Source organism: Bacteroides gallinaceum (assembly GCF_030373775.1).
Classification (GTDB): domain Bacteria; phylum Bacteroidota; class Bacteroidia; order Bacteroidales; family Bacteroidaceae; genus Phocaeicola; species Phocaeicola excrementipullorum.
On the sequence record NZ_JAUDEN010000001.1, the window covers coordinates 1 to 57,671 of the forward strand.

Below are 57,671 nucleotides of genomic sequence, written 5' to 3' on the forward strand. Positions count from 1 at the left end.
TTCTATATGCGAAGAATCAAAGATTTAAGAGATACTCTCTAAATAGGGCTGCCTAATAAATTTTAAGACTCAACAAAGGGAAAAAGAGGATGTATCAAATCTTCTCAATTTTGATACACCCTCTTTCATTTTAGAAACTCCTTCGTTATTCCTTTTCTTCCTTGAAGTTCGATTCATCAATCATCTTTCCTTTTTCTATAGGCTGAAGATCTCCATCCGTTGCGATATCCGAACGATAGTAAAAACTATCAGCCAGACGAATGTCCTCGTATGAGCTGCCCACCATCACTTTGAACTCGCCAGGTTCTACTACCCGTTCCTTCTGTTCGTTAATAAGTATCAAATCATCGGGAACGATGTTGAAAGTGATTTCCTTACTTTCACCTGGCAGCAAATGGATACGTTCAAATCCCCTAAGATTCTTCTCATAGGTGGTGGTAGAACTTACTACATCGTTGACATATAGCTGTACCACTTCGTCTCCAGCTACACTTCCCGTATTAGTCACTCGGCACGTCACTTTGACATTAGCGGTCTGGGTGTGAACACTATCTATCTTCAAATCGTCATAACGGAAAGTTGTATAGGATAATCCATGTCCGAAGCAATACAGTAATCCTTTGTTGGCAACCGAATGATATTTCATAGGTTCCCAATTAGCATTGGGCTTGGTCGGTATATTCATTGGAAGCTGGCCGACCGTTTTTGGCCAAGTACCGGTAAGTTTGCCTCCAGGATTATAGTCGCCTTTCAATGCTTCTGCAATGGCCAGTCCACCTTGTGCACCCGGATATCCAGCAGCCAAAATACCTTTGCAATAACGATCAGCGAAGTTAATAGTTGCGGGACGTCCCCAGATGAGAACCAACACAACAGGCTTTCCTGTCTTTACGACTGCTTCGAGCAACTGTTCCTGATGTCCGGGCAAATCTAGGCTGCTACGTGTACGGCTTTCGCCGGAGGTGCGTTGGTTATCTCCCAATACCAATACGGCCACGTCACTGCGGCGTGCCAGTTCTACGGCTTCCTGTATGGATTGTTGTTCGCCGGTCGTCAGGGTGTCGCACATCAGTTCGTTTTCGGGCCAACCCGGGTTTACGATATCGATACCTTTGACGTAATTGATTTCTACATCATCATGTTGATAGACACTTTTGAGTCCGTCGACTACACTATAAAAACGTTCGAAGCCCATCGGACCATAATGTGCTGGAATGTAATCTTTCGAGTCGGCATTGGGACCGATGACGGCAATCTTGCGGTATCGGGTCTGGAGGGGAAGCATGTTATCAGCATTCTTCAACAGTACGAGGCATTCACGCGAAGCCCGCAATGCGGTATTCAAGTGATCTTCGCATGAAACGATATCGGAAGCCTCCTTGGTAGAACCGGTATAGGGATTGTCGAACAAGCCCAACCAGAACTTAACATACAAGACATCTCTTACCAATTCATCTACCCTCTCCATAGATAGCTTGCCTTCCAGTACCAATTCGCGAATATTTGTGATGTATTCAGTAGGATCATTGAACTCGGTGCGTACATTCAGTCCTGCCTCTATAGCCTTACGCCCAGATTCCTTAAAATTGGGGGTAACCTTGTGTACACCATTCAAACGGCCAATAGCATAGCTGTCTGATACTACATAACCCTTGAATCCCATTTCTTTACGCAGAACTTCTGTCAGATAATGATAATTACCGGCCATAGGTACCCCGTCGTAGTCATTGTAGGCACACATCACGCCCAAAGCGCCTGCTTCCTGAAAGACTTTCCGGAAGGGGTATTCATGAATATAATACATTTCCGAAGGAGTAATATGAGGATCAGTACGCGAATCCCATTGACGGGCCGCCTTACAGTCACCGTAACCGACATAGTGTTTGGGAGTGGATACAACCCGCTGGCTCTGTATACCTTTGCTCATGGCTACTCCGATACGTGCTACTAAATAGGGATCTTCACCGATAGACCCTTCCCACCGCCCCCAGCGTTGGTCTCTCGCTACATCCAGAATAGGGGCATAGATGTTGGTGTAGCCCATGGCACGGGCTTCCCGGCCTTCAATGACACCTTGCATATAAGCCAGTTCCTTGTCCCATGTACATCCCAGTCCATTCATCGACGGAAAACTGGTTGCACTACGCGCGCATAGACCTCTAATTCCCTCATTTGTAAAATCCACAGGAATACCCAATCGAGTATATTCCACAAAGAAACGTTGAGTTTCGGCCAGCGCCGTGGCCAATGTATTCGGATCTCCAATTTCCTTGTTCAGGTGTTCGTCTACGTTGGCTATTCCGTCTTTCAGGATATTTGTTTTCCATGCGGCGGTAGGTACGCTGTCTTCCAGAGCTTTCTTGTAACCGTAATAGGTAGCCAGTTGGCAAGTCTTTTCATCCAGGTTCATTTGTGAAAGCAGGTCGTCGATTCGTTTCTCGATATCCTGTGTCGGGTCTTCATAGATGTCCTTCTTTCCGTTTTTGTTAAAGTCGATCCAGCCCTTTTTATAGATTTCCTTTTTATGGGGAAATGGATCTTGATTTTTTCTAGCTAAAGCCGGAAAGCACATTCCGGCGCATAATAACATGACTGTCAATCTTTTCATTTTCATCTCATTTACTATTGTTGTTGAAATACTTTCAAATTGGTTACCCGGCTTTTAAAGTTTCCCGATTTTTCCAATGGAAACACCAGTGTGCGTACATATTTCATGGAGTCTTTCCCCCCGTTGAAATATTGGCGACCTATTTGCATGTCTTCTATCAGTTTGTTGTTGATATAAAGACGTGTTAAACGGTTGTCACCTTCCACGCGGACTTTTACCTGTTCGTCTTTTACCCGATAGGGGAAGGTATTCAGATAACCGTCGCGGGCAAATCCCATCATGCCTTTGATGGGGTCGGACAGATAGAATACGGCTGTAGGCGAGCGGAACAGTTCTGTACCGTAGGCTTCAGGTTGTCCTTGCAGGTCGAATTCGATTCGATAGCCGTATCCGGCTTCCCGATAAGGCAGAGTCGAATTGGGGTGTATTTGGGATTGTTCATAAACCAGTCCTTGTCCTTTTCCTATCTTTCCCCTTTGATTAACTCCTGGTGCTTCACTTAGTTGCTTGCGTTCTTGATCGAAAGCTTCAAAGGGTAATACCGGGTGTGCTCCAGTCCACATCTTTACAGCCAATGTCTGTACGGCAGGGAATACACGGTCGTGAATGTCTTTGGTTGAAATGCCATTGCCGGCATGATCGTTCCAGACGGCAAACATGCCTCCCAAAATGGAGGGATGTTTTTCTTCGAAAACAGCCTTCCCGATACGGGCAGGTGTCCATTCCTTGTAAAGCCGTTCGGTGTTCAGATAGTCATAATAATATCCGGCTGCGGGTACGATGTATAACCATCCGTCGGGGATACTTATCAGCTTGTAGCCTTGTCTGATCATTTCTGCCGGGTCGGCATATCCGTTGTACCAGGCGCTCATAATAACATTTTCCGACTTGACCGGTGTTTTTCCGGCGGCATGCGTCAGTGCGCCCCAAATACATGCCTGTTTGCCGAACTTCTCAACATATTTGATGTAGTGGTCGGTGAAGTACCTGAACTTTTCGACTACAGCCGTGTCCTTGTTGGAGTATTCGTCTGTACCGATGTGTACCTGTTTCCCTCTGAAAACCGGATTCTCCCCTTCCAGATATTCCTTGAAGAGATTGTCTACAAACTTATAGGTCTCCGGATTGAACAGGTCCAGATGGTCCATTCCGTATTTCTGACTCCCTATTTCGGGTTTGTATTGGGTAAAGGCCAGTGAATGGGCAGGGACATCGATTTCGGGGATGATGTTGACGAACTTGCTTTCGGCCAATATCTGCAGGTCGATGAACTCTTGTTTCGTATAGGAGCCGTCTTGTGCCGTCAGTCCCGGATAGGTGTCACATTCCAGTCGGAAGGCAGAGTAAGTCTTCATCAGATCCCAGTGATAAAACCGCGGAAAGGCATTGTCATTCAGGTGAATCTGGAAAGTGTTCATCTTGTAGTAGGACATGATCCGGACGTAATCCTGAAGAAATTCCAGGGGGATGAACTTTCGACCGCAGTCCAGCATGAAACCACGCACTGCGTAATCAGGCCAGTCGGTAATGGTACCACAGGGCAATGCGTGTGCTTCGTTCTGTTCCATGATTTGTAGCAGTGAGCGTGTTCCCCAATAGATGCCAACGGCTTGCGGAGCGGTTATGCGGACTTTCTTGCCGATACTGACTTCGTATTCTTCCGGTGAATGTTTGGGACGTTTGGTGTGGAGTGTCAGTTCGATGTCGCCCGGACGAGCTTTGTCGGTACTGACAGTCCATATGCTGCCGAACATAAGGTGAAGATCTTCGGCAAAGGTGATTGCAGTAGCTTTCAGTTCCGGCTGACGGGCGCTATAAACAACACGTCCTCCATCGGTGGGCGTGAATGTACCTTCAGCACTTTTCCATTCTTTCAGTTCGGGGATGACGAAAGGCTTGTTTTCTTGTGCGTCAACTAGGATATGGACACACAAAAACAAAAGAGTAACGAATATTTTAAACATAATTCTCTACAACTTAAAATTAAGTACTAAATTGAGTATGATTTATTTGCGGTTACGAAACAAAAAGAATTGAGGACGTCCATATAACCGAAAGTCTTTAATACAACCGGCAGCCTGTGAATTACGTAACTTTATACGTATTCCTCCGATCACTTGTATTTCTCCTAAATCTATAATCAACTGATGAGGAAAATGAGAAGCAGTGCTTTGCCATTGAGAATGCCAATAAGAATGTACGTCACCATCTATCAACTGGTCAGCATACCCTTCGCCATTCTGTTCCGTGCTGGCATATAATATTTTCCAATAATCTTTCGAAAGGCTCTTTCCTTCTCCGTCCAGCAATTCTATTTCGCTAATACAAGAATGTTTTCCATCGTAAGACGACAAGACTTCTAAACATAAATGCCGCAACGTTTTTTTTCCATTAAACATAAATGTCTGCCAGTCTGCATTTTTCTCCATCTGTCCTTCATAAATTTGGTCTCCTCTGTCCAATATGGGTTCTTGCTCATCATATTTTGTTTCGCGCTCTGGTGCATTTTTATCTTTTCTAACATCGTTTAATATTGGCTTGTCCAATCCGCATACAGTACGACATCCTTGATCTTCCATTTCGAATATTACGATTTCATTTTCACCTTCTTTAAGCCAAGGTCCCGGCACATATAAGGTCTGTTGAGGTCCTATATACCAAAATTTACCCAAAGAATGCCCATTAATCCATGCCGCTCCTTTTCCCCATCCACGTACGTCCAGGAAGGTATCGCCAATCTTATCCAAATGGAACGTACCTTTAAAGAAGGCTGGAGATCCTTTGACCGAAGCGTCATTCCAGTTGAATTTTCTCATATCAGCCTGATAAAGCGGAAGGGGACTGACTATCCACCCTTCTACTTCTTTACCATTCAACAATACTTTATCCGTAATACCTTTTAAGTTATTCTGAATATCTTCCCCATAATTCACACGTCCAACATTCTCTACAAGAATTTCAAGCCGTGCCGGAATTTCATCAACAGAAATCCGCAATTTATTCTGCCGATGTCTTCTATCCAAACGTCCTACATATTTGCCGTTCAACAAAACAACAGCATAGTCGCGCAAATCTTTTAGTACCAGAATACCGTCTTTAATCTGTTCGGTCAACTCTGTTTCATAATGGATGTATCCAAAATCCTGATGGACAGCTTCCATTGTTAAAGGAACACGAGTTTTGATTCGTTTCGTAAATGCGGCAGACAATGGAGCGGACTGTGCCAATTTCACAGTCGGAAAGGATATGATTGGATTTTCTTCTGGTACGTCAGGAAGCTTTTCTCCTTCAGGTAGATATTTCTGAATAACTTCACGAAAAGCATAATACTTCGGAGTAGCATTTCCATACTCTCCTAAAGGCGCATCATAATCATAACTGGTAGGTTGAGGAGCATACCCATAAGCTGTATTGGCTCCATTAGTATAATCAAAATTGGTACCTCCATGGAACATATACATACTGACCGATATACCATGTTGCAACATCCAATCCAGCTGCTTGGCCGGTTTTTCATAATTACGAACAGAATGAGGTTGTCCCCAAACATCAAACCAAGCTGGATAAAATTCTGCCACGAAATAAGGACCACCGGGAACATAATTATCCAAAGTCTGTATAATATCCTCGCCTGTAGAACCATTGATTGTAGGCCAAACGCCTTCTACAGAACCGGCGGCTATTTGTCCACCACCATCACAAGTTATGAGCGGGACATTAAATCCGGCATTCCGCAACATATCCCGCAATTTACTTAAATATTCCTTATCATTACCATAAGATCCATATTCATTTTCCACCTGCACCATCAAGATAGGGCCTCCATTGGAAATAGTAAGATCAGCCACTTCCTCTCCCAATCTGTTTATATATCGTTCACAGGCATTCAGGAACTTTGGATCGTGACTTCGATACACCATGTCCTTATTCTCTTGAATCCATGCCGGATAGCCACCGAAATCCCATTCCGCGCAAACATAAGGACCTGGACGTAATATTACATACATACCTTCTTCTTGGGCTGTTTTGATAAATTTAGCCAAATCAGCTTGTCCCTCGAAATCGAATACTCCAGGCTGACGTTCATGTATATTCCAAAACACATAAGTAGAAATTGTATTTATACCCATCGCTTTGGCACGCCTAATGCGGTCGCGCCAATATTCTTGCGGAATACGCGGATAGTGCATTTCGCCACAAATGAGTTGGACAGATTTCCCGTTCAGATAAAAAGCATGGTCTCTAATTTGGAAAATTCCTTTTTCTTCATTACATGCTCCACCTAAAAAAGCAATAATAGTTAAAAGTAGATAATTATATATTACTCTTCTCATATAATTTACTGTTTCTATTTTCTTTTTATCTATAACTAAAAATTCAGTTACACACTTATTAAAGGCCAAAATGTTCATCTGGGTTTTCATATACATTCATTTTTCGGTCACTTTCTCCGCCATAGTTCCATTCTATACGATCACGGTACACTTTCCCATCGGGAGCTGTTACTATGGCTTCCACCACATTCTTTCCCATGTCCAACGTAGCATCAAACACGTAATGTATTTGAGTGTATCCCTGATGCATGGTGGTCAGTTCCTTACCATTCAAATAGACTTTGGGAATTCCTACGTTGGAATATACAGTCACATGTGTATTTTTTCGTTCGCGGTTTATATAACGACGTTCAGTCAGATAGACCACAGGATCTCGACTCCAGTTAGCTTTGTAAAAATAATAAGCATCTTTCTTTATTTTTCGATCGAAAGTCACTAAACCTTTCATATTACGCGCAGGGATACATCCACCGACTCTTGTAGGAACAGCAAAATCGAACATATTCCAAAAATAGGAAGCGATGATGTAGGGATGCTCAGCTATTACACTCCACTGGTATTCATGTAGCTTTGTTTCAAAAGTTTCAGGATAAAACTGTCCCCAAGGATTTCCAGACTCGGCCAATTGCTCGGTTTGATGTGTCACGACCCCACCAGCCCCATATTCAGTCAGCATCAGTATCTGCTCAGGATATTTCTTTTCCAGTTCCTCCACCCAAGGTTTGATATCTTGTATTTTCTTTTCATACCAACCGAAATAACGATTCATCCCCTGAATATCTGAATTAAAGTTCACAGGATGTTCCGCATGGCCATAACCGTTGACAGCAGCAGTATAACGGTCGGGATCTTCTGTCTTGGCCAGTTCGTGCAGTTCCCTCGTCAACATTGCCGTATATTCATGCGGTTCATACACTTCGTTGTGCAGTCCCCATGTATAGATAGATGGATGATTGAAGCTCTGACGAATCAGTTCACGCAACTGAGAATGCGCATTTTCCCTTTCTTGCCCAGTCACACGATTTACAAAAGGAATTTCTGCCCAAATAATAAGTCCTAAGCTGTCACATTTCGAGTAGATATAATCCGACTGCTGATAATGGGCAAAACGCACGGTAGTAGCACCAATGTCCATAATCATGGCAAGATCGGTGTCATGCTCCTTATTACTGAGAGCACTACCCAACCCCCACCAATCTTGATGACGAGTCACACCATACATGGGATATTTTTCACCGTTCAGGAAAAAGCCTTTTCCAGCCACGATTTCATAGTGCCGCAAACCGAGTGGTTGTACCATTTCGTCGACGACCCTGTCATCCTGTATCAAACGAGTCACTACCTTGTAAAGATAGGGATCTTTACGTCCTTGCCACAGATGAGGTTTCTTCACAGTAAACTCTGACACGTAGTCTTTGATACCTTGAGGCGAAAGACGAATGTCCTGTACATCCGAACAAACTTTTTTCCCCTCCCGAGTATAAATAGCGTTCTCAAGTTTCACTTGTGAGGGTTGCCAAGTACCATTGTCCAGTTTCACTTTTATCTTCACATCTGCACTTTTAGAAGAAACATTATTTTGAGTGATATAGACGCCAGACGAAGCATAGTCAGACAAAGTAATACTACAAGGTTCAGTAACAATCAACCAAACAGGACGATAAATACCTCCATAAACACCGAATAAGCTATGATTGACGGGGATAACATCCGGACGGGATGCATTGCTCACCTTGACCACAATCTGGTTATTTTCACCATATTTCAAGGCATTGCCCATTTCACAAACGAAAGCCCCATAAGCACCTTTGTGGCTACCTACCAACTTACCATTCACGTAAACTTCAGCACAACTTCCTACACCTTCAAATTTCAAATAGAGACGTTTTCCTTTCAGTTCGGCAGGACAGAAGTATTCTTTTCGATAGTAGGCTTCGCCTTCGTAGAAGTTCCGTTCGATTTCCTGCATGTCACGAGCATTCCAAGTGTGAGGCAGGGTAACAGGATTCCATTTCCGCTTCCATTGGTTTTGGGCGGACACGATGTTGTTTGCAAAGGGGCCTTTAATAAACTGCCATCCTTCGTTGAAACAGGTAATTTTACGTGCCTGCGCTACAGGACAAAATAGCACTGCGACGAGAAGTAAAATAAACAGGTATCTTTTTTTCATAGAAATTTATTTGTCGGATTAGTTGAATACAGGTTTGTCAGTCAGCTTCATGGTACGCTTTCCGTTATTCTTCAAATCAAATACTATTAGCGTATTTTCACCATTTTTCAGCATCGAAGCGGGAACGGGCAATGACTGTTGGGCATTCTGTTCCCAGTATGTGCCCAAATATTCGCCATTGAGCCATACTTCACCCATGCCCCACCCTCTGATGTCCAAATGCCATTCTCCACCAGTCGGGGCAGTGAATGTTCCTCGGTAGAAGCAAGGACGATGAGGTTCCTCCATCGGTCCAAAGTTCAGCTGGTCCACCCCGTCACAGGCATGAATAGCCAACGGAGTGACTATCCAACCTGTCAACGGTTCAGCATCCAGCGTGGCTGTGCCGAACAAGCCTTTCGAATTGTCCAATATTTCGGGGCCGTAAGTGATACGGCCGATGTTTTCAGCATAGAGTTGCAACGTATGCGTTCCGTCTGTTGCCTGGAATGTCAGGCTACGGGAATCATTATCCAATTCACCCACAGTTTCCCCATCCAGGCAAACTACCGCATAGTCGCGCACATTTTCTATTTCCAGCGTGGCCTTACCTCCGCTGACGGTCACTTGAGTTTCATAGAGAGCATATCCACCTGCATCCATGCCCAAGTCGTTCATAGAAGGCAGTTCCTCCCATTCCTGGCTTTCCTCGCTCATTTGTTCCAGCGAAGCAGCCTCTTTGAAAAGAATTTCCTGTGCTGTCACCTTGCTTGCAGGAACAAGCCCGGCAAGCATCAAAATGGCTGTCAATAATTGTTTCTTCATCATTTCTTGAAGGTTTGTTTAGTGGTAAGGAATGAATCGATGAAAGCGGTGTCCAATTCCACCTGCGGATTAAACTTCTCACTTTTCACATAGCGGCCAATGCTTTCCAGCAACTGACAGGTAGCAGGACGTTTGTCCATGTCTTTTTGCGTGTCCAGCGCCAGCACTAACAGCTTACCTCCGCCTACCCGTGCCTCAAAACCGATACCCAATTTGCGGTTGCTATCATAGGAGTCGATAGTTTGGATAAAAGGACGCAAAGCTTGCGGAGTCTCTTGCAGTTCGATAACCTTGGCATAGTTCAGTATGTCCCACCACTGCCAATCGGGATGATTCTCGGTGACAAAATGGTCGAACACGGGACTGTCATCATGGATAAGCCACCCTAACGTCATGGGTGCCCACTTGAACATAATAGGGTTCCAGAAGTGATTGTGGAACGAAGAACGACGCCCTTTCACTTGTTTCGGATTAGGCAATAAGACAACTTTCTTCCCAGCCTGTAGCTGCTGCTTGGCCACAGCATCGAAAGTTGTGGTGTAGAGTACATCAGCGGTGGATTGCATCAGCTGCCCAGTTTTGGGATAAACCCAAATGTCCCAACTGTTAACATAATCCTTACCTACGAGCAATTGTACAGTCAGCTTCTGCGGTTCTGATCCTTCAGGTAGTATACAGCTGAACGAACCTGCTCGTATTACAGTATCACACAAAAAGGTTTGCGTCTTCAGCTTGCCTTGCCGCAGTGTCTTACCCTGTTCATCCAGCAGTTGCCAAGACACTTTGGAGTTCTTCAAAGAGCGATCGCTAAAGTTATAGACTTCTGCTACGGCTTCAAAAGTCTCTCCACCATTCCAAACACGTTTCTCAAAACGAAGTAGAGGTACGGTAGGCGAACAAAAGTGGCGGAACTCTTCAGGGGTAATCAATCCTTTTGAATCCCAAAAGGGATCAAGAATGCCCACCGGCGCATAACCTTGTTCAGGCAAGTCGTTGATAGAGAGCAACTGAAAGCCGGCTGAAGTAGAAGTGCGAAGCTGTGCTTCAATGACATCCTTGTACTCGAAGACAGTCTGCGCACCCGAAGCACGAAAGAAATCATCAGCCTGATCACCCATACCATTAGCTTCCAACTGACTACGGAACTTTTCCAAGTTGCGCGCTTCAACGGGGCCATCAAACTTAGCGATGATGCTGTAGTCCGGATAAACACAACGCTGGCCGGTTTCATGCGAAATGACAGGTACGTCAATGTTTGTTCCCTTGCAGATGTCCCAGTCGGTATAGGGACGGCCTTCATAGACGGTAGCGCCACCACTTGTAGTCTGATGAGTGGTATAGAACTGGTCGGAAGCCACACGCTTGCGAGCAGTGGATCCGCTGAAGAGATGACGACTGTCATGCTCCCGACCGTAGCGGGTCAACTCTTCGATAAAGTCAAAATCACCACTTATCTCATTACCATTACAATAGAGTATGAAAGAAGGATGATTGCCATATTCTTTCAGGATAGCCTTCTGTTCACGACGGAAGAAGTCCCAACGGGCAGGTTCGCCCGGTTCTCCGTCTTTCCCCCACATGGGCAGTTCCACCTGTAGGTATACACCCAGCTTGTCCGCCATGCGGAAGGCGGCCGCAGGAGGACACCAGGAGTGGAAACGCATGTGATTCATACCATAATCTTTGAGGATACGGAAAATACGTTCCCACGACGCGTCGTCCACCGGAGCATAGCCAGTCTTAGGAAAGACTGCATTCTCCACCGTACCACGTAAGTGTATGGGATGGCCATTGACAAGAACATGGTTCTTGCCCTGTGCCACTTCACGCATACCGAAGGTAACCTCCTTCTCATGCTCATAATTGGTTTCTCCAACACTGGTCAGGAGTTTACACTCCACACGGTATAGATTGGGATGAAACTCGTCCCACAACTGAATGTCCTTACCCAAGGCAATTTTACCTTCAAAGCTGACAAGACTGTCCTTGCCGTTCACGGGCAGTTCGCGGGTCAGATTGTATCCGTCATCACCCGTTATATGGAAACGCGCGGTGCCTTCAAAAGGCTTACCGGTGTAGTTGCGTATTTGCAAGCGAGCAGTGACAGTCTTTTCCGTCACATCAGGATAGAGTTGCATATCATCGACATAAACGGGATCAACGGCAATAAGCTTCATTTCACCCAAGATACCGTTCCAGTTGATTTGGGTGAACTCTGTGTGTGCGTGATTCCACTTGTGCGTATCATACTGATACCGATTGTCAATACACAAAGTGATGAGATGCGTTTTTCCGGGCTTCACGAAGTCTGTCAACTCATGGCAATGAGGGACACTTATGTAATCCAACTTGCTAACCTCCTTCGTATCCACGAAGATAGAGCTAAGCCAGTGAGTACGCTCGAAGTACATGAAAATACGCTTGCCCGCCCATTCTTTTGGGAAAGCAATTTCACGCTGGTACCAGGCGGGCCCCATGTATTCATACTTACGCGTTAAGCGGTCAATGTGACAGTAAGGTGATTTCCATCCTATCTGGTAATCATCCGTAATGGCAGGTAGGACGATAGTATCTTGCAGGCGATGCATGTAGCGTACATCGAGCGAGCCGCGACGGAAATCCATAAAATCGGTCTGGAAGCCCCATGTGCCGGAAAGATCCACTTCCTGCGTCTGGGCATTAAGTCCACTTGCCGTCATCCATAAAGCCGCGGACAATAAGGGGTATAATAATCCTTTTTTCATAAGTTTGGTTGTTTAAAATTTGGTTTCCATAATGTGCTTAATCAAGGGTTGTATGACTGCCGTTCCCAAGCTTGCCGCCCCAGCTGCTGTAGACCGGTCGTTTTGCTCAATCAACCGCTGCAAGACATGCATTCGTTTTAATATCCGGACAGATTGTTCATGCTCTTGTGCCTTTGCAACTTCTGCAAGTGCCAGAGCTTCTTGTCCCATCTGCGCCCAGAGACCAAAGGCTGTTATCCAGGGAGCTATTTCGCGGGTGAGGGCCGGATTGCTCTTTGCCAGCTTCAGTTCGCCGGCAGCCAATACCATCCGGTCGAATTCGTCTTTCAGCGTCTGCATGTCTTCGGCCTGCCAATTGCCAGACTGGGTATACTGCTTCACAAAACGGTCGGCTGCCGGGCGGATGCATTCGGATTCGGCCTTGGGGAAATGTGCCTCACCGGTAGCTGACGAATGGCGGCAGAAGCAGGCAAAGGCTTCGGCCGCATCGGGCAGCAGGCTGCGGATGCCTTCCTGCCAAGAGGCTTCCGCATCATAGGCATTGATGTTCCACGTATAATTCGCCACGCTAAAAAGGGCCAACTTCGAGGCTTCGGCATATTCCATCGGGTTGGAAACGAAGGCCGACGCGTCGGTACGGATGGCGGGGGTGATGCCGATGACTTTGCCCATCAGGATGCGGTCGTTGGAGAAGTCAGTCACGGGGAAGTTCCACCAGATGTAGGGACGGCGCTTGAGGATGGTCTGTACCCACGTCAGGTTGTCGGCTGTGATGTCCGACAGAGCCCGGTCTCCGGTCCACATGATGTGGATGTTGGCATCCAACTTGTCTCCCAATGTTTCGAGGTAAGCAGTTTCCGGATGCCAGCGGCTACGGTTGTAGTCCGAGGGGCACATGATGAGCGGTCGTACGTCCCCTTTGGCTTGGATGAAATTCCGGTTGATGTAGTTCAGCAGGTCGGCCTGCTCTGCAGCGTTTTTCCCCTTGCCGATGTCGTCGAAGAAGACAGCAAAGGCGCGGATACCCAGCTGGTACATACTTTCAAGCTTTGCCACCAGCTTGTCCCGGTCTTCTTCATTCCACTTGATGTCATCTCCCGGATGAACGGCCCATACGAAGTCCACTTCCTTCTCGCGGGCACGGGCTACGAGGCTCTGCAGCTGCCGGGCTTCGGCTTCGGGATAGAGCTGACGCCAGCGTGCGCGGTGGTAGCGGTCGTTCTTGGGACCGTAGATGTAGGTGTTTAGTTTGTGGTCGCTGCAGAAGTCAATGAGGCTCATGCGTGCTTCGTGGCTCCAAGGTGTGCCGTAGAAACCCTCCACAACGCCACGCACAGCTACGTCGGGCCAGTCGGTGATTTCCACTTCAGGCAGAGAATCGTTCTTGCCGGCCTGTACGAAAAGCTGCTCCAGTGTGCGGAGACCGTAGTACAGGCCCCGGCGATCATTTCCGGCCACTACAATTTCGCTAGCGTTAACAGCCAAGTAGTAGCCTTCGCACCGCTCCGGTATCATTTTTTTGTATTTTCGAACACTCTCGTCGCCACGGATGCCGACGCGCAGGGGAAATCCATTACGATCGGTATGGTCATCTGCGCAGCGCAACAGGAGCCTCAGAGTATTTGGGGGGAGTTCGTCGGTTCCGATAGGATGAAAGGAAGAAGGCACGGGAAAGGCTTTTCCGTTTTCCTTCACTTTCTGGGGATGGGGAGACAATTGAGGGATGGCAGCCTCCGACAGGCCGAAACCGATGCAGAGACTGAATATAAAGAGTAGTAGTCTATTCATGATTAAAATGTTGGAAATGTCTATCTGGAAAATGTTATCCTGAGAATCAATCTTTACCCCAAAGCAATACCTCGATTGAAAACAAGCTTCTTAATCTTGTCTATTTTATGAAGAGTTTATCTACTTCCGGATAAAGAGTTTATCCACCGGTAGATAAAGGGTTTATCTGCTCCCGGATTAGAGGCTTATCCACCGGCAGATAAAGCCCCTATCATTCGGTAGAGTTACAGCGGGCTTCCACCTTCTTCTTCATCTCCGCCACCGGGTTCTCCGCCTCCAGCTGGCGCCTGACCGATGTAGAGCGTTTTGGTGACGCTCCGCGGTGTCTTCAGCAGCTGTCCGCTGCTGTACTGTGTGGTTACGGTCAGCTTATATTCGCCATCTGCCAGTCCGGCAGGGATAAGGAAGATGAGTTTCGAAGGCTGGTTCAGGGCTATCATGTCATCAGTGATGCGGGTCACTTCGCCCTCGGCGTCGGTCAAGGTAATGCCTACCGAAGGATCGTCGCCCGCCAGCTTGATGGGCTGCCCCGTCAGCGTAAAGTTTCGTCCGGCTGTAGCGGTAAAGCCCGACAGACTGGTAGCCGTATCGGTACCGCCTGCCACATACATAGCGCTTCCCTTTTCGCCCACGATATTCACCGTAGTGGCTTCGATGGCTTCACGCAACTCCTTGCCCTGCGTCATAGCGATACGGATACTGTTGCGGGCTGGGTCGAAGACGTTGTTTTCCACCGTTCCGGTGAACTGTGCCACGGCGCTAAACAGGCCCGTGTTCACGCGATAGCCCGTCAGGAGCAGTTTCTTCAGAACACGCTGTTCCAGATTGATGACCGCCTCGACGGTTTCACGCTCCAATCCAGGATTGATTTCCATGATTTCGCTGATAAGGCGTTGCTTGTCTGCCGTTCCGGCACTGACGAGGGTCAGAATCTTGTCGTCTTTATCGTCTACGGTCAAAGTATTATCTGCCAGTTGTGCATTCAGGGTATATTTGATGTCGGTTGTTGCCATGGTATAATTCGTTTTTCTTGGTTTTCAGATTAGGGTTAGATAAAGAATTGAGGAAGGAACAAGGCTTTACACCTTGTTCCTATTAAAAACAAGCATAATTATTGTTCCCAACCCGGATTCTGCGGGAATTCGGCTCCTGTATTGGAGTCGATAACACTCTGCGGAATGGGCCACAAGAGGAACTTGTCGTCCCAGCGAGGCGCAACCCGGTCATTGTACTTCACGGAACGTTCCTTCAGAATACCCAGACGCGAGAGAGTGAAGCGGCGCAGCTCCTCACCGGCCAACTCACGGATACGCTCGTCTGCCAGGAAGTCTTTTGTCACATCGGCTGCAGTGATTTCGCTGGCTCCGGCACGGCGGCGCACTTCGTTGATGGCGTCGGCAGCCCCCTGCGTATCACCCTGGTTCATTCGGGCTTCGGCCAGCAGCAGGTAGGTCTCGGCCAGACGGAACTTCATGCGGTCTTTCGTATTGCCACCATAGCCTTCGTCGCCACCACGTCCGATGACGCCATAGAAGAACTTCGTAATGGCCGGACAAAGTTTACCGGCTTGCCAAAGGTCATCGGTCATTTCACAGGGCTTGCCGTAAGTATCCGTTACATCAGGGTTATTGTAATACCAATGACGCTTGATGTTGTATTCAGAGTTACGGATATCTGTATCCTCAAAGAAATGGCTGTCGTTGCCAATCCACCAGGGCAGTCCCATGAGCTGGGCCAATCCGCGTCCGCCTAAAGAATCAGCAATCTGGAAGCCGGGGATATCCCAGTATTTGGGCACCCAAGCACGCTTAGTCCAATCTTCACTCTCATCACCGCCGCCAATGACATTGTATTCGAGCTGCATCACCCAGATGGACTCCATGTTGTCCGACGTACGATTCTGATTGTTTTCCTTAAAAAGATCAGAGAACACATCGCCCGGTTCTTTGGTCTGTGTACCGAAACGCTCCTTCATCAGGTGGAAGTAGCCGGAATTGATGACCTGTTCGGCTGCATCTTCGGCTTCGGCATTCATGCCGGCCATCAGATAGACTTCACTCAACAGATGCAGGGCTGCCCATTTGGTCAGGCGTCCCGGCAGTACGGCATCCGGATCTTTAGGAAGGTTTTCTGCGGCAAATTTCAGGTCATCAATCATGTGACCCAATACCTCATCCTTTGGCGTACGGGTGAAGTCGATGCGGAAATCGCGTTCCACCTTGTCCACATACGGCACGTCGCCATACAGATAAACCAAATAACGGTAGGCATATGCACGGAAGAAACGGGCTTCGGCCTGGAAACCTATTTTGTCTGTTGGTTTGTCCCATGCCACATCAGGATGTTCTGAATATTCCAATATCAGGTTGGCATTGGCGGCCAATCCGTAGCCAAACTCCCACCATGACTTGATAAAAGAAGTCTGTGGTGTGTACGACAGATTATCGAACACTTGCAACGTACCGTCATTGTGCCCGGTGTTGGCCAGGTCGGTACCTATCTGGAGTACTTCGTAAGGCGTGGCACCTCCGTGGCTGTAAGAATTACCTTCACCGCCCCAGCAGTTCCATTCCGAACGGCAATATTCATACAGGCCGGTGACACCCACTTCAAAACCATGGGTACTGGTATACGTGTTGCTTGGAGCGAGCGAACCCTTCAGGTTTTCGTCCAGAAAATCTGAACAACTGCTCAATGCGAGCAGGGAAGCAATGGCTATATATCCTATCTTTTTCATTTTCATATCTTGTTAAGTTTTGTTTAGAATGTTACGTTAAGTCCGAACATGTAAGAGCGGTTAGTAGGGTAGCTGTAGTACATGTTGTCGGCATCAAGGTTGGTCGTATTGTCCATGTTGCTGAACGAACAAAGGTTGTTGACACTCACGTTGATGTTCACTCCTTGGACACCCATGGCTTTCACCCATTTCTTCTCCAGGTCATAACCAAAGGTGATGTTCTTCACCGTCACATAGCTCACTTTGGAGTAGAACGAGTGTTTATCATAAGGCGTATAAATCAGCGAAGTCACCTTGTTGCTGTGGTTTTCCGGTGTCCAGTATTCCATACCGCTGATATAATTGAAACGCATATCCCAACGTTCCAGATTCAGGTCATGACGTTCTTTCCATTGACCGAATACACCGTTCAGCAAGAACGACAGGGAGAAGTTCTTGTAATGGAACTGGTTGCCCATGGACATCAGGAAGCTTGGAGTCTTAGAACCGATGATCTTCTTGTCAGCAGCAGTAATACGGCCGTCTCCATTCACATCTTCCAGCTTGGCCGAACCAGGCTTCGCACCGGCTTGTATCTCTTTACCTTCCTCATTGTAGAAACCTTCTTTAATGGTCACCTTACCATCACTTCCTACAATTTTCTCCGCTTTATATCCGGGATCGTCATATTGCCAAACTCCCACTACATTATAGTCATAGAAAACTCTTAGCGGCTCACCGATGAACCATTTGTTATCGATGTCATCCTTGCCGTCTCCACGTAAATCAACAATTTTATCTCGATTCAAGAAGAAGTTCAAGTTAGTATTCCAAGTGAAATCCGGAGTCTGGATGTTTACAGAGTTCAAGTTGATTTCCACACCCTTGTTACGTGTTTGGCCGATGTTGTCCATGATGCTGCTGAAACCATTCATCACCGGCACCTTACGGCTCATCAATAGGTCTTTGGTATTGGCTACGTAGGTTTCGATGCTACCACTCAGGCGTTCACCAAAGAAACTGAAGTCGATACCGAGATTGAAGCTATGGGTAGTCTCCCATTTCAAATTGGGGTTACCTACGCTGCCAAATCCCATATAACTACCATTTACACCGGTAGTTCCGTCACCCCAAATATATTTGGAAGTACTCAAGCGGTCCAACGTTTGGTAAGCGCTGATGGCTTGGTTACCATTACTACCGTATGATAAACGTAGCTTCAACATATCTACTCCCTTGTCGCGTGCCTTTTCCATAAAATCTTCCGAACTGATGTTCCAGGCTACAGCAGCCGAGGGGAAGAAGGCGTACTTGTTGTTAGCACCGAAAGCCGAGTAGCCGTCTGCACGTCCTGTCAAGGTCAACATGTAGCGGTTGTCGAAGTTGTAGTTGACACGAAGCATGTAAGACAAGGTAGCGGTTTCCGTCAGGCCTGAAGTTATTTTGATATTTTTCTCACCGGCGTTCATGTTGTGATATTCAGAATCATCGTTCACGAAACAGTCGGCACTCTGATTAGCATTCTGATCTGAAGTTTGTTGCATACTGAACAGTCCCGTCAAATCCAGTTTATGCTTACCGAACTGGTTGCTGTAATTCACCAGGTTTTCCCAAGTATAATCGACGTATTGCCTGTTGTAGATAGAAGCGCTACCTTCCGAATTCTTTCCGCTCAGCGTGTTACGGCCGTAGTAAGATCCTTCGAAAGAATTACGATAGTTATAACCGAAATTCGTACGATAACTTAATCCCTTGACCGGCAACTTGATTTCCGCAAATGCCGACAGAAACAGGTTGCGGTAGTTATTATCGGTCGTAGCATTGATGTTGGCCAGCGGATTGGAGAACAGCGTTTCCTGCATCGGATAATCGACATAGTTGCCGGACTCGTCCAAGAATTTTCCATAGGGGCTCATTTTCAGAGCAGCTTCCAGATTGGGTTGGTTCTTGTCCACGTCTTTGTCGACAAACTGCATACCGATACCTATTTTTAACCAAGCATTGAAATTCTGCACCACATTCAACGACAGATTGGTACGACGAATACCTGTATTCTTCATTACGCCCTCTTGCTTCAGATTGGAAATGGTGGCTGAATATTGGGTAGCCTCTGTTCCACCGGTTACACTCACTGTGTGGCGATTGGTCAAAGCATTGCGGAACACTAAGTCCTGCCAGTCCGTACTAATACCTGCATTGTAAGCTTCGAGTTCTATAGGGTGCAAAATGTTCTCAGGAGCCAGTTGGTCACCTTCCCACTCCAATTTCTCGCGATTGTATTCCTGTCGCATTTGCAGATATTCGGGTCCGTCCATCAAGTTCAACCGACTTTGAGTCTGCTCCAGACCTATCTGTCCTTTATACGTCACTTGCGGCTTACCTTGTTTACCTTTCTTTGTCTGAATCAGGATAACGCCATTCGAACCACGCGAACCATAAATAGCAGCTGAAGAAGCATCCTTCAGAACTGAAAGACTTTCAATGATTTCGGGGTCGATATCGCCCAACGAACCATTATAAGGAATACCATCCAACACAATCAACGGAGAATTGCTGGCTGTCAAGGAGTTGATACCACGTATACGCAACGATTGTTCTTCACCCGGACGGGCATTACCGGTAGTGATACTCAGACCCGGTACTTGTCCGGCCAGTTTGTCCAACAGGTTGTTGCTGGTTACCATCTCCAACTGTTCGGCATTAACAGAAGCAATACCACCCGTCAAGTCGGACTTACGCTGGGAACCATAACCTACGACTACCACCTCGTCCAGCATCTCAGCGTCTTCTACCATCGTAATGTTCATCGGCTGCTGAGAGGCTTTTACTTCAAGAGTCTTATAACCTATATAGGAGATTTCAAGAGTTGCATTGGCACCTACTTCCAAAGCAAAATTGCCATCGACATCCGACACAACTCCGTTGCTGGTACCTTTTTCTTTGACAGAGGCGCCAATGACTGGCATACCCGTCGCATCGGTAATAGTACCTTTTACTTTACCAGCCTGAGCAGGAGCTGCATTGGATACGGCTTTGCGCACAATAATCTTCTTATCGCGTATTTCATAGGTCAAATCAGTTTGTCCCTTCAGAATTTGGTTGACAACTTCTTCGATAGAGGCTTTATTAGCGGATATGGAGATTTTCTTTTTCGTGTTCACATCTTTTGACGAAAAGACAAACGAATATCCAGATGTCTTTTTCAACTCTTCCATTGCCTCTTTGACGGTTATATTCTTGTTTTTCAATGTAATATCTTGAGCAGACATCGTCAGATTAAAGCAAAAGGCTGCTCCGGCTATTAAAATAGCCTTTTGGATATAATTCATAATTTCTCTTTGATTTAATGATTATTACTAGATTCAGGTCGCTAGATTTGAAGAGTTTTGTGTATTTTTGCATGCTCTCCAAACGCGAATGAGGCATTGCTGTGGCTTGGCAGAGTATTCAAGGGGGGGATGTGGCCGCATCCTCCTTTTTTATGCAAGCCTTTCTGTCACTCGGATTTATCCGGAAAGGGAATGTTTCATGGTGTTATTCTTTTTAAGGTTCTACATTAAGTTAGTATAGAATATATATTCCTTTTTCTTGCTTGTATTTCATACGGTTGGTCGAAGAAATGGTTTCCAATACCTGTTCAATGGTGCTTCCCGACATCTTGAAACTACCATAAAAACGAGTATTTTTGAGCGAATCGGCCACTTCTATCTTTACATCGTAATTGCGCATCAGCTTTTTAGCGATGTCCTCCAACAACTCTTCATCGAAAAACAGCTCATCATGGGTCCATATCTTGGAGTTCTGCACCTGAGTACGAGTAGTCTTCATTTCTCCAGTCAATTTGTTCAATGTCACCTTTTCATTGGGCTGCAGATATAACGTTTCCTCTTGTCTGAGGTGATTACACAACTTTACCTTACCCGATAAAAGCGAGACACTGGCTTCCGAATCGTCTGCATAGTTCTTGAAGTTGAATTGAGTTCCCAACACGGTCACATCAACTTCCTGCGTATGGATAATGAAAGGAAGCTGTTCGTTGCGCGATACCTCAAAATAGCCTTCACCCTCCAGTTTCAAATTACGATCGTTAATTCCGAATCCCTGGGAATAGGTCAAACGCGAACAGGCGTTCAACCATACTTGAGTACCATCGGGCAAGTACATACAAGTACGGGCTCCGACAGGAGCTTCGATCACGATATCGGCAAAGGCATTCTCCATGTTTTGCTTTCCTCCCCAATAACCAGCCAGAGGTAACACCAACACCAATACAGCAGCAGCAATACGCCAAAAATATCGAGCAAACGATTGTTGTTTGTGAGGATGAATCTGAATCTCTGCAGTCTGTTTTTTGATTCGATTCTTGAATCTTAAAAAAGCCAGTTCTGCATCGGGTTGGTTTTGCCCATACAAAGTGGATGTAGTATACCATAATTCGATCCGGTCACGTATATAAATACGGTGCGCATCCGATTCGAGACTCCATTGTTTCAGTTGTTCAATGCAATCTCTGTCAGCATGTCCTGATATGTACTGATCTATCAGGCGATCCATTTCGATATATGACTCTTTGTTTGGCATCTTTTTCGACGGTTATATAGTAAAGACAAAATTCAAGGCATCAAGGGTAGTGTAAAATGCTGTTTTTTTCAGATTTTAATGAAAAAATAGAGGAAAAGCACTTCCAAATAGGGAGCCATCTTTTTTTGAAGGAAATCTAAAGCATTCTTTATGTGATACTTGACTGTATTTATCGAGATATTAAGTTCGGAAGCAATTTCTTCATATTTTTTCTCTTCAAACCGACTTTTTTTGAAAACTGTCCGGCAAGCATCCGGCAGCTCCTCTATGCTCTGACGCAACAAGTCCTCCAATTCCTGAGTGAGCATATTTTCCAACGGATGATCTTCGGAAGGAAACAAGTTTTCTATCAGTTGAACATTCTCAGGAAGCAGATAGGAAGAACAGTTTTGCTCCATCCGATAGGTCTGTGAGTTCAATTCGTTCAAGCAACGGTTGCGAACGGCACGAAGCAGATAATTGCGTAGTGGGCCTGAAATTTCAATCTCCGTATGGTGTTCCCACAAATAGAAGATCACATCGTCTACCATCTCTTCGGCAAGGGAAATATCATTGGTCAGCTGAGCAGCAAAACGGCAAAGAAGTGCATAATGTTGCTCGTAAAGGTATTTGAATGCCCTTTCGTCCCCTTGTTTCAGATGCTTTTTAATGAGTGCTTCTTCCATAAATACATTTTGTAGCAGACAAATGTAGTGAAAAACATCGAAAAAAAATAAAGGGCATCCAAAAAACATTGGATACCCTTCACATTAGGATTTGTTTCTATTCTCTTATTTAATGCCCAGCTTGGCCTTGATCTCAGCAGGTACGGCATCTTTATGTACCAGGATGTTCATCGTCTTATAAGCAACGAAAGCTTTGGATGCATACCAAATACCTTTGTATTTACCGCTCAATCCCCAAGAGTTCTTAACCATGAAATATTCTTTACCGGTCTGATCTTTGGCAATACCATAGATAACCATACCATGGTCATCAGTCGTTTCCCAGTTATCGAAAGCAACTTGACGCATTTCCTGCGTTACTTCTACTTCAGGCAAAGGACGAGAAGTCAATTCCTTGCGCTTGTCCGTAGCAGTCATACCTGTCCAGCGAGCCATGTCAGAGCCAGTCAGTTCGGCACCACGAGCTGCATCGGGCATAACAGCGATACCATCACGGGTAAATCCCTGTTCGCTCACGTCGCTACCCCATGCAAAGGTATAACCTGTGCGGATGGCATTGTCCATTACGGCCATCAGCTCGTCAATAGGCAGGTTGTAGGACAAGCCGTTGCGCCAGTTGTCCTGAATTTCAATGGCAAACTGGGTGTAGAAAGGATGGTGAGTATACGAAGTCAGTGACACGTAGTCATCAGGATTGATACCCAGACTGGCGGCAAAGCTCTTCGGTGTGTACTCCGTACCCATATAAGTGAACTTCTCGGGACATTTGCCCAGATAAGTGTCGTAGATAGCACTGATACCGTTCTTCCATACGGGGGTCAGCTTGCTGAAGTTGCCCTTGCCGATGGCTTTTACATAGGCGCCGGCAACGGCATCCAGTTCGTTGTGTACAGGCAGTGAATCACCGTACATGATACCTGGCATGGCTTCCTGCGGCACAAGGCCATAATTCTTCATACAATACATGATGTCATAGAAGCTTCCGCCCGGCGAGAAGGGAGCATCACCGTGATAGCGCACGTAATTAACGGCACGGTCTACCATGGTGTGATGTACAACGAACATTTCGGACAGGTCGTAAGTACCTTTACCCAAGCGCAGCAATTCACTCTCCAAGAAGCCGAGGCTGGAGAAGCTCCAGCACGTGCTCGAACGATTTTGGTTCTTGATGCTGGTGATGGGGTTTTCCTTTACGGTAGTGAAAACGAAGCCTTCTTCTTTGGGCTCAGTCTTCTTCTTGGCCGACATGTCGAAGGCCAGCAATGCCAATGCGGCAACGAGGATTGTTTTTTTCATCATGATTACATTATTTAGAAGTTTTCATTATAAATACAAAGATAATAAAATTACTACAAGAACATTCTAATATTGGAAAGAAACATCTGAATCAATCAAGAAAATGCTAATTTCGTCAATTATCTGCCACTCGCTACTTCTTGTTCCTTTTCCCGAAACTACATTCAATAACATTTTGCGGACTTCTTCTGTCTTATGCATAAAGCCATCCTACTTACTCCGTATCAATGACACCAAGTAAGTTCGTCTGATAGGAATTTACAACGGTTTGGGTGTCCCAATCCGTTGCCACAGAGAGAGCCTGCAAGACTCCACTACATTCCATTTCGCAGGCTCTCACAATGGCAACGGTATTTGGAAAACAGATTGGACTGGGATGCTATCCTATGAATAGGACTTGCTTTATGGAGTTTTTCTTAGCCACCTTTGGGCATCTTGGCCGGGTACGTTTTACCGTGCAAAACTACTGCGGACGGGAGAAATGTCAAGCACCGCCATGGGCTTTCGGCTGGAGGGCTTGACGGAAGCCTTCCGCAAATTTTCTCGTCCCTCCAAAATTGGGGTATTCCGTCCGCACTCTCCGGCCTCATACTTGCCTTATTCTCCCTTGTGTCCGCAGTGGCCATTTGCACGTAAAACGGTATTCCCGGTCAAGAAGCTCAAAGGAGCTTCACAAAAGGGAAAAGTATCAGATTTCACCAACTCTTAAAAACAAGGATTTATGCGGACAAGAAGAATGACTATCGAGCAAGGCCGGAGAGTGGGCATAGACCGCTTTCCCAACTTCCACAAAAGCGGAAGCGTCAGGGCATGAAACGGCTGTACTACGGCAAGGACTGCCTGTTGGTACGTTGTGGCAGCTACATCTACAATGTTTCCGCTGAACTGAGAATTTACTATCAAGCAACCATCTAAAACTTTTCAATTATGTATGAAACAGATTTTCCCGAATACGGGCAGCAATGCGAACTGGTCACACCGTGGCGTGGCTACCATCGCGGAACGATTGTGGGCAGGACTGCAAAAGGCTTTATCGTGCAGTTCAGCAGCGGAGCGGAAATAGAAGTGTATGACGACGAAATAGAATTTGACTGATATGAGCAGACTGATGACACCCCGGTTGGAGGAAGCCTTGGAAGGCTATCCCCTTTATTCCCAGGACGGCAAGGGAAAAGAAGCGGTTTGCCGTGCTATCTTCGCTCTTGGAGCGGTACGCTGGTTCATCCTTGAAGGTGAGAGAGAAGAGAACGACACTATCCTCTTTGGCATCGTGGTAGGACTTGCGGAGGACGAATACGGCTATATCTCTCTTAACGAATTGTCGGAAGTGGAGCTTGACCTTACGGCACAAGGCTTGGGTAAGCTACAAGTAAGGCTACAGGAGAATTTTACTCCTACGCCGTTAAAGAACTTGCAGGACTTCCGTCTGCAACAGTTCTTAGCCAAATTTGAACATTAAAATAACCCGTCAGCCATGGTGCAATCAACCGAGTGCCACGGCTGACATAAACATCAATAACCATGCGAACGAGAAACAAGATTATAAAGGAAGTCATCCAATGTGCAGAGGCAAACGGATGGCATGTGGATGCAGAGAAGCATCAGGACAAGAATATCGTCATTTTTGAGTTTTCCCAATTCACTCCTGCCGGACAGGATTTCTTCTTTTCTGCCACGATGCAAGGACGCAGCCTTGAAAGTCTGGTAAGCGATATGGAAGAGTATTACGAGGGTTTTGACGCTGATTCGGAAGCCTATCTATGGCTGGACGGTAACGGACACGGCAAAAATGGCGCACCTTACCGAATGAAGGATGTACTGGCCGACATGGAAGCGGCGGAGGGTATGGTCTGTAAGCTGCTTGAAGCGGTCAGGGGGCTGGCAGATTGACCACGAATACAAACATGGCCTGCTATATCTCTATTGGTGTGGCAGGCTATGAAATTTTCATCCTATCTCCGTTTGCGCCCTTTCTTCGGGAGGCCGGCAGTCTTGTAGGCAATCAGGTCATCACCACGGAATTGTATTCTCTGGTTGTCCTGCATCCGGAAGAACGGCAACGGCCTTTCCGTATGGGTAATGTAATCATAGATGGTACACCGGTGTATGCCGAGGAAACGCGCCGCATCGCTTACCGAATACGACTGTTCCGGCTTTATCTCTGAAAAATGTTTGCATATATCCATATCCACTTTGTTTTGGCATTAAAGATACAATGCCGAAAATCAAAATGAAACAGGTTAAACATGGGAATACCACGTAGTTTGTAGGATTTTCAGGGAATATGTGTCCGTCTGTTCAGAAAGGTAATCATCTTTACATGAAATGGCAACGGGACAAAAATCTAAAAAACAGATAGGCATATATATTTCAGCGTTGACAAGGTTGACAAGAAAGCCAATGTACAAACTTGATTATACAGCTTACCAGAAATGCTTATTATTCAATACTTTATCTTTTTTTCTTATAGAAATAAGAATAAATATAGATACGTGTGTTTTTGTCAACCATTGGCTACAAAATTCATAGGATTTTCAAAAGCGTCAACGCTTGTCAACGTTTGTCAACGCATCGTTTTTGATGCAAGTAACTGATACGATGCAACTTGTATCTTGTCAACAACGTCAATCCTGAAATGTGTGCAGATTATATTTTTAATAGTCCGTTAAGAATTCAACATATCGGCTAGGCGGCTTCTGCCACTATGCCAAATAGTTCTTTGATAAGTTTAGCATTAAAAGTTCTGTTCGGTTTCATACCGGACTTGCTAAAAATTCTTTTGAGCATATAAATATTACTCAGATAGGCCTTTAGCAGTCCGATGGAAAGCGAGGGATAGTATCGTTGGCGCATGACCTTTGCGATGTTTACCGAGGCCAGTGAGGCATTGAAAGCGAAGTCGAGTTTCCTCAAGTCTCTTGCCTGACAATCATTGAGTCCGGTGAACTGCTTGGAATCCCGAAAGCAAAACTCAATCTGGAATCTTGTACGGTAGTATTCAATGATGTCTTGGGCCGCCATGTCAAGGTCGGTGGAGAAATAGATTTTATGTCCTCCCGATTCGGGATAATGAACCACGACTTTGATGTTGCGTTTCATTGCCTTTGAATATGCCTTGACTGAGTAAGCCCTTCCTCCTTCAATGTCGAGAACCTCGCAACGCTGAAGGTCGAGGTTTTCAAAATCAATCTTCTCGCCCTTGATACGCGGCCGTCCCCGTTTACCTGTGCGAACACCGTCATGTGCATACCACAAGGCGACATCATCACGCAGGCGGCTGATGACATGGAATCCCAGCAGGCAGGCTTCACCCACGAACTTCGCCTTTGAGAACCAGGCGTCTGCAACGACATAACGTGTTATGCGAAGCAGCCTGTCCTTGTGTTTGCGGAGCACGTCAAGATACCAGTCCACAAGGTTGTAATCTTCGCCTTGCTTTTCCAGATACGTCTTGTCCGGCGTCTGTTCCGCACGCAGCATCATACAGTCCCGACTTTGAAATGTAGCTCGCGTCTATGGCAATGGCTTTTCTAACGCTTTCTCCAAACCGCTGCCGCATAAGGAAGAGATTGAACCGCATCCAGTCAAACTCACGTTCGAACAACTGCCGGAAGCGTTGTTCCGAGCTGTCCGAGTAACGGCCCATTTGGGTGAAATTAATCTTTCTTGGCAGTACCATATACAAAATCATGAGTTGGATGAATGCCGTTTTAAAACTTTTGCGTAACTTTGCTGAACAACTTTTCAAAGCATCGGTTACGAGTCCCTCATATTGGTCAAGTGCTGTTCTGTTCATTGCTTTAATGTGTGGTAGGAGACCATTAAAGGTAATGAAAATCAGCTACTTGACCTATTTTATTCTGCTAAACTTTATTAATTAACTTATTTGTTATCAACGGATTAGCTATAAATTTAACGAAGTATTATATTTTGAAATATGCCATAAAATAAAGGCCATCCATAGGATGACCTTAACGAGCATAATCAGATAAACTTGTTCAATTCTTCTACCAACAGATGTACGGTAGTGGAAGATTCTTCCATAGCCGGATTACCATGTGAGACATCGGCAAGAACGGCAGAGGCATTCTTAATGGCCTGCGACTGCAAGTGGAGCAATCGGTTATACATAATAGCCCCGAATCCTTCCGTCTTGGAATAGGGTATTCCTGAAAGCCTTGACAGCATGTCGGCATAACTGTTCCTGTGCAACGCCCCTTTGTAGAGATTGAAGTGCAGCAGGAACCAATATTCAAACGCCTGGTTGCTATAGGCCACCTTGAAACCGTTTTTTTCGGCCAGTGTAATGGCTTCATTGAAGTCCTTTGCAGGAAAATCGTCCTTGTCGAACACTACCCAGCACTGGTCATAAGTCCGCTTCTTCTTTTGGTCGGCGTCACGGATACTAATGGCCTTGCTCACAAGACTGGTCGTGTTCATTGCCTGGCCTACCGCCTTTACCGTGGCGGCGGTCATTCTGAAGGCCTTGAAATAATCCGGTTCCGTGCGGACACCTTCACATACGATGAGAAACGACTGCTTTACTTCTCTCGTGCTTTGGCGGCGTGTCAATGAAGCGGAACGATGGTCTTTCTTTTTTGTCTTTCCCATGGTCATCCCTCCGCCGTAAATATTGTTTCCATATCACCTATAATGGGCGTGGCACCGAACTTACCTTGCAGGTAATCCCGCTCGAAAGGTGAACTGCCACGCACTTTATACTCGGCCAGCGAATAGGCTTCTGTCGCGCCGAAACTATCCTTTTGAGTGAACCATACCTGGTCTCTGCGGAACAGACCTGCACTGAGCAGGAACGTGTCATGAGTGGTAAACAGCAGTTGCGCTCCTTTGGGATTTGTCTCCGCCGAGTTGAAAAGCGTGATAATCTTGCGCACAAGCAACGGATGGAGTTTGGAGTCAAGCTCATCCACCACCAGACGTTTGCCATTGTCCAGCGCATCTATGATAGGATATGCCAAGGAGAAATATTTGATGGTTCCCTCGGATTCGTTTCCGTTAAACGAAAAGGCTACATTATGGGTCGCTTTTCCTTCATCATCGTACTGACGATGGCTGCTTACGATGCGGTTGTCAATCTTGGCTATGCTGTCTATGCCCAAATCCGCATATTTGGCGAAACGAACTATACGCTCACGCATCTTTTCATCGTCCAGATGCCTGATGGCTTGCGACCACATTTTCTCGTCCTCGCTACAGAACAGGACTTGTGTGTCGCCAAGCCAATGCAGGATATTGACGGCGGTCGTTTCGTTGAACTGGGCGGCAGTGGAGAGAAGAAGCGCGTTGCCGCGAACCATTTTCTTGTTGACCAAATCCTGTATCAACGGGCTTTTAGCATGAACGGTGGTTGTTTCCCCTTCGCGGTAGAATATCTCTACCTCTTTGGCACGTTTCCTGTTCATACGGCGGTAAAGCCATTCGGCATGTATAGCTTTGGGGGCTACCTCAAAGCCGTAACGGTAGATGTATTCACCGACGGCGAAGGTGGCCTCCATCGTGGTCGGCTCATGGGCGGTGGAAATGTTCAGGCGGAAGTTCTCCACGTCTATGCTTTCGCCAGCCTGGCTGTTCTTGAACGAATCCATGATGAAACGCTTGTAAAAAGCGATGGCCTTCAATACATTCGTTTTTCCTGAAGCGTTCGCCCCGTAAATCACCGCACTGCGCACGAGTGACAATCCCATGTCGGAAAGCGGAATGACATCATTAGGTTCCGAAAGGGATTCCTTTAGGGTAGTGGCCACGAAGGATAGTTTAAGTTCATCCTTTATGGACAGGAAATTGCTGACACAAAATTCGAGAATCATATATTTAACCTTGTTATTTGCTGATTTTTTGCAAATATACAAGTTTTCTTCCGTATTTGGTAAAGATAGCTGGATTTTCATATCTACTAAATTGATTTATTTCCTTAGTTTGAACTATTCAGCATTGGGCCAACCGAATATTTTGCGGTAAACAACCTGAGCTTATACTGGTAAAACTTATCTTACATATTGGAAGACAAAAGCATGTCACGAAAGATGTCACGAAAGAAATATCTGAACACCAGATAATTGTGTTAGATTTAATCCGCGAGAATAAAGGCCTAACCATATCTGAAATGTCCCTAAAGACAAAGGTGACATTACAACTCTTCAAGAATTAGGCATCATTTCAAGGGAAGGTGTCGCAAAGACAGCTCATGAACTATAGAGCAAGATGAGAAATAATGAACTGCGCTGTTTTATTTCATGAAACCTCATTTGCTAAATCCATTCCGTCTTGAACCATTTCCGTTTCAAGGTCAAGCCCAAACATGTCCTTCAACTGCAAGTAGTCGAAACACAACGCTTTCGGACGGTTGACCTTGACTTTCCTGACCTGTTCGCCGCCTGACATCTCTATCGTGTAATCCGGCAGGCCATTTGGCAACAGTATCGTGAACCTGTCCTGCTTCAGTCCAAGGAATGACGGATGCGATTTGAGGTAGGACATGATGGTTGACCAGTTGGAGCGGTTGGCAGTGGCATTTTGGTTACGGCTATTGAACAGGGAGGCCACGGCAGCCATATTCAGGTAAAGGATGGGACGAGCTTCCATGAACTCGATTTCTTCCTTGGCAGCCAACGGACGGAAGCTCTTCAGGTAGCGGATGCGGTAATGCGCCTTCTCCACACATTTTCCCATCGTCTGGAAGCCTTGCAGCATGTTCCAAAAGTCGGCAACCTCGGAGCTTTCCTGGGCAAGCTCGTTCTGGGCGCGCATACCCTTTACAGCGGTATCGAACAGGTCGGTATAGCTGAAAGGCACATCCAGCACGGTCTCCAACGTGCGGAACGTGGCCAAGGGAATCACCCAGTTGCCGAAAATGCGGTCATGTATCGTCTCGTCTTCCATCTTGGCGGCCAGCTCACGCTTCACGATGAAATAGGTGTCCGCAAAGTTCTTCTCGAACAACTCCCGGTGATTCAGTATCTCTATGGTCAGGTGTGTCAGTCCCAAGTTGCACAGGGCCACCAAATCCTCATAGCGGCTTTTCTCTTTTTGGCTGAACGAGGTCTTGGAAAAGGCGAGGAACAGAACGCGGGTGTAAAGTGCCATGTCCTGCGTGGGCTTGTCTTGTCCACAAAGCACCACGCCCGTACTGACAATGGTCTGCGCCGCCATGCCGTCCGTACCCGTGTTCTTCTTTGTCTGGCCGCCGCCTCCCCAAAGTCCTTTCAGATAGGCAATCTTCCGGATGTCGAGGTCGTTCTTGTACTCGTCGAGCACCACGAGTGTATTGACCGCCTGCGAAACCCTGTCGTTCATGGCTGGTACGGAAGTGACACCGAGATTGGGCGGGTCCACACCGTGTAGAAAGAATGCCTGCAATGAAGTGGCAAGCGTGGTCTTTCCTGTTCCCTTTTCACCGAAGAGATTTAGAATAGGGAAATGCCTCGTGCGGCGGAAGATTACATCCCGGAACAAGGTGGACAACAGATAGCAGAAAGCAACGGTAGCGTTCTCGCCGAATACCTCCATCAGTTGTTTCACATAATCGTATAGCTTTATGCCGTTACGGTTCTCGTGCACCATCAGACGCTCGAACTGAAATATCTCCGGATTGTGGATGTAGATTTTGGACATGGCAGGAATATAGTACGCCTTTCCGCTGACACCACGGACAATGCCGAGGTCGTCCACAGCTTGAAACTTTCCATCGGCAAGAAGTCCGTTGCCAAAAGCGAAGAAGCCTTCTGCGGCATTCCATCCCAATTTGCGAACCCGTTCCGCCGTGTCGGTTTTGGAGTACAGATATTCCTTGACACGGTTGAGCTTGTCTATCTTGGCCAGCCACACATAGTTGCCCACGGAGCCGACCTTCTGCTGGAAGCTGTTCAACGAACACAATTCGGACTCCCTCAGCTCAATGACGCGACATATATTATAGGTGTTCCGCATACGGAAGATGCGTGTGCCGTTGTTTTCGTCCTCGATGTGGAACATCGGTTCCATGATGAAGTTGGAAATCCTTGACGGTTCCTCGTCGTCATCCCCGGTGGCATAATAACAGTTTTCCCGGATGAACAGTCCATGTTGGCGAAGCAGTTCCGCCTCACGCTGCCTCTCATCCATCGGCGTGAGTTTGTCCTGCCTTTTCCGCGCCTCGCCACGGGCTTGCGTTACGGCATCGCGCCATAATTTGGCCTTCCCGTAGATCTTGGCCAGTTCATCAATGCACTGGTTAAACACCAGCTGGTCTTTCACATAGCGCATCAGGTCGGCAATTTCCGACACGCATTTCCGCTCTTCCACTAAAGAATCCGCTATAAGAAAGCGTTTCTGCGCCAGCCAGACAATAAACAGCTTCTCTTTCAGTGAGGTGTAATCCTCCCGGCAATGAATGAAACTATCTGCATCGTTCTTTCCGAATTTCACGTTCCAACCGCTTCCGCCATCAGGGATTTCGGCAAACGGCAGTTCTCTGACGGTTACATGGAAGCCTTTCCTGACAGCTGCTGTCCCGTTTGCCATGACTGCCTCAAATCCCGGCCCGAAGGGTTTGCCTTCACTGACATCGGAATCGGGGATAAAACACAAGGATGAAGTGTATTTTTTCAATAGCTCAAACTGGCTGTCCGTCCATGCTGTACCCAATGCGGCCACGGTATTGTCGTAGCCGACGGACTGCATACGCAGCACGTCGGGCGCACCCTCCACGATGATGAAGTACTCCGCATTGCGTTCACGGCTCGCCCTGTCTATGCCGAACAGACATTCACCCTTAGCATATACCGCACTGTTTGGCGAATTGATGTATTTCGGTGCATTCGGGCTGTTCCCGATGTAACGGGCGGTATAAGCGATGATGCGCCCCCATCTGTTGCGTATGGGAATCATTATCCTGTGTCTGAACATGGTATACACACGACCGTCATCTCCGCGCCGGAGCAACCCCAGCTCGAAAAGTACATCCTCGTCCAGTCCTTTTGTCCGGCAGAACTCCATGAACGCACCTCCGTCACGTGGCGCGTACCCGATGCCTGCGACCGAACAGAACTCTTCCGGCCATCTTCCGTAAGCATATTCACGGGCAAGGCGGCTTTCATCACTGTCCGGCACCAGCAGGCTGCCTACAAAGAAGTCCTGTACATGGCCGAGTGTGGCAAGAAGCGTTTCCTTGTGCCGAATTTTTGCAGTCTGCTCCTTGTCCTGTCCTTCCACATACTCAATGGAAATATTGTGCCGTTTGGCCAAGAACTCGATGGCTTCCATGAAGGAAAGATTCTCTTTCTCCATGATGAATGTGATGGCATCGCCGCCACGGTTGCAGCTGAAACAGTGGAACAGGTTCTTTCCCGGACTGACAGAAAAGGAGCCGGTCCGCTCCTCATGGAACGGACAAACGCCCATCAGGGTCGAGCCTTTCCTTGACAGTCTGACATACGGTTCCAATACATCCTCGATGGAAAGCTCCCTGACCTTATTGATTGTTGACTCGCTTATCATAACGTGGTCAGGAGTTTCCAACAGTCAATTATGGACTGGCCGGAGTATTTTGGCCGGCTGGCATTATCGGGATTAAGCGGCTTGATATAGCCGCTGGCCTTATATTTTCTAAGCGTCTTGTAACTGACACCCAGTTCTGCGCAAGTACGTTTGACCGAATAAACCCCTTCCGGGTCACATGTTGGCACTAATTCTCTCATCCGCTTAATGTTTTATCGTATGCCTGTTCCGTAGGTCTCATAAGTTACAGCACTGACATATCCTGATATTGTTTTCTTATCTCTTTGTGTCTAAACTATTTTCGTTTATATCGGAAGAAGTGTTGTCGAAATAGTCCTGAACCGTGCGTTGCAGGAGGCGTAGGTCTGCCGTCCTGTATTCCACTTTGCCGGGTCTCTTGTAGCATACCACTTTCCCTTGCCGTCTCCATCTTTCGACATTCCGGCGGCCGAACATTTCATAAGCCTTTCTCTGACTGACAAATTCCGGATCGGCATTGTCGGATTTCAAGTACTTGACAATCCTTGCCGCAAGGTCATTCAGAAATGTGTCATAAGGGATTAGGCGGTCTAAAAACTGGAGGAACTGCATAAATCCAGGATTTACAAGGTACGCATTACGGTTATGGTCTGCTTCTCCCTGTCCGTCCGTGTCTTGAACTGACGGTTATAAATGGCACCAAGTTCTGAGGCTTGGGTTCGGACGCTTTTCAGCCTGGAGATGTGGAAGGTGATTTCATCGCCAACTTCGAGTGCGATAAGCGCAGGACGGATTTTTTCCATGTTTTCTGCCATAATATTTGTTTGTTTAATGATTAATGTTTAACTTTGTAGTCGATAATTCAATTTATATCATCGGCAAAATAACATAAAAAGGTTTATATAGCCAAATATTTGTTTGATAATTGTTGATTTAATATTGCAATTTAAGGTTTGACCCATGAATATAGACATAAAAGACGTACATGTGGGGCAGGCTATTGACCAACGCCGCAACGAACTCGGTCTTTCTAAGTCCGAGCTTGGGCGCAGACTTGGCATCCCCCAACAGCATATCAACCGCCTTCTGGAAAGGGAGACGATGGAGACCAAGCGGCTTGTCAAGGCTTGCAAGGCGTTGGACTTTAATTTTTTCGCCTTGTTCTGCCCGGTCAACCCCCAGATATCCGCATACCTCGCGGCAGTAGCATTGGACGGGGGAGATGCCAATAACAACATTGGCGATAGCGGACTTGCAGCCCAGCTTACCGCCGAACAGACCAAGGTGGAAAACTTGAACGGCACTATCAAGCTACTGAAGGAGCAGATAGATAGCCTGAATGCACAAATTATCCGTCTGGACTCCAATCTGAAGGACAAAGACGCAATTATAGAATTACTAAAAGAAAGGAGGCAAAATATGTAACATTGAATACTGTGGTCAATATGATGATTGGCACATAGTAGCGCAGAATGTTTACACCAATATCGGTAGTTATCTGGTTTTCAAATATATATTGCTATCATTTCGACAGCTATTGAGTTTGGATATTCGATGGGAACTCGATAAGAGAAATCAAATTCACGAAACTGTTTGCTATTTGTTTTCTACATAGTACATAACTCATTGAATATGAATATCTAATTAGAGTGGCCCAAGCGGCAATCGAAGACAAACTCTAAAAATCTGCAACGACGTTGATATTTTGCTTCCATCTGCATTTTATATGCAAAACATTTGTTTTTCATTTGTTTTCCCAATGGAGGCTAATCAACTCAATACCAGTAAGGTATTAAAGCGGCGCAGGCTGCAATAGAGGAAGCATAAACAGTATAAGATAATCATTGATTTAGGCTGTAATGGACTGTTTTTTCAGACATTACAGCCTAAGTTGTTTTTAGGCGGTTCGTGCATTTGCCCGCAAAAAATGAGTCAAATAAACAGTACTTGCATACACCACGCATACACTTTTGAACAGTGGCGCATACACCAACGCATACACCATTAATAACTTATAAATCAATCTGATATGGCAACGCTTAAAGTAGTCGTAAGAAAAAAAAGAGAGCTGACGGATTTTATCCAGTGTACATTTGTGTTGTCCACCGTTCAAGAATGGGTTATATTAAAACCGATAAACTCATTACGGACAAGCAAATCACCAAAAATGGAGCCATGAAATGTAAAGCCGATGTAAGCCTATGTAAAGCAGAAAAACCGCTTCGAATTATTTGCACCTTTCAGACCTCCGTCCGCAACTGCCTATAAACAAACAATTTTCGCCATTTTGCCCATCACCATTGAAAAACCGCTTCGTTATACGCCCCATAAAAGTACACCAAATCAAAGCTTTCATTCCCCTCGGATGATGCCGTCAAAAAGACCGTGTATCTTTCGCTTATGGAGATCGAAAAGAAATGGACGATGCCTATTTCAAACTGGGGACTGATTATGAACCAGTTTATGCTTATATTTGAAAACAGAATCCAGATATAAGAAGAAACTTATAACGGAATCCTGTTTCCATTTACACAAAATTTTGGACAGTGTCTTTCCTTTTCCGCACACTGCGGTCTTTCCGTCCGGTTCATTTAATCATGGCACACTTTCTTCATTTATATCATGCCTGCCGCATCTTATCCGCGCAGCTGCTTGTCCATTGCGGCGGCGGCATGACGTCCGTCACCCATTGCCAGAATCACCGTAGCACCGCCACGAACGATATCGCCTCCGGCGTAAATGGTCGGGATAGACGAGCGCATGTCTTCGTTTACAGCGATTGTTCCCTTGCGTCCCAGCTCAAGGCCTTCGATTGAGTTCGGCACAATCGGATTCGGAGAAACTCCTACACTCACAATGGCCATATCAATGTCTATGGTTTCCACTGCCCCGGGAACAGGAACCGGACTCCGGCGTCCCGAAGCGTCAGGTTCGCCCAACTCCATCTTCTGGAGCACCACCTGCTTCACGCGCCCCTGCTCATCAGCGATGTATTCAATCGGATTGTGCAGGGTAAGAAACTCCACGCCCTCCTCCTTTGCATGTTTCACTTCTTCAATGCGGGCGGGCATTTCTGCTTCCGAACGGCGGTAAATGATCATAGCGCGTTCGGCTCCCAGACGTTTGGCAGTACGCACCGAATCCATTGCAGTATTTCCGCCTCCGATAACGGCAACACGTTTCCCGAACGGAACCGGCGTGTCCGAGTCCTCACTTGCAGCATCCATCAGGTTGACACGCGTCAGATATTCGTTGGACGACATGATATTGATGGAATTTTCTCCCGGAATATTCATGAAGTTAGGCAGGCCGGCTCCCGACGCTACAAATATACCCTTATAGCCTTCAGCCTCCAGATCGGCCACACTGACTGTTTTTCCGATGATGCAGTCCTTCACAAATGTAACACCCATCTTCGAGAGGTTCTCGATTTCCACGTCAACGATCTTGTTCGGGAGGCGGAACTCAGGAATGCCGTACTTCAGCACGCCGCCGATTTCATGCAAAGCCTCGAACACCGTTACGTCGTAACCCTTCTTCGCCATATCCCCGGCAAACGAAAGTCCGGCAGGTCCCGAACCCACTACAGCGATCTTAATGCCGTTTTTACCGGCAATCTCCGGCACCGAAATCTGTCCGCTTTCACGCTCGTAATCGGCAGCGAAACGTTCCAGATAACCGATGGCAACAGCTTCGTGTCCCATCTTCAGATGGATGCATTTCGATTCGCACTGCTTTTCCTGCGGACACACACGGCCGCACACGGCAGGCAGCGCGCTCGTCTGCTTCAACACCTTGGCAGCGCTGAGAAACTCACCCCGCTCGATATTTTTGATAAAGGCCGGAATATTGATGCCGACAGGGCAGCCTTCCATACACGAAGGATTCGGACAGTCCAGGCACCGTTTCGCTTCGGTCAGCGCCTGTTCCTCATTCAGCCCCAGATTCACCTCTTCCTTGCGGCTATGCGAACGGTATTCCGGGTCAAGCTCATTCATCTTCACCCGCGGAATGGCAGTGCGTTCCTTCGGTTTCATCTGCTTGCGGAGCACTTCACGCCACGGAGCATTCCGGTCGGTCAGACTGTCTTCGGCTTTGCAAGCCTGCGGATGTTCGTCCAGTTTGTGAATTTCTTCACGCTCCACATCCCTGAAAGCACCCATACGTTTCAGCATTTCATCGAAATCTACCTGATGGCCGTCAAATTCCGGACCGTCCACACAGACGAAACGGGTCTTTCCCCCAACCGTAATGCGGCACGCGCCACACATGCCTGTCCCATCCACCATGATGGTATTCAGAGAAACATCAGTCGGAATATTGTATTTCTTGGTAAGCAGACACACGAACTTCATCATGACAGCCGGACCTATGGCAAAACATTTGTCCACCTTCTCGCGCTTGATAACTGCCTCAACTCCTTCGGTAACCAGTCCCTTGTTTCCGTAAGAGCCGTCATCGGTCATGATAACCACCTCGTCAGAGCTTTCACGCATTTCCTTTTCTAAAATGATCAGTTCTTTTGTCCGTCCGGCAAGCACGGTAATCACACGGTTTCCGGCAGCCTTCAGTGCCTGCACAATCGGAAGCATCGGAGCCACTCCCACACCGCCTCCGGCACAAACCACTGTTCCGAAATTCTCGATATGCGTAGCCTTTCCCAACGGCCCCACCACATCAGTGATATAATCGCCTTCGTTCAGTTCGCACAAACGGGTAGACGACAGGCCGACCTCCTGCACCACCAGCGTAATGGTTCCTTTCACAGGGTCAGCTTCTGCAATTGTCAATGGCATACGTTCGCCCTTTTCCCCCACACGTACAATCACAAAATGTCCCGCTTTGCGCGACTTCGCTATTAAAGGAGCTTCAACCACAAGCTTGAAGACCTTTTCTGAAAAATGTTCTTTTGAAAGAATTCTGTTCATCTTCTACTATCGGATATAAGTTAGTTATTCAAGATCATGTCAGATTGACCCCCACAAAGTTAGCGCAAATAATGACATCTTCAAAAAACTTTTCCAACAGATTAAGCCACCCGACCGATGGTGCATTCTGTTAATAATACGCTCCAACGCGTAATGTTTGGCTCCCTCCGTTTCACATTGTAGAATTATTCTACAGATTTCCACAGTTTTCCCTTTCCGTTCCGACAATCTTCCGCTTCACTATCTACTGATTTGCAGTATTTTATAAACCGTGATGTTCTTTTACCGGCACGCGGGCACATTCTTTGCTTGCACAACAAAAAGAAACCAAAGGAAGGAACATGGAAAAGTTAAAAATCTTATTGCTTTTTGCAATAGGACTTACAAGTCAGGTCCTATTTGCGCAAAACCGCACCATTCAAGGGATTGTCACATCTGCCGAAGACGGAGAACCGCTTATCGGCGCAACTGTTGTGCTCAAGGACAACCCTTCTGTGGGCGCCGCGACCGACATCAACGGCCGCTATACATTCACGATACCGGAAAACGCCAAAGTGCTGGTTGTATCTTATCTTGGAATGAAAACGCAGGAAGTGCGCATCATGCGGAGCAACAAACTGAACATTGCCCTGCAGCCCGACGAACATCTCCTGCAAGAAGTGGTGGTGACCGGTTATGGCAACTTCACGAGATCATCGTTCACCGGCTCGGCAAGTACGGTACGGGCGGATATGATGAAAGACATTCCCGTGATGAGCGTAGAACAGAAGCTGCAAGGCATGACCAGCGGCGTAAGCATTACAAGCAGCTCCGGACAGCCGGGAGCAACCCAAAGCATCCGCATCCGGGGCATGGGATCGTTCAACGCCTCGCAAGAGCCTCTGTTCGTCATCGACGGCGTTCCTGTCACATCCGGAAGCCTGAGTACGGGAGGCTACGACGCTTCGTACATGAACAACTCCAAGACCAACATCATGAGTTCGCTGAACCCTTCGGACATTGAAAACATCACGTCATCAAGGATGCAGCAGCGGCCTCACTGTATGGTTCACGGGCTGCCAACGGAGTGATTCTCATCACAACCAAGAAAGGAAAGTCCGAAAAACGAAAGTCAATCTGAACATTTCAGGAGGGTTCTCCAATTCCGCTGTGAACTTCCGCCCCACACTGAACGGCGAACAACGCCGCGAACTGCTCTATGAGGGCCTGGTGAATTACGCATCCGACCAGGGGATGGAGTCCCCAACCGCTTATGCCGACCAGCAGATTGACAGCTACGCCTCTGTTCCTGCCCTGGGGTATACCGACTGGCGCAAAGAACTGCTCCGCACCGCTACCCAGCAAGACTACGAGGCTTCTGTTTCGGGAGGCGGACAAAGAACCACCTACTACTTTTCGCTCGGATACAACAAGCAGGAAGGTCTGGCAAAAAATTCGGGCCTGGAGCGTTACTCCGCACGCCTGAATCTTACACGCAAAATAGGAAGCATCGCCGAAGTGGGAGCCAACATCATGTTCTCTCAACTGAACCAGGAACTGAATGAAGAGCGTACCTCGGCCATCAACCCCTTCTTTGACGTAGCGGTCAGCATGAATCCGTCGATGACCGTCCGCGATGAAAACGGCAACTATACAGGCGCATACGAAGGATCGACACTCAATCCGCTGAGAGATATCCTGACTGACTATAACCGGACGCGCATGACCAGGATGTTCTCGACAGGATATGCATCCATCGAACTTGTCAAAGGACTGAAGCTGAAAGAAACGCTCAGCTATGACTATAATATCCAGAAAGATTCCCGATACTACAATCCGTTAAGCTCAGCAGGGCCCAAGAGCGGAAGCGACGCGCGCACGGCCAAGGGCTTTATCGAATATGGAAAAATAAATTCGTCCACTTCTCTGAATTACATCCACGCGTTTGCCGGCAAACATCACCTGGATGTGCTTGCGGCCTACGAACTGGAACGCTACGACAACGACCATGCGGTGGGAGAAGCATACAGGCTGCCCTCGGATATTCTTACCGAGCCCGACAATGCCGCCGTCATCAACGCTTTCAACTCTTCTACGCAGGACTACAGGATGATTTCGTATCTCTCCCGCCTGAACTACGACTACGACGGACGTTATTTCGTGGCCGGAAGCTTCCGCAGGGACGGAAGTTCGCGCCTTGCCCCGGGAAACCGGTGGGGGAACTTCTGGTCTGTATCGGGCATGTGGTACATCAGCAACGAAGCTTTCATGAAGCCTTTGCAGAATGTGCTCACCGATTTGAAGATCAGAGCCTCATACGGCGTAAACGGCAACCAGCCCAACAGCCTTTACGGATACATGGGACTGTATTCTTACGGACAGAACTATATGGGAAATGCGGGGTCGTATGAGTCGTCACAGCCTAACCCCGGACTGAAATGGGAAAAAAACTACAATCTGAACATCGGACTTGACGTGGCGTTCATCAACCGCATCTTCGTAAGTCTGGAATATTACAACCGGGACACGAAAGACTTGCTGTATAACATGCCTATCAGCAACACGACAGGATTCACCAATTATCTTGCCAACGTGGGGCAGCTGAACAACAAAGGATGGGAACTTGAACTGCGCACAATGAACTTCTCGACCAGCGATTTCAACTGGACCACCGTCTTGAACCTGAGCCACAACAGAAATAAAGTCGTATCGCTCAACGGACAGCTCGACCAGTCGATCGAAGGCAACTGGTTTATCCATAAAGTGGGCCTTCCCTACTATACCTTTTACGTGAAGGAGTTTGCAGGGGTAGACCCGCAAACGGGAAAAGCCCAATACTATCTGAACACGCAAAACGAAGACGGATCCTATAACCGCGGACTGACAACCAATCCGGATCAGGCACAGTCGGTTCCCTACAAGTCGGTTGAACCGAAAATCTCGGGAGGACTGACAAACATGTTCGACTACAAAGGCTTCGACCTGAGCTTCACCCTGACCTATTCGCTCGGAGGATATTCTTTCGACAGGGCCGGCACTTACATCGAAAACGGGACGAACAGCATTTATGGCGACGGGGCAGGGTCAAAAGGACGCAACCTTCCGGTCTATGCGCTTGACCGCTGGCAGAAGCCGGGAGACCAGACCGACGTTCCCCGCTTCGTGTTCGGTGAAGCACCGGGACCCAACAACTCTTCCCGCTACATCCACAGCACGAACCACCTGCGCCTGAAAAGCCTCACTTTGGGCTATACCTTGCCCAAGCAATGGGTGAACAAGGCGTTCATCGACAATGCACGCATCTATTTTTCGGGCAGCAACCTGCTGACATGGGCAAAATGGAAACAGTATGACCCCGAAACTCCGGTAAACGGAGAAGTGCTCTGCGAAACTCCGCCCATGCGCACATTCAGTTTCGGCGTGCAACTGACATTATAAACACATAAGCAACCTGAAAACATTAAAAAACGATTATATGAAACGATATTCCAAATATTTGCTGCTGGCGGCTTCATTGACAGCCGCCTCCTGCTCCGAAAGCTGGCTCGACCTGAACCCGTCGACTTCTGTCACTACAGAGCAGGCTCTTTCTACGGTAAACGATTTGCAGACAGCCTTAAATGGCGTGTACCGTGAAACATCTCAACACAGCTATTACGGTGACAACTACTGGTACTACGGCGACTGCCGTGCCATGGATGTGCAGGCGCGCGAAGGCAAAGACTCCGGCCAACGTGTGTCGCCCTATTATGAATACAACGCCATCGCAACAGACAATCTCAACATTGTCTTGCCGTGGCAGCGGCCTTACATTGTAATCCGTCAGGCAAACAACATCATCCAGCACATCGATGAAGGAAGCATCACCGACGGCGATGCAGAACAGCTTGCCGCAATCAAGTCCGAAGCACTCGTGCTCCGCGGACTGGCTCTTTTCAACCTGACACGCTTTTTCGGAATGCCTTATACATACGACAACGGTGCATCACCGGGCGTTCCAATAGTCACCAAAGCCGTTACACCTGACTATCTTCCGGCCCGCAATATAGTGGCCGAATGCTATGCGCAAGTAGTTGCAGACATGACTGATGCCTTGTCCGGCCTGAGCAGGGAGCGCCGTGACGGTTATGTCAACTATTGGGCGGCGCAGGCACTGCTCTCGCGTGTCTACCTCGACATGGGCGAATACCAGAAAGCTTATGAAGCGGCAACCGATGTGATACAGAATGCAGGCGCACTTTATTCATTATACACAATCAGCGAATATCCCGGTGTCTGGGGACAAGACTTTCAGTCGGAGTCGCTCTTTGAACTGTATATCAGCACCACAGAACCGTCGGAATGGGGCGGAGGAACAGGAGGAGAAGGTGCTCCGATGGTATATGCCAACGAAAACTCCACCGACTGGAACAACCTGATTCTGACGGAAGACTATCTTACGCTTCTGGAAGAAGATCCGGACGATGTGCGCCACAGTGTCACGCAGTATTCAAGGATCGAAAACAATGCCGCATTGCCCGGAGCCGCCCGCAACCGCAGGGTGTTTCTCGGCAAGTTCCCCGGAAAGACCGGCGACCCGAAAGACAACAACATCTGCATCATACGCCTTTCTGAAGTTTACCTGAACGCCGCCGAAGCCGGCGCTCATCTGGGAGGCGCAGCTTTGTCGGAGTCACGGGGGTATCTGAACACGCTCATCAGCCAGCGCACGCCTAACGCCTCGATGCAGGTAGCTTCGGATGCCGACCTTACGGTTGACCGTGTGCTGAAAGAACGCAGAAAAGAGCTTGTGGGCGAAGGGCAGATATTCTTTGACTTCCTTCGGAACAAGAAAACGATCACCCGCAAGGGAGGATGGCATCTGGGAACGCTGGAAACAGCCAATGCCGAAGTTATCGAACCGACCGACCTGCGCATCGCCCTGCCTATTCCCCAAACGGAAATCGACTCGAATCCGAACGTGACCCAAAATCCGAGATAACATACAAACTTGCAACAAGTCCGCCCCTCGCCTGCAGGAACGCCCCTGAATATCTTTGGCGCATGCCTGCAGACGAAAGGCGGACAATTGCCGACACATGCAGCCACAAACACTTGCCGAATACAAACACAACAAACGCCTCATTAACCTGCGTTCATTTTCTTACCTTTTTCTTTATAGGAAGCAAAGGAAGCCCCCTTGTCATCAGCAATTCCATGTCGCCCACACCGTCATAATATTTAATTTGAGGAGCTGTATCCTCTGGATACAAGCCCAGCTCAGGATAAGCTTTTACTAAAGAATATGAGCTATGTCCTCTGACAAAAGACCTCCAATGCGAATAATTCAATTTGTCAGACAAGCCGATTCTATATGGCGGAGCTTTATACACATAACGTGCCGGCGGTGACTGCACACCGCTAAACGTATATATCGAACGCACCTTCTCGCCGCCCTGCAGAGCAGGAAGCCATTCGCTCCTCACTATCAGAGCAGCAAGAGCATTGCCCATCAGGCTGTCCGCCGTTTCTATATGCAGGTTGCTCACACTCCCGTCACGCTCCACAACAAAAAATCCTGCATAACGGACACGTTTGTCCACTTTCAAACTATCACGCAATGTACGCAAGAAGCTTTTATCACTGCCATACTCACTCCGGACCTCCGGATTAAGCACAATCATGTCAAGGTCCGAAGGGGCAGACGAGGAATTCCTGCAAACTTCGTCCACGCACACGGCAAACTGCGCATTGCGCCCACCGTCATGCGGACGGATGACAACCCTCTCCTCTACGGATACCGGTACCGGACGGCGGCTCTCCGTCAGAGCCGGCTCCCAAAGGGGAGAACGCTTCAGAAGCCTCTCAAGCTCCGACCTGACAGACGCATTGCCGCATCCCTCCACACGGACATCCTCCATACACCCTTCTTCCGAAACCGTATAGCACAGTGACAACGTATCGCAATAGCCGGAGAAATCGGAGTGACGGGGGAAACGGAACCTGGAGGAGAGCCACTTCACGAACGCTTCCCTCCCGTCAAGATAGCCACTCTTCTCTCCCTTCAACGGAAAACGGGGAGGAAGGTGACGGCCCACGCACAGAACATCCTCACGCAACGTGTCGGGCATCAGCGAGGGAAAGTCAACCTCCACAAGCTTATAGATGTCATCCATGCCGCAGCCACCAAACCTGCAACGCGGGGCGCGGGACACTACGCCCTTTATTTCACGCTCAAAGGCAGGGCTGAGCGTGTTCACGCCGCTCGTGATGAAAACCCTTCCGTCCCAAGCCGAACTGACCACGAACCGCTCCACTCCGGCCACGCCGTAACGCGAAGCCCCTTCGGGAAACCTCACGTGGCCGGAAATCCATTCCGCTATTTCATCAAGCGTAAGGAGTGAATCGCCCTGCCCTACGGCAGGCTGCGCATTTGCGCTGGCACAACAGAACAAGAGGGACAATCCTAAAATCTTCCACTTCATTTTATGCCTAATTTAAACATCCTTTCATCTGTCCAAATATACGAAAAATTCTCCTAAAAAACAATACGTTTCCACATATAGAACCACCGTAACCGACAAAAAACATTTCTCTGCCATACACGTTTCTTTCCGAACATAATGACACCGGAAGCGGCTTTTTCATAACCGGACAATCCGTTGAAAGCAACAAACCAGAATCGTTTTCACTGCAAAAGCAAGGCATCATCCCCTCCAGAAAGCTCTCCGAAGAAGAAAAACAGCCGATTACAAGTCCAAAATGTCCCGACATTCAAAGCAAAACACCGCGGTCTTTTCACAAAAACGAGCCGACATTTGCAGTAAAATGTCCCGTCACATAAAACAAAAGGCGGCGGAAAGCCCTTTCAGCCGTCCTCAAGCCGCCTTCTTCTCTCCGAAACGGACGAAGAAAAGCACAAAGGCAAAAAGACGAAAAGAAACTCCTCTCCCGGAAACGACGACAAAAAGCAATGAAAAACGCAGCACAGAAAAACATTTTCCGGAAAAAGGCACAACCGTCAGACAACCGGACCGCATTGCGATTCATCTTCCTGCGTTTTTCCCTGCCTCCCCCACATCCGGCCGCAAACAGCGCATTCTCATCAGGCGGAAACAGCATTTTGTCAGAATGTCAATCCCTCCAAAAGAAAGAAGAAAAACGCCTGCACGCCAGTCCGGAGAGCAGTTGGTTAAATACGCAACCTTTTCAATTACAATCATTATGCCGGGCGACAACGGACAGACAGACAACGGCTTACAATTACGAAACTATTTTATTTATCAATTTCCAAAATGATTTGTCCGGAAAAAACGGATGTGGTATCAAATTAAAGACTATCTTTGTGAGGTTACAACCAACAAGAAAAGCATGAACGAATTATTGGCAAGAATCAAGCGACAAATCAACGACGGCGACGTGGACGGAGCCATCATCAGGCTGAGGGAGATTATGGCCGTTTCGCCCGAAACGAATGCCGAAGCCTATTACCTTCTGGGAAATGCTTACCGCAAGCTGGGCGACTGGCAGGGCGCGCTCAACAATTACCAGGAGGCTATCGCCCTGGATCCCGAAAGCCCTGCGGCTGAAGCGCGCGACATGGCGCTCGACATCCTCAGCTTCTACAACAAAGACATGTTTAATCAATAAAGATACGTAAGACTTATGGCTAAAATGAAAGGTGTGGTCGTTGTGAATACCGAACGGTGCAAAGGATGCAACCTCTGTGTGGTTGCCTGCCCGCTCCACGTATTGTCACTCACCCCGAAAGTTAATCAGAAAGGATATAATTTTGTCCAGCAGGTAGTGGAAGACACCTGCAACGGATGCTCTTCATGCGCCATCGTGTGCCCCGACGGATGTCTGACCGTCTACAGAGCAAAGTGTGAAGAATAGAATCAACTACAAAAAAGAAAAGAACTATGACAGAAGAAGTCGTTTTAATGAAAGGTAACGAAGCCATCGCGCACGCGGCTGTACGCATCGGCGTGGACGGTTACTTCGGATATCCTATCACTCCCCAATCGGAAGTATTGGAAACTCTTGCCGAGCTGAAGCCGTGGGAAACGACCGGAATGGTCGTCCTCCAGGCCGAAAGTGAAGTTGCGGCAATCAACATGGTATACGGAGGCGCAGGAAGCGGAAAGATGGTAATGACCTCGTCTTCAAGTCCGGGTGTCAGCCTGAAGCAGGAAGGAATCTCCTACATCGCAGGCGCCGAGCTGCCCTGCCTCGTGGTGAACGTGATGCGCGGAGGGCCGGGACTGGGCACAATCCAGCCAAGCCAGGCCGACTATTTCCAGGCCACAAAGGGCGGAGGGCATGGCGACTACCGGCTTATCGTGCTGGCTCCGGCATCCGTGCAGGAAATGGCCGACTTCGTTGACCTTGCCTTCAAGCTGGCATTCAAATACCGCAACCCGGCCATGATCCTTGCCGACGGAGTAATCGGGCAGATGATGGAGAAAGTGGTGCTTCCGGCACCCCGCCCGCGCCGCACCGAAGAGGAAGTGATCGCGCAATGCCCGTGGGCATCAACCGGATGCAAGGGACGCAAGCCGAACATCATCACTTCGCTCGAACTCGACCCGGCCGTGATGGAACAGCGCAACCTGCATCTTCAGGCCAAATATGCGGAAATCCAGGAGAAGGAAGCCCGCTACGAAGAAATCCACTGCGAAGATGCCGAATACCTGATCGTCGCCTTCGGTTCGTGCGCGCGCATCGCGCAGAAGTCGATGGAGCACGCACGCGAAATGGGCATCAAGGTAGGACTGCTCCGCCCCATCACGCTCTGGCCCTTCCCGGGCAAAGCCATCAAGGAAAGAGCCGGACAGGTGAAAGGCATACTGGTGGTGGAACTCAACAGCGGACAGATGATTGAAGACGTGCAGCTGGCCGTCGAGTGCAAGGTTCCGGTTGAACATTTCGGCCGTCTGGGCGGCATCGTTCCCGATCCGGACGAGGTGATTGAAGCAATCCAGACCCAACTGATAAACAAGCAGTGACATGAACATCCAACTGATTAGAAACATACTGAACATTCTGTTCATGGTCGGAGCCGCCGCCTCCATTGTCCTTTTCTTCACCGCAAGCGAGGACTATCCTTTCCTGTACATCTATGTATGTATGGTTTCAATCGTCATCAAAATGGCAGAGTATGTACTGCGTTTCTTGCAAAAAGACAAAATTAAAAGAAGAAGGAGAAGAACATTATGACTAAAGAAGATATAATGAAGCCCGAGAACCTGGTTTATCAGAAGCCTCGGCTGCTGAACGATAACCCTATGCACTATTGTCCGGGATGCAGCCACGGAGTAGTGCACAAGCTGATTGCGGAAGTGATCGAAGAAATGGGGATGGCCGAAAAGGCTGTCGGCATCAGTCCGGTGGGCTGCGCCGTGTTCATGTACAACTATCTCGACATCGACTGCCAGGAGGCCGCCCACGGACGCGCCCCTGCCCTGGCCACCGCCATCAAACGCCTGTGGCCCGACCGGCTGGTGTTCACCTACCAGGGCGACGGTGACCTTGCCTGCATCGGAACGGCGGAAACGATCCATGCGCTGAACCGCGGCGAAAACATCACCATCATCTTCATCAACAACGCCATCTACGGAATGACCGGCGGACAGATGGCTCCGACCACGCTGCTGGGCATGAAGACTTCAACCTGCCCTTACGGACGCATCCCGGAAGTGCACGGCTATCCGCTGAAGATGACCGAAATAGCAGCCACCCTGCAGGGGACCTGCTACGTGACCCGCCAGTCGGTGCAGTCGGTAGGAGCCATCCGCAAGGCGAAAAAGGCCATCCGCAAAGCTTTCGAAAGCTCGATGCAGAAAAAAGGCTCAAGCCTCGTGGAAATCGTTTCGACATGCAGCTCCGGATGGAAGATGACTCCGGAAAAGGCAAACAAATGGATGGAAGAGAACATGTTCCCGTTCTATCCGCTGGGCGACTTGAAAGATACAACTGAAACCAAATAAATCCTGAATCGTATGAAAGAAGAAATTATCATAGCCGGCTTCGGCGGACAGGGAGTGCTTTCCATGGGAAAGATTCTCGCCTATTCGGGACTGATGGAAAACAAGGAGGTGACATGGATGCCGGCATACGGACCGGAACAGCGCGGAGGTACGGCCAACGTGACCGTCATCATAAGCGACGAGCGCATCTCCTCTCCGATTCTCAGCAAATACGACACCGCAATCATCCTGAACCAGCCCTCGCTGGCCAAATTCGAGAGCAAGGTGAAACCGGGCGGCGTACTGATATATGACGGATACGGAATCATCAACCCTCCCACACGCAAAGACATCCGCGTGTTCCGCATTGACGCCATGGACGAAGCGAACGAACGCAAGATGGCCAAGACGTTCAACATGATCGTGCTGGGCGGTCTGCTGAAGATCCGTCCGATCGTATCTGTCGAAAGCGTGGTCAAAGCACTCTACAAGACGCTTCCCGAAAGACACCACCACCTGATTCCGATGAATGAAGAGGCCGTAAAAATCGGCATGGACATCATCAGGGAGGTGGAAAAATAAAGGAAACAGACCGCAGACAAGGCAAACAGACACGGAGCCGCAGAGAAAATGCCGGATGCTCATCCGCATAAATCCCTGAAGCTCCGTGTTTCTGCGCACGGCCGCCTGACAATCGCAGCGCGGCTCCATGCCAGAATCCGGCCGATCATTCCGGCTTAACTTGTTTTTTGACTGCCACTCTTATCTTTTCGCATTTTTATTGTATCTTTGTCCCGTTATGAAAAAGATACTTTTTGCAGCGATACTCATCCTCTTGTGCGGCAATCTTGTTGCGCAGAACATGATACAAAACCAATACAGTCAGTACGGCACATCTGCTTCCGGCCTCAACAGCAACCAGTATGACCGGAACGGAAATCCTATTGACACTACTTCTGTCATAGATGCCAACACGATACCTATCGGACTTCACGCATGGAAGATTGAAGAAAGGTTCGGAGAAAGGACACCCGTACCTGTAGACACGCTGATGCACGGATTCCAGAACACCAACGACACCGGAGGTCCCACCGGACACTATTCTTTTTTGGGAAACCTGGGAGCGCCGCGCATCTCGCACGTATTCTTCGAACGCAAGGATCCGGGACAGTTCTTTTTCTATGACCCGTACGATTTCACGGTACGCAAGCCGAGCGACGTCATCTACACCAACACAAAGTCGCCCTTCACCAACCTCACTTACTACAAGCAGGGTGACGGCAGGTATGGAGAAGAAAGGTTCAAGGCTTATTTCGCCGTAAACGTAAACAAGCGTCTGGGATTCGGATTCGACATCGACTATACGTACGGACGAGGAAAATATCAGAACCAGTCGACCGCCCTTTTCAACGGAAACCTCTTTGCATACTACCACGGCGACCAGTACGAAATGCATTTCAACTTCATCAACGAAAACCTGAAGGTGGCCGAAAACGGAGGTATAACGGACGACAGATACGTAACGAACCCGCTGGAAATGGCAGAAGGGGAACGCACATACGAAACCTACAACATTCCCACCAACCTGGTTGACATCTGGAACAACAACACAGGCTACCATGCGTTTCTGACACACCGCTACAACCTGGGGTTCTACCGCGACGTGACGCAGGAAAACGATACGGTCACCAAGCAGGTATTTGTCCCGGTAACGAGCTTCATCCATAGTGTCAAGGTGGATGTAGACCGCCGAAAATACGTGTCATACGATGTAAGCCAGAACAACGATTATTTCGAGCACAACTATCTGGGAACCGACTCATTGGACGTAACCCGCCATTTCTCCATCAAGAATACGGTGGGGATTGCCCTGCGCGAAGGTTTCAACAAGTGGGCAAAAGCAGGGCTTACCGCTTTCATGAGCTTTGAACACCGCAGCTTCACCATGACGGACACCATCACCGGAAATCCGAGACAGCGAATCGCTACCGCACACAAGGAGAATGTGCTGTCAATCGGCGGACAGCTGATCAAGCAGCAGGGAAAGACTTTCCACTACAATGTGACAGGAGAAATCGCGATGCTGGGCGAAGATGCCGGACAGTTCACGGTGGAGGGAAACGGGGACTTAAATTTCCGCCTCTTCAACGACACTGTAAGACTGGAGGCCAACGCATACATCAAAAACCTGAATCCGACTTTCTACTTCCGTCATTTCCATTCCAAACACTACTGGTGGGACAATGACCTGTCGAAAATAATGCGCACCCGCATCGAAGGGAAGCTGAGCATAGACCACTGGCGCACCCAGCTGAAAGCCGGAGTGGAAAACATAACCAACTATACATACCTGGACAATGCTTCCGTAAAATACACCGCCGAGAACGGAGATGTGAGCTACAAGAATGACATGGCCGTCCGGCAGCATTCGGGAAGCATCCAGGTGTTCAGCGCAACCCTGAGGCAGGACTTTAAGCTGGGAATCCTTCATCTGGACAACGAAGTGACCTATCAGAAAACAAGCAATGCAGACGTGCTCCCGCTGCCGGAACTCGTGCTTTACCACAACCTGTACATCAAGTTTGCTCTGGCAAAAAAAGTGCTCAACATAGAAATGGGAGCCGATCTGAGGTATTTCACCCAATACTATGCGCCCGACTATGCGCCTGCGATCGGGCAGTTCTATCTGCAAAACCGCGATACCAGATACAAGCTGGGAGCTTATCCGATGATTAACGGATATATCAACCTGCACCTGAAACGGACAAGAATCTTTGTGCAGATGTATAACCTGCTTCAGCGCGACGGCGACAAGAGCTACTTCTATATCCCGCATTATCCGCTGAATCCCCGTATCCTGAAAATCGGAATCTCGTGGAATTTCTTCGACTAACGCCAACAACCCTCTACATTCATGCTAAGGAAACACACATATTATCTGGCAGCAGGCGGAATTGTCGTCTTGCTCATCATAGGCGGACTCATCAGTGAAAAGAAGGATGCAAAAGAGCAGACCGCCCCGAGAGATTATCCGGAAATAATGGAAGCGGGAGCACTGAACGCCGTAACAGAATACAACGCCATCAGCTACCACGTGGACAAAGACACCATCGACGGATTCGACTATGAACTGCTAAACGCATTTGCCGAAGAAAAGAAGCTGAAGCTTTCGGTTACTCCGGAAATGAGCTTTGAGGAAAGGCTGGAAGGAATAGTCAAAGGGAAATATGACATTCTGGCAACAGGAACGGTGGTTACCACCCAGTTCAAAGACTCGCTGCTTTTCACAAAACACATCCTGCTAAGCAAGCAGGTGCTGGTGCAGCGGAAGAAAGAAGAAGGAAAAGACAGCCTCTATATCAACAGCCAGCTGGAGCTGGGACACAAAACGCTGCACATCATAGAAGGCTCTCCAGGACTGCTGCGCATCCATAACCTCATCAATGAAATCGCGGATACCATCTATATCAGACAAGTGAAAGACTACGGTCCCGAACAGCTGCTGGCAATGGTTTCGGCGGGCGACATCGACTATGCCGTATGCGACGAAAACATCGCTTCGGCCTCACTTGCCGCATTCCCGAACCTGGACATCAGCAAAGATATCGGATTCACCCAGTTTTACGCATGGGGAGTAAACAAGCATTCGCCCGTCCTCCTCGACACGCTGAACAACTGGCTGGAGAGATACATGAAAACGGACAAATACAAAAAACTGTACAAAAAATATTTCAACTAAACTTTCAGGCCTATGAGAATACTTGAGAACGTAAACTGGGGCTTCATCGGCTGCGGTGAAGTGACAGAGAAGAAGAGCGGCCCCGCATTCAACATGATTGAGGGATCGAAGGTTGTGGCGGTGATGAGCCGGGAAGAAGAAAAGGTAAAGTCGTACGCCATGCGGCACGACATCCCAAACTGGTATACCGATGCCCAGGAACTTATCGGGGACGAAAATGTAAACGCAATCTACATAGCGACTCCCCCTTCGTCGCATGCCACATTCGCCATCATGGCCATGAAAGCAGGAAAGCCGGTGTATATCGAAAAGCCGATGGCCGCCAGCTACGAAGACTGCACACGCATCAACCGCATCTCCAAGGAAACGGGCGTGCCGTGCTTTGTGGCGTATTACCGGAGGTATCTGCCCTACTTCCAGAAAGTGCGCCAGCTGGTTGAGGAAGGAGAAATCGGCAATGTAATCAATATACAGATCCGCTTCGCCCAACCTCCGCGCGATCTTGACTACAACAAAACGAACCTGCCGTGGCGCGTGCAGCCCGACATCGCAGGAGGCGGTTACTTCTACGACCTTGCCCCTCATCAGCTGGACTTGTTGCAGGACATGTTTGGCTGCATTCTTGAAGCGGAAGGCTACAAGAGCAACCGGGGCGGACTGTATGAAGCTGAAGACACCATCAGCGCATGCTTCAAGTTCGACTCCGGACTTCCCGGATCGGGCTCGTGGTGCTTTGTCGCCCATGAATCGGCAAAAGAAGACCGCATTGAGATAATCGGCGACAAGGGAATGATCTGCTTCTCTGTCTTCACCTACGAACCGATAGCGCTTCACACGGAAAGGGGACGTGAAGAGATTCTGCCGCCCAACCCGCCGCACGTACAGCTCCCGCTGATCAAAGCGGTGGTAGAACACCTCCAAGGCAAAGCCATCTGCACGTGTGACGGCATCAGTGCCACGCCGACCAACTGGGTGATGGACCGCATTCTGAACAAGCTGTAAGAAACAGGGCGCACCAAAGAACAAAGCCGCAAAGTCCGGAATCTCTTCTGAACTTTGCGGCTTCAGTCTTTTCTACAATATGTATTTCGCTTAAAAACGCACGCCTAAAGTAAACAGCAGCTGATGACGGTTGTGGTTAACTTTCGCTGCAGAATTACGCCCTACAATCGAGTTTCCGTCATCGGAAAAGCGATAGTCGTCAAACATATAAAAATCCGACTTATAGAAATCATATCTATATGCCACATCGCAATAGAAAGCCGAGCCTCTATATCCAAGTCCCAAAGTCACAGTGTTGCGTGCCTTCAGATTATGGTACTCCGGATCCGTGCGTGTTTCATCAAAAATAATCTGATCTGCATAGTTCGTGACCAGATTCGGAACATAACGGGCAGAATTGTCCTTAATCGGTGAAGTCACATAATTATACCCTGCACGGAAACTGAATGCGGGAGAAAACTTGGCTTCCATCCCGACACGGAAAGTATGCGTATCCTTCAAGTATTTGTCTACAGCTTCATTGGAGGAAGTGAGATCATAATTGTCCAGATCCTGGAACTTCACCGAACCGTATGCCGCATATTCGTATTCCGCACCGATAGCCAAGACATCACTGACGGTTGTACCCATGCTTACATTCACTTTCCACGGTGTATTCATCTGGTACTCCCACACATAGCTTCCCCCAGAAAAATAGTCCGAAAGATTCTCTGTATGTGGTTGAGGCATAGCCAACACATCCGTACTCAACGAAGCATGATAGCGGTCGGTCACAGAATACCACACAGGAGTATGCACTGCCAGACCGATGCGGAACGGAGAATACTCGAACGGACGGATAATAGCTCCAAACTTCAAGTCGACTCCTGTTCCGTCGGCACTATACCAGTTATTCAAGGTAAAGCCACCGTTATCGTTCCCGTTGTCATCAAGAATATTTTCATAATACGACGAATAGCGGTTATAGTTGATGTCATAGATGCCCAATGTCAGTCCGAAATAGAAACGGTCCTGCACGTTGAACGAAACATTCAGGTCATAAGCATTGATGCCCCCTTCTTCACGGCTGTAATACTCGCCGCTGGCACCGTTCCAGCCCATCATATAGAAACCGCTGTCGTCTGTCACATCATCCACCAGACCGGTACGCACCCCCATCGAACCAAGGAACGGAGTGCCATAATAATTAGATGAAGTATAGGGGTTTTCTGCGTCAAGAAGGGCGTTGTAACTGTCCTGTGTCGCATATGCCCCCGTTCCCAACATCATATCCTGCATCTGCCATGTCAGCGACGAGCCGTTCAAGCTCCCTCCCGAGGAGAACTGACGGTTGAAGTTGGCCACCTTATGATAATTGAAAGCAAAGTTCAGATAACGCAGGCTGGTCTTGTTGCCTATCTTCGAGCTGTATACGATGCCGGCCTGATCAAACGAGGCACGTGTGCGGTCATCTTTCAGCACCGTACCTTCCAAGGTGCTCTCGGTCATATTTTTATTGAACCCGAACGACACAGACACATCGTGGCTTCTGAACAGGCCGATACCTGCCGGATTTGTCCCTATCACAGAAATGTCCGCTCCCAGAGCACCCATTGCCCCGCCCATGCCGACAAAACGCGCAGTACCGTTCAACTCAGATCCCGAAATACGGGCCGCATCATATTGAGTTTGGGCCATGGCGGACGATACCGCCATGAAGGCCACTCCCAAAGAATATATTCTATTTTTCATTTTCTTCCATGTTTTTTCAGTTCATTCATTATGCACGTCATCTTCTGCGGCCGCCTCCGCCGCCTGAAGAGCGAGTTACGCTTCCGCCTCCGCCAGAACCACGACTGAAGCTACTGCCGCTGCCCCGGCTGAAACTGCTGGAACGGGAAGTGTTCTGATAACTGCTGCGTGTATTCGTGTTATAATTCCTCTGATTCCCGTAATTTACGCTGCGACGGGTGCTGCTCGGACGGTTATAAGTAGAGCCGCTGCGGTCCACTCCCATACTCGGACGCGTATATACGCCCTGTGAACGCGATCCGGCACGTGTTCCCGTAACCGTTTCTCCCCGTCCGCGAATGGCAGTTCTTCCTGAACGCACGGAATTCACCTCACCCCTTGTTCCAGACGATCCCTGCACGACGCGTCCTATTGAAGAACGGCGCACGGAAGAAGCGCCCCGACCCAAAGCGATATTTTCCGAAGGGCGACGCACGCCGTAGACAGTTCCACCTGAAGAACGGCGCGTCACCGAAGTTCCAGCCCGCTGATACCTTGACGGACGGTAGTCGGTGTAGTCTCCGCGCCAGCCGCCTCCCCATCCGTAATAAGGATAGTGATGGTGATGCCAGCCGCCCCAGTAGCCTGCATACCAGCCGCCGTACCAGCCGCCCCAATAGCCGCCGTACCAGTATGGAGAATACCAGCTGCTGTAATACCACGGAGAGTACCAGCTCCACCCCCAGCCCCAGCGCGGACCGGCTATGCTCCAGTTCCAGCGCCAGTCCCACCACAGCGGATTGGAATAGGTCGGGAATACATAAGCATAAAGCCCGTCATCGTATACGTTCCAGTCCCACGAAGGGAAAGCGCCGTATACCACGTCCCAGTACAGCGGACTGCTGACCGGAATGGCATACGCCGGGCTGCGGAAGCGGACGATCCGCATGGCATATTCATAGTCATCCTGCGAACCTTCGAAACCGTTCACCCATTCTCCACGCTCGCCAACGGGCTTCTCCTCGATATATAAGGTATCATTCCGATAGCTGAACGTATTGTCGCGCGAAGTATAACGCCGGTTGTACTCGTCTACATCGCGCATCTTTCCAGCAGCATCCTTCACTACAACCGTAGATCCCGGAGCCGCATACACAGTTGTGTTCGACGACTGTTTCGGAACCGCCACCGTCCTCTCAACCGGAGCGGCGGCTTCCTTCTTCGCTTCCGTCTTCTTTTTCGGAACGAAATAAAGGTCGTCGTTACTCTGAGCCATCACCAGCCACGGAAAGCCGGCCAACAGCAGCGAAGCAAATATTCTACTTTTCATCATATCGCCTTAATTTTATAATTCCCCTTTTTATTCTGATACAAATTTAGGAAGTTATTCGGAGTCTGCAAGCAGGAAATCCCTATTTCCGCATAGGGATTTCCCTAAAAGCTGTATCTTTGTGCACGGACAAACAACGATCCGGCGGAACCATGTTCCGCCACACTAAACCCGCGATATACGTATGAAATATTTTGAAGTAACCTTTAATGTGCAGCCGTACAGTGAAACGGCCACCGATGTACTGTCGGCACTTGCAGCCGACATCGGATTCGAGAGTTTTGTTGAATGCGAAAAGGGCATGAAGGCCTATATACAGCAGGCATTGTTCGACGAAGACACGCTGAAGCAGACCGTAGGAAACTTTCCCATTCCCGGCACGGCAATCACCTATACCATCGACGAACCGGAAGACAAGGACTGGAACGAGGAATGGGAAAAGAATTTCTTCCAGCCGATTGTCATCAGCGACCGGTGCGTCATCCACAGCACTTTCCACAAAGATTATCCGAAGGCGGAATATGACATTGTCATCAACCCGCAGATGGCTTTCGGCACAGGACACCACGAAACCACCAGCTCCATCATAGCCGAGCTGCTGGACGCAGACCTCAGCGGAAAATCGGTGCTCGACATGGGGTGCGGAACTTCCATCCTCGCCATACTTGCCAGCATGAGAGGGGCCGATCCCGTAACCGCCATCGACATCGACGACTGGTGTGTGAACAACTCGCGCGACAACATCGCCCTGAACCGCATCTCAAACATTACGGTAGAACTGGGGGACGCATCCCTGCTGAAAGGACGGAAACCGTTTGACGTGATCATCGCCAACATCAACCGGAACATCCTGCTCAACGACCTGCCGGCCTATGCCGCCTGCATGCATCCAGGCTCTGAAATCTACATGAGCGGCTTCTATGTGGAAGACATCCCTGCCATCCGCGAAAAAGGAGAAAGCCTTGGAATGGAGTTCGTGCACCACCGCGAGAAGCGCAACTGGGCCGCAGTGAAGCTGGTCATGAAAAACCCCGGTTCCGCCGGCTGACAGAAACAGCCTCTTCCGCCAGTGAAATACGCTGGCGGAGGCGTAAATACATTCATCTCCAGCCTGGAGATATGCATCTTTAGCCTAAAGACGTGTATCTTCAGGCTGGGGATTTGTATCTCTAGGCTGGAGATACAGAATCTGATGTGCAACCATTCATTTTCCGCCGTCTTTAAACGAAATCCGGAAACTGTCATCTCGTAACCAACAAAAGCGCGTCAACCGCTCCTCCCCAACAGCAATATGCAGACAATCCAGCACAGACCTTCCGTCACATCATCGGACACCCCGGCAGCTCTTGCCATGCCGGAATAGTCCAGACAGGCAAAAAACAGAAGGACAAAATACAAAGTGACAAAGTATGAGGCCTTCCGCGCAAACAGAAAAGCCATGCCCCGGACAATATCACGGTCGGACACATAAGTGTCGGAAGAGAAACCGTAAACAACCGATGCCAGGCCAATTCCCAATGATATCAGACACCAGATGCCCTCCTCGAACGACGACCCGGAAAGCGTGCCGCTCACGCTCCGCACCAGATTCCACGGTCCCCACGCAAGAACAGCAAGCGCACAAAAATAAACAAGGAAAAAAGACACAGACACAAACAAGGCATGACGTTCCTTATGCGAAACAGAAGCTTTATGCCTAAAAAACTTCAGGCAGATTCTCCAAAGACCGGAATGAAAGAACAAGCCGCAGCCGAGAAACAGGACCAGCACGACAGGAACAACCTCCGAACAGACATAAAGCTTGCCCGCATAATGAAGCATCCAGCGCAGGCCTTCGCCGCTGAACAGACTTTTCA

The 57,671-nt window shown here is 48.3% G+C and carries 42 protein-coding genes and 3 pseudogenes (1 of these 45 running past the window's edge); 19 read left to right on the plus strand and 26 right to left on the minus strand.

Annotation, left to right across the window (positions count from 1 at the left end):
* Positions 1 to 145: 145 nt before the first annotated feature.
* The 13 genes from QUW60_RS00005 to QUW60_RS00065 form a co-directional block, all read right to left on the minus strand.
* Complete coding sequence (locus tag QUW60_RS00005) at positions 146 to 2,608, minus strand: glycoside hydrolase family 3 N-terminal domain-containing protein (RefSeq protein ID WP_289557954.1); 2,463 nt, start codon at positions 2,606 to 2,608, stop codon at positions 146 to 148.
* 14 nt (positions 2,609 to 2,622) lie between these two features.
* Entirely contained in the window at positions 2,623 to 4,572 is a 1,950-nt protein-coding gene (locus QUW60_RS00010; RefSeq protein WP_289557956.1) for a beta-N-acetylhexosaminidase, read from the minus strand.
* Positions 4,573 to 4,614: 42 nt separating this feature from the next.
* Positions 4,615 to 7,032 carry a beta-galactosidase gene (locus QUW60_RS00015; RefSeq protein WP_289557958.1) on the minus strand — a complete coding sequence of 806 codons (2,418 nt, stop codon included), beginning with the start codon at positions 7,030 to 7,032 and terminating at the stop codon, positions 4,615 to 4,617.
* The gene (locus QUW60_RS00020) at positions 7,001 to 9,112 is read right to left on the minus strand and encodes a glycoside hydrolase family 2 protein (protein ID WP_289557960.1); all 2,112 of its coding nucleotides are present in this window, start codon (positions 9,110 to 9,112) and stop codon (positions 7,001 to 7,003) included. Before QUW60_RS00020 ends, QUW60_RS00015 begins: the two co-directional genes overlap by 32 nt.
* 18 nt (positions 9,113 to 9,130) lie before the next feature.
* Entirely contained in the window at positions 9,131 to 9,919 is a 789-nt protein-coding gene (locus tag QUW60_RS00025) for a beta galactosidase jelly roll domain-containing protein (protein WP_289557962.1), read from the minus strand.
* Positions 9,916 to 12,660: a DUF8487 domain-containing protein gene (locus tag QUW60_RS00030; RefSeq protein WP_289557964.1), complete on the minus strand. Its 2,745-nt coding sequence runs from the start codon at positions 12,658 to 12,660 to the stop codon at positions 9,916 to 9,918. The genes QUW60_RS00025 and QUW60_RS00030 overlap by 4 nt, the downstream gene beginning before the upstream one ends.
* Positions 12,661 to 12,672: 12 nt before the next feature.
* On the minus strand, positions 12,673 to 14,448 hold the full coding sequence (locus tag QUW60_RS00035) for a glycoside hydrolase family 84 protein (RefSeq protein WP_289557966.1): 1,776 nt from the start codon (positions 14,446 to 14,448) through the stop codon (positions 12,673 to 12,675).
* A 224-nt stretch (positions 14,449 to 14,672) separates the two neighbouring features.
* Complete coding sequence (locus tag QUW60_RS00040; RefSeq protein WP_289557968.1) at positions 14,673 to 15,461, minus strand: DUF4469 domain-containing protein; 789 nt, start codon at positions 15,459 to 15,461, stop codon at positions 14,673 to 14,675.
* Between the two features lie 98 nt (positions 15,462 to 15,559).
* Positions 15,560 to 17,185 (minus strand): RagB/SusD family nutrient uptake outer membrane protein, encoded by a 1,626-nt coding sequence (locus QUW60_RS00045; protein WP_289557970.1) that lies wholly within the window; start codon positions 17,183 to 17,185, stop codon positions 15,560 to 15,562.
* A gap of 23 nt (positions 17,186 to 17,208) precedes the next feature.
* On the minus strand, positions 17,209 to 20,493 hold the full coding sequence (locus QUW60_RS00050; protein WP_289557972.1) for a TonB-dependent receptor: 3,285 nt from the start codon (positions 20,491 to 20,493) through the stop codon (positions 17,209 to 17,211).
* Between the two features lie 232 nt (positions 20,494 to 20,725).
* Positions 20,726 to 21,385 (minus strand): FecR family protein, encoded by a 660-nt coding sequence (locus tag QUW60_RS00055; RefSeq protein WP_289557974.1) that lies wholly within the window; start codon positions 21,383 to 21,385, stop codon positions 20,726 to 20,728.
* 428 nt (positions 21,386 to 21,813) lie between these two features.
* Entirely contained in the window at positions 21,814 to 22,410 is a 597-nt protein-coding gene (locus QUW60_RS00060) for an RNA polymerase sigma-70 factor (RefSeq protein ID WP_289557976.1), read from the minus strand.
* A gap of 105 nt (positions 22,411 to 22,515) precedes the next feature.
* Positions 22,516 to 23,706, minus strand: a complete 1,191-nt coding sequence (locus QUW60_RS00065; protein ID WP_075319037.1) for a C1 family peptidase — start codon at positions 23,704 to 23,706, stop codon at positions 22,516 to 22,518.
* Positions 23,707 to 24,427: 721 nt separating this feature from the next.
* On the opposite strand from QUW60_RS00065, the pseudogene QUW60_RS00070 reads away from it, so the two are divergent.
* The 4 genes and pseudogenes from QUW60_RS00070 (at position 24,428) to QUW60_RS00085 (ending at position 25,596) form a co-directional block, all read left to right on the plus strand.
* Positions 24,428 to 24,621, plus strand: a pseudogene (locus QUW60_RS00070) (hypothetical protein).
* 12 nt (positions 24,622 to 24,633) lie between these two features.
* Entirely contained in the window at positions 24,634 to 24,801 is a 168-nt protein-coding gene (locus tag QUW60_RS00075) for a hypothetical protein (protein WP_022384503.1), read from the plus strand.
* A 1-nt stretch (position 24,802) separates the two neighbouring features.
* A complete protein-coding gene (locus QUW60_RS00080) occupies positions 24,803 to 25,165 on the plus strand; it encodes a DUF2958 domain-containing protein (protein WP_289557977.1) in 363 nt (120 codons plus the stop codon).
* A 62-nt stretch (positions 25,166 to 25,227) separates the two neighbouring features.
* Positions 25,228 to 25,596, plus strand: a complete 369-nt coding sequence (locus QUW60_RS00085; RefSeq protein WP_125105115.1) for a hypothetical protein — start codon at positions 25,228 to 25,230, stop codon at positions 25,594 to 25,596.
* 62 nt (positions 25,597 to 25,658) lie between these two features.
* Here the strand turns inward: QUW60_RS00085 and QUW60_RS00090 are convergent, their stop codons facing one another.
* From QUW60_RS00090 to QUW60_RS00125, 8 genes are all read right to left on the minus strand, one after another.
* Complete coding sequence (locus tag QUW60_RS00090) at positions 25,659 to 25,892, minus strand: helix-turn-helix domain-containing protein (RefSeq protein ID WP_022384507.1); 234 nt, start codon at positions 25,890 to 25,892, stop codon at positions 25,659 to 25,661.
* A gap of 499 nt (positions 25,893 to 26,391) precedes the next feature.
* Positions 26,392 to 27,189, minus strand: a complete 798-nt coding sequence (locus QUW60_RS00095; protein WP_289557978.1) for a transposase — start codon at positions 27,187 to 27,189, stop codon at positions 26,392 to 26,394.
* Between the two features lie 501 nt (positions 27,190 to 27,690).
* The gene (locus QUW60_RS00100) at positions 27,691 to 28,317 is read right to left on the minus strand and encodes an RloB family protein (RefSeq protein ID WP_241209994.1); all 627 of its coding nucleotides are present in this window, start codon (positions 28,315 to 28,317) and stop codon (positions 27,691 to 27,693) included.
* 2 nt (positions 28,318 to 28,319) lie between these two features.
* Positions 28,320 to 29,534 carry an AAA family ATPase gene (locus QUW60_RS00105; RefSeq protein WP_289557979.1) on the minus strand — a complete coding sequence of 405 codons (1,215 nt, stop codon included), beginning with the start codon at positions 29,532 to 29,534 and terminating at the stop codon, positions 28,320 to 28,322.
* A gap of 424 nt (positions 29,535 to 29,958) precedes the next feature.
* Positions 29,959 to 33,201 (minus strand): DNA primase, encoded by a 3,243-nt coding sequence (locus QUW60_RS00110; RefSeq protein WP_289557982.1) that lies wholly within the window; start codon positions 33,199 to 33,201, stop codon positions 29,959 to 29,961.
* Positions 33,198 to 33,401, minus strand: a complete 204-nt coding sequence (locus tag QUW60_RS00115; RefSeq protein WP_260400840.1) for a MerR family transcriptional regulator — start codon at positions 33,399 to 33,401, stop codon at positions 33,198 to 33,200. Before QUW60_RS00115 ends, QUW60_RS00110 begins: the two co-directional genes overlap by 4 nt.
* A 76-nt stretch (positions 33,402 to 33,477) precedes the next feature.
* Complete coding sequence (locus QUW60_RS00120) at positions 33,478 to 33,792, minus strand: hypothetical protein (protein ID WP_172774761.1); 315 nt, start codon at positions 33,790 to 33,792, stop codon at positions 33,478 to 33,480.
* 11 nt (positions 33,793 to 33,803) lie between these two features.
* Positions 33,804 to 33,995 carry a hypothetical protein gene (locus QUW60_RS00125; RefSeq protein ID WP_172774760.1) on the minus strand — a complete coding sequence of 64 codons (192 nt, stop codon included), beginning with the start codon at positions 33,993 to 33,995 and terminating at the stop codon, positions 33,804 to 33,806.
* Between the two features lie 145 nt (positions 33,996 to 34,140).
* On the opposite strand from QUW60_RS00125, the gene QUW60_RS00130 reads away from it, so the two are divergent.
* Both QUW60_RS00130 and QUW60_RS15085 read left to right on the plus strand, forming a co-directional pair.
* Positions 34,141 to 34,605 (plus strand): helix-turn-helix domain-containing protein, encoded by a 465-nt coding sequence (locus QUW60_RS00130; protein ID WP_022384518.1) that lies wholly within the window; start codon positions 34,141 to 34,143, stop codon positions 34,603 to 34,605.
* A gap of 906 nt (positions 34,606 to 35,511) precedes the next feature.
* Positions 35,512 to 35,676 (plus strand): annotated as a pseudogene (locus QUW60_RS15085) (IS256 family transposase); the annotation flags it as partial.
* A 140-nt stretch (positions 35,677 to 35,816) separates the two neighbouring features.
* On the opposite strand, the gene QUW60_RS00135 reads toward QUW60_RS15085, so the two are convergent.
* On the minus strand, positions 35,817 to 38,108 hold the full coding sequence (locus tag QUW60_RS00135) for a bifunctional dihydroorotate dehydrogenase B NAD binding subunit/NADPH-dependent glutamate synthase (RefSeq protein ID WP_289557985.1): 2,292 nt from the start codon (positions 38,106 to 38,108) through the stop codon (positions 35,817 to 35,819).
* Between the two features lie 341 nt (positions 38,109 to 38,449).
* Between QUW60_RS00135 and QUW60_RS00140 the strand changes: the two are divergent.
* A pseudogene (locus tag QUW60_RS00140) lies at positions 38,450 to 41,525 on the plus strand (SusC/RagA family TonB-linked outer membrane protein).
* Between the two features lie 37 nt (positions 41,526 to 41,562).
* The gene (locus tag QUW60_RS00145; RefSeq protein WP_258338249.1) at positions 41,563 to 43,068 is read left to right on the plus strand and encodes a RagB/SusD family nutrient uptake outer membrane protein; all 1,506 of its coding nucleotides are present in this window, start codon (positions 41,563 to 41,565) and stop codon (positions 43,066 to 43,068) included.
* A 154-nt stretch (positions 43,069 to 43,222) separates the two neighbouring features.
* Here the strand turns inward: QUW60_RS00145 and QUW60_RS00150 are convergent, their stop codons facing one another.
* Entirely contained in the window at positions 43,223 to 44,551 is a 1,329-nt protein-coding gene (locus QUW60_RS00150; RefSeq protein ID WP_289557987.1) for a hypothetical protein, read from the minus strand.
* A gap of 488 nt (positions 44,552 to 45,039) precedes the next feature.
* Here QUW60_RS00150 and QUW60_RS00155 point away from each other — a divergent pair, with 488 nt between their 5' ends.
* The 10 genes from QUW60_RS00155 (at position 45,040) to QUW60_RS00200 (ending at position 52,775) form a co-directional block, all read left to right on the plus strand.
* Positions 45,040 to 45,441, plus strand: a complete 402-nt coding sequence (locus QUW60_RS00155; RefSeq protein ID WP_258338247.1) for a hypothetical protein — start codon at positions 45,040 to 45,042, stop codon at positions 45,439 to 45,441.
* Positions 45,438 to 45,716 carry a tetratricopeptide repeat protein gene (locus QUW60_RS00160; RefSeq protein ID WP_289557989.1) on the plus strand — a complete coding sequence of 93 codons (279 nt, stop codon included), beginning with the start codon at positions 45,438 to 45,440 and terminating at the stop codon, positions 45,714 to 45,716. The genes QUW60_RS00155 and QUW60_RS00160 overlap by 4 nt, the downstream gene beginning before the upstream one ends.
* A gap of 15 nt (positions 45,717 to 45,731) precedes the next feature.
* A complete protein-coding gene (locus QUW60_RS00165; RefSeq protein WP_022354230.1) occupies positions 45,732 to 45,962 on the plus strand; it encodes a 4Fe-4S binding protein in 231 nt (76 codons plus the stop codon).
* 26 nt (positions 45,963 to 45,988) lie between these two features.
* The gene (locus tag QUW60_RS00170) at positions 45,989 to 47,074 is read left to right on the plus strand and encodes a 3-methyl-2-oxobutanoate dehydrogenase subunit VorB (protein ID WP_258338245.1); all 1,086 of its coding nucleotides are present in this window, start codon (positions 45,989 to 45,991) and stop codon (positions 47,072 to 47,074) included.
* A gap of 1 nt (position 47,075) precedes the next feature.
* Complete coding sequence (locus tag QUW60_RS00175) at positions 47,076 to 47,285, plus strand: hypothetical protein (RefSeq protein ID WP_258338244.1); 210 nt, start codon at positions 47,076 to 47,078, stop codon at positions 47,283 to 47,285.
* A complete protein-coding gene (locus QUW60_RS00180) occupies positions 47,282 to 48,055 on the plus strand; it encodes a thiamine pyrophosphate-dependent enzyme (protein ID WP_289557992.1) in 774 nt (257 codons plus the stop codon). The genes QUW60_RS00175 and QUW60_RS00180 overlap by 4 nt, the downstream gene beginning before the upstream one ends.
* 12 nt (positions 48,056 to 48,067) lie before the next feature.
* Positions 48,068 to 48,616, plus strand: a complete 549-nt coding sequence (locus tag QUW60_RS00185) for a 2-oxoacid:ferredoxin oxidoreductase subunit gamma family protein (protein ID WP_289557994.1) — start codon at positions 48,068 to 48,070, stop codon at positions 48,614 to 48,616.
* A gap of 217 nt (positions 48,617 to 48,833) precedes the next feature.
* Entirely contained in the window at positions 48,834 to 50,927 is a 2,094-nt protein-coding gene (locus tag QUW60_RS00190) for a putative porin (protein WP_289557995.1), read from the plus strand.
* Between the two features lie 21 nt (positions 50,928 to 50,948).
* Positions 50,949 to 51,773: a transporter substrate-binding domain-containing protein gene (locus tag QUW60_RS00195; RefSeq protein ID WP_258338240.1), complete on the plus strand. Its 825-nt coding sequence runs from the start codon at positions 50,949 to 50,951 to the stop codon at positions 51,771 to 51,773.
* A 12-nt stretch (positions 51,774 to 51,785) separates the two neighbouring features.
* Entirely contained in the window at positions 51,786 to 52,775 is a 990-nt protein-coding gene (locus tag QUW60_RS00200; RefSeq protein ID WP_258338239.1) for a Gfo/Idh/MocA family protein, read from the plus strand.
* 90 nt (positions 52,776 to 52,865) lie between these two features.
* Here the strand turns inward: QUW60_RS00200 and QUW60_RS00205 are convergent, their stop codons facing one another.
* Positions 52,866 to 54,506, minus strand: coding sequence for an OmpP1/FadL family transporter (locus QUW60_RS00205; RefSeq protein ID WP_289557997.1), 1,641 nt, complete (start codon positions 54,504 to 54,506; stop codon positions 52,866 to 52,868).
* 37 nt (positions 54,507 to 54,543) lie between these two features.
* A complete protein-coding gene (locus tag QUW60_RS00210) occupies positions 54,544 to 55,815 on the minus strand; it encodes a hypothetical protein (protein WP_289558175.1) in 1,272 nt (423 codons plus the stop codon).
* A gap of 184 nt (positions 55,816 to 55,999) precedes the next feature.
* On the opposite strand from QUW60_RS00210, the gene prmA reads away from it, so the two are divergent.
* Entirely contained in the window at positions 56,000 to 56,863 is an 864-nt protein-coding gene (gene prmA, locus QUW60_RS00215) for a 50S ribosomal protein L11 methyltransferase (protein WP_258338237.1), read from the plus strand.
* Positions 56,864 to 57,081: 218 nt separating this feature from the next.
* On the opposite strand, the gene QUW60_RS00220 is transcribed toward prmA, so the two are convergent.
* Positions 57,082 to 57,671, minus strand: the 3' portion of a protein-coding gene (locus QUW60_RS00220) for an AbgT family transporter (RefSeq protein WP_289557998.1). Its footprint extends 103 nt past the window's final position; 590 of the gene's 693 nt are visible here — the last part of the coding sequence; its start codon lies beyond the right edge, outside the window; it ends in the stop codon at positions 57,082 to 57,084.

Excerpts from the sequence above, each read along its gene's own strand:
- QUW60_RS00155 (WP_258338247.1), top strand. The coding sequence starts at position 45,040 with ATGAAAAACGCAGCACAGAAAAACATTTTCCGGAAAAAGGCACAACCG.
- QUW60_RS00190 (WP_289557995.1), top strand. The coding sequence starts at position 48,834 with ATGAAAAAGATACTTTTTGCAGCGATACTCATCCTCTTGTGCGGCAAT.
- QUW60_RS00135 (WP_289557985.1), bottom strand. The coding sequence starts at position 38,108 with ATGAACAGAATTCTTTCAAAAGAACATTTTTCAGAAAAGGTCTTCAAG.
- prmA (WP_258338237.1), top strand. The coding sequence starts at position 56,000 with ATGAAATATTTTGAAGTAACCTTTAATGTGCAGCCGTACAGTGAAACG.
- QUW60_RS00170 (WP_258338245.1), top strand. The coding sequence starts at position 45,989 with ATGACAGAAGAAGTCGTTTTAATGAAAGGTAACGAAGCCATCGCGCAC.
- QUW60_RS00165 (WP_022354230.1), top strand. The coding sequence starts at position 45,732 with ATGGCTAAAATGAAAGGTGTGGTCGTTGTGAATACCGAACGGTGCAAA.
- QUW60_RS00180 (WP_289557992.1), top strand. The coding sequence starts at position 47,282 with ATGACTAAAGAAGATATAATGAAGCCCGAGAACCTGGTTTATCAGAAG.
- QUW60_RS00080 (WP_289557977.1), top strand. The coding sequence starts at position 24,803 with ATGAGCAGACTGATGACACCCCGGTTGGAGGAAGCCTTGGAAGGCTAT.
- QUW60_RS00065 (WP_075319037.1), bottom strand. The coding sequence starts at position 23,706 with ATGAAAAAAACAATCCTCGTTGCCGCATTGGCATTGCTGGCCTTCGAC.
- QUW60_RS00145 (WP_258338249.1), top strand. The coding sequence starts at position 41,563 with ATGAAACGATATTCCAAATATTTGCTGCTGGCGGCTTCATTGACAGCC.
- QUW60_RS00120 (WP_172774761.1), bottom strand. The coding sequence starts at position 33,792 with ATGCAGTTCCTCCAGTTTTTAGACCGCCTAATCCCTTATGACACATTT.
- QUW60_RS00185 (WP_289557994.1), top strand. The coding sequence starts at position 48,068 with ATGAAAGAAGAAATTATCATAGCCGGCTTCGGCGGACAGGGAGTGCTT.
- QUW60_RS00160 (WP_289557989.1), top strand. The coding sequence starts at position 45,438 with ATGAACGAATTATTGGCAAGAATCAAGCGACAAATCAACGACGGCGAC.
- QUW60_RS00150 (WP_289557987.1), bottom strand. The coding sequence starts at position 44,551 with ATGAAGTGGAAGATTTTAGGATTGTCCCTCTTGTTCTGTTGTGCCAGC.
- QUW60_RS00045 (WP_289557970.1), bottom strand. The coding sequence starts at position 17,185 with ATGAAAAAGATAGGATATATAGCCATTGCTTCCCTGCTCGCATTGAGC.
- QUW60_RS00115 (WP_260400840.1), bottom strand. The coding sequence starts at position 33,401 with ATGAGAGAATTAGTGCCAACATGTGACCCGGAAGGGGTTTATTCGGTC.
- QUW60_RS00085 (WP_125105115.1), top strand. The coding sequence starts at position 25,228 with ATGCGAACGAGAAACAAGATTATAAAGGAAGTCATCCAATGTGCAGAG.
- QUW60_RS00030 (WP_289557964.1), bottom strand. The coding sequence starts at position 12,660 with ATGAAAAAAGGATTATTATACCCCTTATTGTCCGCGGCTTTATGGATG.
- QUW60_RS00040 (WP_289557968.1), bottom strand. The coding sequence starts at position 15,461 with ATGGCAACAACCGACATCAAATATACCCTGAATGCACAACTGGCAGAT.
- QUW60_RS00015 (WP_289557958.1), bottom strand. The coding sequence starts at position 7,032 with ATGAAAACCCAGATGAACATTTTGGCCTTTAATAAGTGTGTAACTGAA.
- QUW60_RS00025 (WP_289557962.1), bottom strand. The coding sequence starts at position 9,919 with ATGATGAAGAAACAATTATTGACAGCCATTTTGATGCTTGCCGGGCTT.
- QUW60_RS00075 (WP_022384503.1), top strand. The coding sequence starts at position 24,634 with ATGTATGAAACAGATTTTCCCGAATACGGGCAGCAATGCGAACTGGTC.
- QUW60_RS00090 (WP_022384507.1), bottom strand. The coding sequence starts at position 25,892 with ATGGATATATGCAAACATTTTTCAGAGATAAAGCCGGAACAGTCGTAT.
- QUW60_RS00210 (WP_289558175.1), bottom strand. The coding sequence starts at position 55,815 with ATGAAAAGTAGAATATTTGCTTCGCTGCTGTTGGCCGGCTTTCCGTGG.
- QUW60_RS00110 (WP_289557982.1), bottom strand. The coding sequence starts at position 33,201 with ATGATAAGCGAGTCAACAATCAATAAGGTCAGGGAGCTTTCCATCGAG.
- QUW60_RS00130 (WP_022384518.1), top strand. The coding sequence starts at position 34,141 with ATGAATATAGACATAAAAGACGTACATGTGGGGCAGGCTATTGACCAA.
- QUW60_RS00095 (WP_289557978.1), bottom strand. The coding sequence starts at position 27,189 with ATGATGCTGCGTGCGGAACAGACGCCGGACAAGACGTATCTGGAAAAG.
- QUW60_RS00125 (WP_172774760.1), bottom strand. The coding sequence starts at position 33,995 with ATGGCAGAAAACATGGAAAAAATCCGTCCTGCGCTTATCGCACTCGAA.
- QUW60_RS00175 (WP_258338244.1), top strand. The coding sequence starts at position 47,076 with ATGAACATCCAACTGATTAGAAACATACTGAACATTCTGTTCATGGTC.
- QUW60_RS00010 (WP_289557956.1), bottom strand. The coding sequence starts at position 4,572 with ATGTTTAAAATATTCGTTACTCTTTTGTTTTTGTGTGTCCATATCCTA.
- QUW60_RS00195 (WP_258338240.1), top strand. The coding sequence starts at position 50,949 with ATGCTAAGGAAACACACATATTATCTGGCAGCAGGCGGAATTGTCGTC.
- QUW60_RS00055 (WP_289557974.1), bottom strand. The coding sequence starts at position 21,385 with ATGGAGAATGCCTTTGCCGATATCGTGATCGAAGCTCCTGTCGGAGCC.
- QUW60_RS00005 (WP_289557954.1), bottom strand. The coding sequence starts at position 2,608 with ATGAAAAGATTGACAGTCATGTTATTATGCGCCGGAATGTGCTTTCCG.
- QUW60_RS00060 (WP_289557976.1), bottom strand. The coding sequence starts at position 22,410 with ATGGAAGAAGCACTCATTAAAAAGCATCTGAAACAAGGGGACGAAAGG.
- QUW60_RS00050 (WP_289557972.1), bottom strand. The coding sequence starts at position 20,493 with ATGAATTATATCCAAAAGGCTATTTTAATAGCCGGAGCAGCCTTTTGC.
- QUW60_RS00205 (WP_289557997.1), bottom strand. The coding sequence starts at position 54,506 with ATGAAAAATAGAATATATTCTTTGGGAGTGGCCTTCATGGCGGTATCG.
- QUW60_RS00100 (WP_241209994.1), bottom strand. The coding sequence starts at position 28,317 with ATGGGAAAGACAAAAAAGAAAGACCATCGTTCCGCTTCATTGACACGC.
- QUW60_RS00020 (WP_289557960.1), bottom strand. The coding sequence starts at position 9,112 with ATGAAAAAAAGATACCTGTTTATTTTACTTCTCGTCGCAGTGCTATTT.
- QUW60_RS00200 (WP_258338239.1), top strand. The coding sequence starts at position 51,786 with ATGAGAATACTTGAGAACGTAAACTGGGGCTTCATCGGCTGCGGTGAA.
- QUW60_RS00035 (WP_289557966.1), bottom strand. The coding sequence starts at position 14,448 with ATGAATAGACTACTACTCTTTATATTCAGTCTCTGCATCGGTTTCGGC.
- QUW60_RS00105 (WP_289557979.1), bottom strand. The coding sequence starts at position 29,534 with ATGATTCTCGAATTTTGTGTCAGCAATTTCCTGTCCATAAAGGATGAA.